This window comes from Niveispirillum sp. FG148 (assembly GCF_057809655.1).
On record NZ_JBMDKJ010000007.1, the window covers coordinates 112,833 to 170,503 of the forward strand.

General features: G+C 64.7%; 45 protein-coding genes, 1 tRNA gene and 1 other RNA gene (2 of these 47 cut by a window edge). 32 read left to right on the plus strand and 15 right to left on the minus strand.

Going from position 1 to position 57,671, the window contains the following annotated elements:
• The 12 genes from ACODTW_RS10200 to ACODTW_RS10255 form a co-directional block, all read left to right on the plus strand.
• On the plus strand, positions 1-135 hold the end of the coding sequence (locus tag ACODTW_RS10200; RefSeq protein WP_488945877.1) for an LL-diaminopimelate aminotransferase. It extends 1,095 nt beyond the left edge of the window; only the last 135 of its 1,230 coding nucleotides appear in the window; its start codon lies off the left edge, out of view; its stop codon occupies positions 133-135.
• A gap of 12 nt (positions 136-147) precedes the next feature.
• Positions 148-1,446 carry a homoserine dehydrogenase gene (locus tag ACODTW_RS10205; protein WP_488945878.1) on the plus strand — a complete coding sequence of 433 codons (1,299 nt, stop codon included), beginning with the start codon at positions 148-150 and terminating at the stop codon, positions 1,444-1,446.
• A 117-nt stretch (positions 1,447-1,563) separates the two neighbouring features.
• Positions 1,564-2,538: a class II fructose-bisphosphatase gene (gene glpX, locus ACODTW_RS10210; protein WP_488945989.1), complete on the plus strand. Its 975-nt coding sequence runs from the start codon at positions 1,564-1,566 to the stop codon at positions 2,536-2,538.
• A gap of 107 nt (positions 2,539-2,645) precedes the next feature.
• Entirely contained in the window at positions 2,646-4,430 is a 1,785-nt protein-coding gene (gene recJ, locus ACODTW_RS10215) for a single-stranded-DNA-specific exonuclease RecJ (RefSeq protein WP_488945879.1), read from the plus strand.
• 237 nt (positions 4,431-4,667) lie between these two features.
• Positions 4,668-6,155 (plus strand): hypothetical protein, encoded by a 1,488-nt coding sequence (locus ACODTW_RS10220; protein ID WP_488945880.1) that lies wholly within the window; start codon positions 4,668-4,670, stop codon positions 6,153-6,155.
• 95 nt (positions 6,156-6,250) lie between these two features.
• A tRNA-Glu gene (locus ACODTW_RS10225) sits at positions 6,251-6,326 on the plus strand.
• A 150-nt stretch (positions 6,327-6,476) separates the two neighbouring features.
• The gene (locus tag ACODTW_RS10230; protein WP_488945881.1) at positions 6,477-6,683 is read left to right on the plus strand and encodes a hypothetical protein; all 207 of its coding nucleotides are present in this window, start codon (positions 6,477-6,479) and stop codon (positions 6,681-6,683) included.
• A gap of 173 nt (positions 6,684-6,856) precedes the next feature.
• The gene (locus ACODTW_RS10235; protein ID WP_488945882.1) at positions 6,857-7,315 is read left to right on the plus strand and encodes a hypothetical protein; all 459 of its coding nucleotides are present in this window, start codon (positions 6,857-6,859) and stop codon (positions 7,313-7,315) included.
• A 77-nt stretch (positions 7,316-7,392) separates the two neighbouring features.
• The gene (locus ACODTW_RS10240) at positions 7,393-9,036 is read left to right on the plus strand and encodes an efflux RND transporter periplasmic adaptor subunit (RefSeq protein WP_488945883.1); all 1,644 of its coding nucleotides are present in this window, start codon (positions 7,393-7,395) and stop codon (positions 9,034-9,036) included.
• A gap of 10 nt (positions 9,037-9,046) precedes the next feature.
• Positions 9,047-12,178 carry an efflux RND transporter permease subunit gene (locus ACODTW_RS10245; RefSeq protein ID WP_488945884.1) on the plus strand — a complete coding sequence of 1,044 codons (3,132 nt, stop codon included), beginning with the start codon at positions 9,047-9,049 and terminating at the stop codon, positions 12,176-12,178.
• Positions 12,179-12,190: 12 nt separating this feature from the next.
• Positions 12,191-12,622 carry a hypothetical protein gene (locus ACODTW_RS10250; protein ID WP_488945885.1) on the plus strand — a complete coding sequence of 144 codons (432 nt, stop codon included), beginning with the start codon at positions 12,191-12,193 and terminating at the stop codon, positions 12,620-12,622.
• Positions 12,623-12,992: 370 nt separating this feature from the next.
• Positions 12,993-13,880, plus strand: coding sequence for a tetratricopeptide repeat protein (locus tag ACODTW_RS10255; RefSeq protein ID WP_488945886.1), 888 nt, complete (start codon positions 12,993-12,995; stop codon positions 13,878-13,880).
• Between the two features lie 187 nt (positions 13,881-14,067).
• Here ACODTW_RS10255 and ACODTW_RS10260 read toward each other — a convergent pair whose 3' ends face one another.
• Positions 14,068-16,629, minus strand: coding sequence for a glycoside hydrolase family 3 protein (locus tag ACODTW_RS10260; protein ID WP_488945887.1), 2,562 nt, complete (start codon positions 16,627-16,629; stop codon positions 14,068-14,070).
• Positions 16,630-17,320: 691 nt separating this feature from the next.
• Between ACODTW_RS10260 and ACODTW_RS10265 the strand changes: the two genes are divergently transcribed.
• Positions 17,321-20,296: a TonB-dependent receptor gene (locus ACODTW_RS10265; protein WP_488945888.1), complete on the plus strand. Its 2,976-nt coding sequence runs from the start codon at positions 17,321-17,323 to the stop codon at positions 20,294-20,296.
• A gap of 156 nt (positions 20,297-20,452) precedes the next feature.
• Positions 20,453-21,952 (plus strand): tryptophan halogenase family protein, encoded by a 1,500-nt coding sequence (locus ACODTW_RS10270; protein ID WP_488945889.1) that lies wholly within the window; start codon positions 20,453-20,455, stop codon positions 21,950-21,952.
• A 10-nt stretch (positions 21,953-21,962) separates the two neighbouring features.
• Here ACODTW_RS10270 and ACODTW_RS10275 read toward each other — a convergent pair whose 3' ends face one another.
• The gene (locus ACODTW_RS10275; protein WP_488945890.1) at positions 21,963-25,754 is read right to left on the minus strand and encodes a vitamin B12-dependent ribonucleotide reductase; all 3,792 of its coding nucleotides are present in this window, start codon (positions 25,752-25,754) and stop codon (positions 21,963-21,965) included.
• Positions 25,755-26,228: 474 nt separating this feature from the next.
• On the opposite strand from ACODTW_RS10275, the gene ACODTW_RS10280 reads away from it, so the two are divergent.
• The 4 genes from ACODTW_RS10280 (at position 26,229) to ACODTW_RS10295 (ending at position 28,915) form a co-directional block, all read left to right on the plus strand.
• Complete coding sequence (locus tag ACODTW_RS10280; RefSeq protein ID WP_488945891.1) at positions 26,229-27,203, plus strand: lysylphosphatidylglycerol synthase domain-containing protein; 975 nt, start codon at positions 26,229-26,231, stop codon at positions 27,201-27,203.
• Positions 27,204-27,303: 100 nt separating this feature from the next.
• The gene (locus tag ACODTW_RS10285) at positions 27,304-27,693 is read left to right on the plus strand and encodes an NADH:ubiquinone oxidoreductase subunit NDUFA12 (RefSeq protein ID WP_488945892.1); all 390 of its coding nucleotides are present in this window, start codon (positions 27,304-27,306) and stop codon (positions 27,691-27,693) included.
• Positions 27,694-27,801: 108 nt separating this feature from the next.
• Positions 27,802-28,284: an outer membrane lipid asymmetry maintenance protein MlaD gene (gene mlaD / locus ACODTW_RS10290; RefSeq protein ID WP_488945893.1), complete on the plus strand. Its 483-nt coding sequence runs from the start codon at positions 27,802-27,804 to the stop codon at positions 28,282-28,284.
• Positions 28,285-28,387: 103 nt separating this feature from the next.
• Entirely contained in the window at positions 28,388-28,915 is a 528-nt protein-coding gene (locus ACODTW_RS10295) for a DUF2155 domain-containing protein (protein WP_488945894.1), read from the plus strand.
• Here ACODTW_RS10295 and aat read toward each other — a convergent pair.
• Positions 28,849-29,502: a leucyl/phenylalanyl-tRNA--protein transferase gene (aat, locus tag ACODTW_RS10300; RefSeq protein WP_488945895.1), complete on the minus strand. Its 654-nt coding sequence runs from the start codon at positions 29,500-29,502 to the stop codon at positions 28,849-28,851. The two genes, ACODTW_RS10295 and aat, sit on opposite strands and share 67 nt — an antisense overlap.
• Positions 29,503-29,986: 484 nt before the next feature.
• On the opposite strand from aat, the gene ACODTW_RS10305 reads away from it, so the two are divergent.
• Complete coding sequence (locus tag ACODTW_RS10305; protein WP_488945896.1) at positions 29,987-32,110, plus strand: methyl-accepting chemotaxis protein; 2,124 nt, start codon at positions 29,987-29,989, stop codon at positions 32,108-32,110.
• Here ACODTW_RS10305 and ACODTW_RS10310 read toward each other — a convergent pair.
• Entirely contained in the window at positions 32,107-34,620 is a 2,514-nt protein-coding gene (locus ACODTW_RS10310; RefSeq protein ID WP_488945897.1) for a sensor domain-containing protein, read from the minus strand. The genes ACODTW_RS10305 and ACODTW_RS10310 overlap by 4 nt on opposite strands.
• 112 nt (positions 34,621-34,732) lie before the next feature.
• Here ACODTW_RS10310 and recO point away from each other — a divergent pair, with 112 nt between their 5' ends.
• The 4 genes from recO to ACODTW_RS10330 all read left to right on the plus strand — a co-directional run bounded on the left by recO (position 34,733) and on the right by ACODTW_RS10330 (position 39,767).
• Positions 34,733-35,497, plus strand: a complete 765-nt coding sequence (gene recO, locus ACODTW_RS10315) for a DNA repair protein RecO (RefSeq protein WP_488945898.1) — start codon at positions 34,733-34,735, stop codon at positions 35,495-35,497.
• Between the two features lie 56 nt (positions 35,498-35,553).
• A complete protein-coding gene (locus ACODTW_RS10320) occupies positions 35,554-35,742 on the plus strand; it encodes a hypothetical protein (RefSeq protein WP_488945899.1) in 189 nt (62 codons plus the stop codon).
• 356 nt (positions 35,743-36,098) lie between these two features.
• Positions 36,099-38,363 carry a DNA topoisomerase IV subunit A gene (gene parC, locus ACODTW_RS10325; RefSeq protein ID WP_488945900.1) on the plus strand — a complete coding sequence of 755 codons (2,265 nt, stop codon included), beginning with the start codon at positions 36,099-36,101 and terminating at the stop codon, positions 38,361-38,363.
• Between the two features lie 165 nt (positions 38,364-38,528).
• Positions 38,529-39,767 (plus strand): hypothetical protein, encoded by a 1,239-nt coding sequence (locus tag ACODTW_RS10330; RefSeq protein WP_488945901.1) that lies wholly within the window; start codon positions 38,529-38,531, stop codon positions 39,765-39,767.
• A gap of 6 nt (positions 39,768-39,773) precedes the next feature.
• On the opposite strand, the gene ACODTW_RS10335 is transcribed toward ACODTW_RS10330, so the two are convergent.
• From ACODTW_RS10335 to dprA, 3 genes are all read right to left on the minus strand, one after another.
• Positions 39,774-40,214, minus strand: coding sequence for a hypothetical protein (locus ACODTW_RS10335; protein ID WP_488945902.1), 441 nt, complete (start codon positions 40,212-40,214; stop codon positions 39,774-39,776).
• 68 nt (positions 40,215-40,282) lie between these two features.
• A complete protein-coding gene (topA, locus tag ACODTW_RS10340; RefSeq protein WP_488945903.1) occupies positions 40,283-42,961 on the minus strand; it encodes a type I DNA topoisomerase in 2,679 nt (892 codons plus the stop codon).
• 48 nt (positions 42,962-43,009) lie between these two features.
• The gene (gene dprA / locus ACODTW_RS10345; RefSeq protein ID WP_488945904.1) at positions 43,010-44,131 is read right to left on the minus strand and encodes a DNA-processing protein DprA; all 1,122 of its coding nucleotides are present in this window, start codon (positions 44,129-44,131) and stop codon (positions 43,010-43,012) included.
• A gap of 115 nt (positions 44,132-44,246) precedes the next feature.
• Here dprA and ACODTW_RS10350 point away from each other — a divergent pair, with 115 nt between their 5' ends.
• The 3 genes from ACODTW_RS10350 to ACODTW_RS10360 all read left to right on the plus strand — a co-directional run bounded on the left by ACODTW_RS10350 (position 44,247) and on the right by ACODTW_RS10360 (position 47,386).
• Entirely contained in the window at positions 44,247-44,873 is a 627-nt protein-coding gene (locus ACODTW_RS10350; RefSeq protein WP_488945905.1) for a glycoside hydrolase family protein, read from the plus strand.
• A gap of 94 nt (positions 44,874-44,967) precedes the next feature.
• Entirely contained in the window at positions 44,968-45,855 is an 888-nt protein-coding gene (locus ACODTW_RS10355; protein ID WP_488945906.1) for a TolB family protein, read from the plus strand.
• A gap of 157 nt (positions 45,856-46,012) precedes the next feature.
• Positions 46,013-47,386 carry an aspartate aminotransferase family protein gene (locus ACODTW_RS10360; RefSeq protein ID WP_488945907.1) on the plus strand — a complete coding sequence of 458 codons (1,374 nt, stop codon included), beginning with the start codon at positions 46,013-46,015 and terminating at the stop codon, positions 47,384-47,386.
• Between the two features lie 77 nt (positions 47,387-47,463).
• Here ACODTW_RS10360 and ACODTW_RS10365 read toward each other — a convergent pair whose 3' ends face one another.
• The 4 genes from ACODTW_RS10365 to ACODTW_RS10380 form a co-directional block, all read right to left on the minus strand.
• The gene (locus ACODTW_RS10365; RefSeq protein ID WP_488945908.1) at positions 47,464-47,697 is read right to left on the minus strand and encodes a DUF3126 family protein; all 234 of its coding nucleotides are present in this window, start codon (positions 47,695-47,697) and stop codon (positions 47,464-47,466) included.
• 149 nt (positions 47,698-47,846) lie between these two features.
• The gene (gap, locus tag ACODTW_RS10370; RefSeq protein WP_488945909.1) at positions 47,847-48,854 is read right to left on the minus strand and encodes a type I glyceraldehyde-3-phosphate dehydrogenase; all 1,008 of its coding nucleotides are present in this window, start codon (positions 48,852-48,854) and stop codon (positions 47,847-47,849) included.
• Between the two features lie 275 nt (positions 48,855-49,129).
• Positions 49,130-49,441 (minus strand): type II toxin-antitoxin system RelE/ParE family toxin, encoded by a 312-nt coding sequence (locus ACODTW_RS10375; RefSeq protein WP_488945910.1) that lies wholly within the window; start codon positions 49,439-49,441, stop codon positions 49,130-49,132.
• On the minus strand, positions 49,438-49,728 hold the full coding sequence (locus ACODTW_RS10380) for a hypothetical protein (RefSeq protein ID WP_488945911.1): 291 nt from the start codon (positions 49,726-49,728) through the stop codon (positions 49,438-49,440). The genes ACODTW_RS10375 and ACODTW_RS10380 overlap by 4 nt, the downstream gene beginning before the upstream one ends.
• A gap of 136 nt (positions 49,729-49,864) precedes the next feature.
• Here ACODTW_RS10380 and ACODTW_RS10385 point away from each other — a divergent pair, with 136 nt between their 5' ends.
• Positions 49,865-50,524 (plus strand): glutathione S-transferase family protein, encoded by a 660-nt coding sequence (locus tag ACODTW_RS10385; RefSeq protein ID WP_488945912.1) that lies wholly within the window; start codon positions 49,865-49,867, stop codon positions 50,522-50,524.
• 69 nt (positions 50,525-50,593) lie between these two features.
• Here the strand turns inward: ACODTW_RS10385 and tkt are convergent, their stop codons facing one another.
• A complete protein-coding gene (gene tkt / locus ACODTW_RS10390) occupies positions 50,594-52,582 on the minus strand; it encodes a transketolase (RefSeq protein ID WP_488945913.1) in 1,989 nt (662 codons plus the stop codon).
• A 343-nt stretch (positions 52,583-52,925) separates the two neighbouring features.
• Between tkt and ACODTW_RS10395 the strand changes: the two genes are divergently transcribed.
• From ACODTW_RS10395 to ACODTW_RS10415, 5 genes are all read left to right on the plus strand, one after another.
• On the plus strand, positions 52,926-53,180 hold the full coding sequence (locus ACODTW_RS10395) for a hypothetical protein (protein ID WP_488945914.1): 255 nt from the start codon (positions 52,926-52,928) through the stop codon (positions 53,178-53,180).
• Positions 53,181-53,183: 3 nt separating this feature from the next.
• Positions 53,184-53,549 carry a cell division protein ZapA gene (locus ACODTW_RS10400; RefSeq protein ID WP_488945915.1) on the plus strand — a complete coding sequence of 122 codons (366 nt, stop codon included), beginning with the start codon at positions 53,184-53,186 and terminating at the stop codon, positions 53,547-53,549.
• A 13-nt stretch (positions 53,550-53,562) separates the two neighbouring features.
• A non-coding RNA gene (gene ssrS / locus ACODTW_RS10405) (6S RNA) lies at positions 53,563-53,721 on the plus strand.
• 98 nt (positions 53,722-53,819) lie between these two features.
• Positions 53,820-54,425 (plus strand): 5-formyltetrahydrofolate cyclo-ligase, encoded by a 606-nt coding sequence (locus ACODTW_RS10410; RefSeq protein WP_488945916.1) that lies wholly within the window; start codon positions 53,820-53,822, stop codon positions 54,423-54,425.
• A gap of 18 nt (positions 54,426-54,443) precedes the next feature.
• Positions 54,444-55,286, plus strand: a complete 843-nt coding sequence (locus ACODTW_RS10415) for a TIGR00282 family metallophosphoesterase (RefSeq protein ID WP_488945917.1) — start codon at positions 54,444-54,446, stop codon at positions 55,284-55,286.
• A gap of 39 nt (positions 55,287-55,325) precedes the next feature.
• Here the strand turns inward: ACODTW_RS10415 and ACODTW_RS10420 are convergent, their stop codons facing one another.
• The 3 genes from ACODTW_RS10420 to trpE form a co-directional block, all read right to left on the minus strand.
• Complete coding sequence (locus ACODTW_RS10420; protein ID WP_488945918.1) at positions 55,326-56,138, minus strand: hypothetical protein; 813 nt, start codon at positions 56,136-56,138, stop codon at positions 55,326-55,328.
• A 111-nt stretch (positions 56,139-56,249) separates the two neighbouring features.
• On the minus strand, positions 56,250-57,239 hold the full coding sequence (locus tag ACODTW_RS10425) for a formyltransferase family protein (protein ID WP_488945919.1): 990 nt from the start codon (positions 57,237-57,239) through the stop codon (positions 56,250-56,252).
• Positions 57,240-57,243: 4 nt separating this feature from the next.
• On the minus strand, positions 57,244-57,671 hold the 3' portion of the coding sequence (gene trpE / locus ACODTW_RS10430; RefSeq protein ID WP_488945920.1) for an anthranilate synthase component I. It continues 1,087 nt past the right edge of the window; 428 of the gene's 1,515 nt are visible here — the last part of the coding sequence; its start codon lies off the right edge, out of view; it ends in the stop codon at positions 57,244-57,246.

Here is a 57,671-nt window from a genome sequence, read left to right on the forward strand (position 1 = left end):
GACAGCCATGTGCGCTTCGGTCTGGTGGAAAATACCCAGCGCATCCGTCAGGCCACCCGCAATATCAAGCTGTTCCTGGACAAGGCGCGCAAGGTCAATGCGCCCATCACGTCCGAAGCCGCCGCTGTCGAGTGAGGATCAATTTTCATGGTTGATGGCAAACCCTTGCGCATTGGTGTCGCTGGCCTGGGTACGGTCGGCGGCGGGGTTCTGAAGCTGGTCGGCACCCATGCCGAACTGCTGGCCAAGCGGTCCGGCCGCCCCATCCAGGTGGTGGCCGTGTCCGCCCGCGACCGCAGCCGCGACCGCGGTGTCGATCTGTCTTCTGTCCGCTGGTACGAGAATGCGGCCGATCTGGCCGTCGATCCCGATGTGGATGTGTTCGTCGAACTGATCGGCGGGTCCGACGGCATCGCCAAGCAGGCCGTCGAGGCGGCGCTGGCCGCCGGCAAGCATGTGGTCACCGCCAACAAGGCGCTGCTGGCCCATCACGGCTCCGCCCTGGCCGCCACGGCGGAATCCGCCGGGTTGACGCTGGCGTTCGAGGCGGCGGTGGCCGGCGGTATCCCGGCCATCAAGGGCCTGCGCGAAGGTCTGGCCGCCAACAATATCCGTGAAGTCCACGGCATCCTGAATGGCACCTGCAACTACATCCTGACGGAGATGCGGACCACGGGCCGCGACTTCGCCGATGTGCTGGCCGATGCCCAGCGCCTGGGCTATGCCGAGGCGGACCCGTCCTTCGACGTGGACGGGGTGGATGCGGCGCACAAGCTGGCCGTGCTGACGGCCGTCGCGTTCGGTGCGCATGTCGATTTCAAGTCGGTGCATATCGAGGGCATCCGCCACGTCTCCGCACTGGATATCAACTACGCCCAGGAACTGGGCTACCGCATCCGTCTGCTGGGCATTGCCCGGCGAACCGCAGCCGGGATCGAGCAGCGCGTGCATCCCTGCATGGTGCCGATCACCAGTCCCTGCGGGTCCACCGACGGTGTGTTCAATGCCGTCGTCGCCGATGGCGATTTCGTCGACAAGGTGGTGCTGGTCGGTCGCGGGGCCGGGGCCGGCCCGACGGCATCCGCCGTTGTGGCCGATCTGGTTGATATCGCCCGCGGCCGGTCTACGCCGACCTTCGGTGTGCCGGCGACAGCCCTGGAAAAGGCCGTCGCCGCCCCGATCAGCCAGCGGCGCGGCCGCTATTATGTCCGCCTGATGGTGGTCGACCGGCCCGGTGTCATTGCCGAGATCGCGGCCACCCTGCGCGACCAGAACGTCTCCATGGAAGCTTTCCTGCAACGCGGCCGCGCGCCGGGCGAGGCCGTGCCGGTGGTCTGGACGACCCATGACACGGATGAGGCGGCCATGGCCCAGGCCCTGTCGACCATCGCGGCGCTGGACAGCGTGCTGGAGCCGCCGCGCATGATCCGTATCGAGGATTTCTGACCAACTCCCAACCATCAACGGCGCTTGGCGACGGACAGCCGAAAAGACGCCGACCAGACAAAAAGGGGTAAGAGGATGAGTGGCACGAGCAATCCGCAGGGTGACATTTCCCTGGTCATGGATCGAAATCTGGCGCTGGAGGTTGTCCGCGTCACCGAGGCGGCGGCCCTGTCAGCTTCGCTGCTGATGGGTCGCGGCGACGAGAAGGCGGCCGATCAGGCCGCCGTGGACGCCATGCGTCAGGCGCTGAACGCCTTGTCCATCGACGGCACTGTCGTCATCGGCGAGGGCGAGCGCGACGAGGCCCCGATGCTGTATATCGGCGAGCGGGTCGGCACCGGGCATGGCCCCAAGATCGACATCGCGCTGGACCCGCTGGAGGGCACGACGATCTGCGCCAAGGGTGGCCCCAACGCGCTTGCCGTCATCGCCATGGCGGAGGCCGGCGGCTTCCTGAACGCGCCCGACGTCTATATGGACAAGATCGCCGTTGGTGCCGGTCTGCCCGATGGGCTGGTCGATCTGGACGAGACGGTCGAGAACAATCTGAAAAACCTGGCCAAGGCCAAGGGTGCGGATGTGTCGGAACTGGTGGTCTGTATCCTGGACCGCCCGCGCCATGCCGACCTGATCGGCCGCGTCCGCGACGCTGGCGCGCGCATCATGCTGATCGGTGATGGCGACGTGTCGGGTGTAATCGCCACCAGCCAGCCGGCCAGCGGCATCGACCTGTATATGGGGTCCGGCGGCGCACCGGAAGGTGTGCTGGCCGCGGCCGCGCTGCGCTGCATCGGCGGGCAGTTCCAGGGCCGCCTGCTGTTCCGCAACGACGCGGAACGTGAGCGCGCCAAGCGCTGGGGCGTCACCGATCTGGATAAGAAGTACGGCCTGTACGATCTGGCCAAGGGCGACGTGATGTTCTGCGCCACCGGCGTGACCACGGGCCCCATGCTGGGTGGCGTGCGCCGCTTCGCTGGCGGCGCCATCACCCATTCCGTGGTGATGAGGTCCAAGTCGGGCACCGTGCGCTATGTCGAGGCGCACCATAATTTCCGGACCAAGACCAGCATGATCCCGGAAGCCAAGCGTTAATTTTTCAACCGCGTGAAAAGCCCCGCCATTGGAAGGCCGTCCTTCCGGTGGCGGGGCTTTTTGCTATGGTGCGGCCAGCATCCTCTTTCCGAACGGTTCGCTTCCCCATGACCAGCCCGGCCTTCCTTGGCGTTGAAAGCTCCATCACCGGCCGCCGCTGGAAGGCGCGCAACAGCGACGAGCGGTTGGCGCTGGCCCTGTCCCAGGCGCACGGTCTGCCCGAACTGGTGGGCCGCCTGCTGGCGGGGCGGGGCGTCGGGGTGGAGGAGGCGGAGCGCTATCTGTCGCCGACACTCCGCGCCTTCATGCCCGACCCGTCGGTGCTGCAGGACATGGACAAGGCCGCCGCGCGTGTGGCCCGAGCCATCCGCGACGGGGAGAAAGTGGCCGTTTTCGGCGATTATGATGTGGATGGCGCCACCTCTTCGGCCCTGCTGAACCGGTTCTTCCGCGCGTTGGGACGGGAGTTGCGCGTCTATATCCCCGACCGGATCGAGGAAGGCTATGGCCCCAACCTGCCGGCCCTGCTGCGACTGAAGGAGGAGGGGATCGATCTGGTGGTGACGGTTGATTGCGGCGTCACCAGCTTCGATCCCCTGCATGGTGCCGTGGCGGCAGGGTTGGAGGTGGTGGTCGTCGACCATCACAAGGCCGAGCCGCGCCTGCCGGCGGTGACGGCGGTGGTCAATCCCAACCGCCTGGACGAGCCGGTGGCGGGGCCGCTGTCCACGCTGGCTGCCGTCGGCGTCACGTTCCTGCTGATCGTGGCCGTCAACCGGGCGCTGCGCCAGGGCGGCTATTACAGCAGCAGCGGCCGGGCAGAACCCGATCTGATGTCCTGGTTGGATATCGTGGCCCTGGGCACGGTCTGCGACGTGGTGCCCCTGGTGGGGCTGAACCGGGCCTTTGTGGCGCAGGGGCTGCGTGTCATGGGCAAGCGGGCCAATATCGGCATCGCCGCCCTGGCCGACGTGGCCGGCGTGAACGAGGCCATGGATGCCTACCATGCCGGCTACATCATCGGGCCGCGTGTCAATGCCGGCGGGCGGGTGGGGCGGGCCGATCTGGGCAGCCGCCTGTTGGCCACGGAATCGGCGGCGGAGGCGGCGGACCTGGCCAAGGAACTGCACGCCTTCAACGCCGAACGCCGGGCCATCGAGGCGGCGGTGCTGGAGGACGCCATCGCCCTGATGGACGCCAGCGTCGATGACAGTCCCGAACTGGTTCTGGCCGTGGGGGAGGGTTGGCATCCCGGCGTCATCGGCATTGTCGCGTCACGCCTGAAAGACCGGTTCAACCGTCCGGCCTGCGTGGTGGCTCTGGATGGCATGGTCGGCAAGGCATCGGGCCGGTCGGTGCGCGGCGTCGATCTGGGATCGGCCGTGATCGCCGCCCGGCAGGCCGGATTGCTGGTCGCCGGTGGCGGGCACGCCATGGCGGCGGGTTTCACCGTGGAACGGGAAAAGATCGACGATCTGCGCGCCTTCCTGCGCGAACGCATCGCCCGGCAACTGGACGATATCGGGCCGCTGGTGCCGTCGCTGTCGCTGGACGGTGCGCTGTCGGTGCGCGGGGCCAATACCGACCTGATGCGGCATCTGGAAAAGCTGGCGCCCTATGGCACCGGCAATGCCGAGCCGCGCTTTGCCGTCACTGATGCCCGCATCGTCAAGGCCGATGTGGTGGGGGCCAACCATGTGCGCTGCATCCTGACCGGCAATGACGGCAGCCGATTGAAATCAATCGCCTTCCGCGCCATGGACGGTGATCTGGGGCCGGCTTTGCTGCAAAGCGGCGGGCGGCCCATGCATCTGGCGGGGACGTTGCGCCCCGATCGCTGGAATGGCAATGACGGGGTGCAATTGCTGATCGACGACGCGGCCGTTTCCTGAATTGTTTCACAAGGGAAACGAAGTCCAGTCGCGACGGCGTCAATAATCGGTTACGGGACTTTCACGAATTTATTGCCAAATCGTTAAAGACAGCGAACGGGCTTTGTCTTATAGTCCGCCATCGCTTGTCCGGCCTGCTTTGTCGCAGAAGTTCCGGCCAAGTGGTCGCAAGACAGTTGGGACAGGGCGATCGGTGTCATGACGGTTCGGTCGGCGGGTGCGCCGGTGGATGGTTCAATGCAGTCTCGGCCGCGCGCGGCCGGGGAAACGCCCGCGGAACCTGTTTCCGCGGTAACAAAGCTTCAAGCGCATTTTGCACAGCTGGATGATGCCTCGCTGATGCGGGTGGCCCGCGCGGTTGAGCTGGCCCGGGCGGCTGACCGGCGCGATCCCACCGATGAACAGATTCTGGATACGCTGCGCCCGCGCCTGCGCAGCCTGCGGCCGTCACGCATGGCGACTTTCCAGCGGCGCGTGTGCATGGCGCTGGAATTGTTTCTTTATGATGGTGAGCCGCATGAGGAACGGCGGCGGGCGTCGGTCCCGCGCCAGTTGCTCACCCCCTGGTGGCGTGTGCTGACCAACTCCCCTCACCGGACGGCGCTGACCGCCATTGAGGCGGAATATGGCCGTGCCGTGCGGGAGCAGCGTTGGGATGATCTGCCGGCGATTGGCGACCGGGGCGTCCTGGCCGCCGCGGACGTTACGCTGGCCCTGCTGGGCGAGGCGGAGCGGTCCTATGGCCGGCGCGGGGAACTGTCGGCCCTGCTGGGTGGGGATCGCGCGCTGGATGATATGCGCGAAATCGCCATGCTGCTGCGCCTGCATTCCATCCTGACGCCCATGCTGGACCGGATCCGGCGCATGGCCGGGGTGGAGAATGGCGGCCGCATCCCCGATTTCACGCCCAGCGCCGTCGCGGCGGCGCGCACAAGCTATCTGAACCTGCACGACCATGGGGAAGAGATCGTCGAATATTTCTTCTTCGGTCTGATGACGCTGCTGATGCAGCCTTTCCAGGCGCTGCGTCTGGTCCGCATGCTGTCGCAGGACATGACCCATGTGTCGGGCAATCATCCGGCGCGGCTGATCCCGGCCCGCCTGTTCTCCGACCTGACGCGGACCTTGAGCGAGATTGGCCGGGCTTCCGGTGGCCCGGTGATGGCGCGGCGCGTCTGGCTTTTGACCTGCGCCCGGCTGGTGTCTGACGCGCAAATGATGATCAAGGGCCTGGCGGACGAAGTTCACGAGGTGCCGAATCCGGAATGGCAGCGTCTTCTGGGCGAGGCGAGGACCCGCGTCATGCAGGCCGTCGACCTGTTCCTGGCCGCCGCCCATCAGGATTGTCTGGTCGTGCTGCCGGTCAAGCAGTCGCAGGAGAAGAAGGGCGCGGAAGTGCGGGTGGAACCCGACATGGGGCACACCCCGACGGAAGAGGAGGTGGGCATCGCCCAGGCGGCCTCTGTCCTTTTCTCGGCCGTCAAGAAGCTGATGGAACAGGAAGGCCAGGATCGCATGGTGCGATCCAAGGAGGCGGACCTGGAGCAGCGGCTGGAGATCGGTATCAATTTCCGTGTCGAATATCTGCGGGCCCGCCCCCGCCATGCCGTCGCCCTGGCCCAACTGGCCGGCGTGCAGAAGGTGCTGAAGGGCCTGCCCAAGCTGAACATCATCCGGGAGTTGGAGTACCGCGTGGAACGCACGCTGGAGCGGTACAAGAACTAAGCGCCGGGGTGGCCGGAATAGGCGCTATGCAAGAACGCAAAAAAAAGTACTTGAACCGGCCGGCTGACCCGGCTAATTAACCGCCCACCGACGACGTCCCCATCGTCTAGAGGCCTAGGACACCAGCCTTTCACGTTGGTAACACGGGTTCGAATCCCGTTGGGGACGCCACCTTCCAAGAGATGAATTCTTGGTTTCCGGTGGCGGTGCCGGATGGTTGACTTGGTCACCATTTGGCGGATACGGAAAAAGCCCCGCGCCGAAAGGCCGGGGCTTTTTCGTTGCCAATCACAAATTACCCAAATCGTAAGGGATTTGATTATGCGTGCGATGGATGGACAGCGCAGCGACAACCGGCCCCTGAAGCGCAACGACGCGGAAAAACGGCGCGCCCTGTTGCAGCTTGAATCGGCCCTGGCCGCCCTGGGTCCGAAGCCGACGCCGGGCTTGAAAGAGACCATGGAACAGCGCATCCGGGCGCTGAAGGCCGAAATCGCCGCAGGCGACAGCCGGCCGCCGCGCCGCTGATCCGGCCGGACCCAAGCCGATTGCACAGGGCGGGCGCCGCGATGCGGGCCCGCCCTTTTTCATGGGCGCCATTCCGGCGCGCGGCAGGATATGCGGCCGGTATCGGTGATTTGGGCTTGCGGCTGCTGCGCCGACCGCCCATGTTGATAGCTCCCTGAACGAAGCTGTGAGCCATGGCGCGCATCGGACAATTCTGGACAGGTTTGCTGACGGCTGGCGCGCTGGCGCTGGTCCTGGCCCTGTTCGGCCTGTCCACGGCTGCGGCCCATGGCGTGGCACCCGGCGCGCCCATGCATGTCCTGTCCGGCCACGCGCACCAGCACGACATGGCGGTTGCGGATTCGGGCGCCCATGCCCAGATGCTGACAGCCGATCAGGCCGATTGTCACAAGGGGCATGTCCTGACGGCGGGTAAGCCGGCCAAGAAGGATCATGCCCCCGGCTGCCGCTGCCACGATGGTTGCGCCTGTGGGTGCGCCAGCGCCTGCGTCACCCATGCCATGGCCGGGCTGCCCACGGGGGCGGCGACGCTGCCTGCGGTCGCGGGCGCCATTCGCCTGCCGCGGATCGGCAGCGACGACCTTGCCGGGCAGACCCCCCCGCCCGAACCACGCCCCCCGCTTTCCATCTGACCTGACCCTGCGCCCGTACCGGTGCCGGATGCGTCCGGCTGGCCGGTCCGTTCCCGTCTCGTCCGATGGAAATTTCCATGAGAATCCTGAAGCACCTGCTTCCGGCGGCATTGCTGTCCGTGGCCCTGGTGGTGCCGGTATCGGCCCATGAAGGCCATGACCATGGCGCCCCGGCACCCGTCCCGGCCGTCCTTCCCAATGCCCCGCCCACGCTGGAAAGCGACGGTTCCGATGTGCAGTTGGTGGCGTTGCTGGTTGATGGCGGCCTGACCCTGTTCATCGACCGCCTGGCCGATAACAGCCCCGTCACCCAGGCAGAGGTCACCCTGTCCGCCGATGGTGCCGCCCCCGTCACTGCCACGCCGGCCGCCGATGGCACCTATCGCGCACCCGCCCCCTGGGCTGCCAGGCCCGGTGACCATGCCCTGAACCTGACCGTGATGGGCGAGGGTGTGGCCGACCTGCTGGTGGGGACGCTGACGGTGCCGACACCAACCGCCCCGGCGGCCGCATCGGGGGCCGGTGCTTCCGGCCTCTGGTTCGCCCTGGGCGCCTTTATCCTGGGTCTGGTGCTGGGGGCGGGGCTGCTGGCCTGGCGTGGACGGCGGCTGGCCCTGGCGGCCCTGCTGTTGCCGCTGCTGTTTGGCGGCGTCCCTGAGTCTGCGCGGGCCCATGAAGGCCATGACCATGGCCCGCCGGCACCGGAGCCCGTGGCGGGCAACAATCCGCGCCGCCTGCCCGATGGCGGCCTGTTCGTGCCGAAGGCGACGCAGCGCCTGCTGTCCATCCGCACGGCCCTGCTGGAGCCGGCGCAGGTGGCGCCGGTCGCCACGCTGGCCGGCCGCGTCATTGCCGATCCCAACCATGCCGGCCGCGTGAATGCGCCGCAGAGCGGCCGGCTGATGCCGCCCGATGGTGGCTTCCCGCTGCCGGGCACGCGGGTGAAGGCGGGTGACGTGCTGGCCTATGTCGAACTGCTGCTGAAGGCGGAGAATGGCAGCTCCATTTCCGAACAGCTGGCCAGCCTAGACAAGGAAATCCGGCTGGCGCGCCAGCAATGGGACCGTGTCTCCAACCTGAAGGGTGCCGTCGCCCAGAAGGAGATCGACGATGCCCGGGCCACGCTGGACGGGTTGCTGCGCCAGCGCGACGCCGTGGCGCGTGCCGTAACCAAGCGTGTGCCCCTGACGGCCCCAATCGATGGTGTCATCACCGCCAGCAATGCCGTCGCCGGCCTGATGGTGGAAGATCGCGACGTCACCGTGATCTTTGAAATGGCGGAGCCCGCGGCCGTGCTGGTGGAGGCCTTGTCCTTCGATGGGCCGCTGTCGGCCGGCACCATGGTGACGGCGGAGATGGGCGGCCGCATCGTGTCCCTGTCCGTGGTGGGGCAGGGGGTGGCGAATGCGGGGGCGACCCGCCTGCTGTTGCGTCCTGACATGGCGGCCCTGGGCGGGAAAGTGCCCGCCATCGGCGCCATGCTGACCCTGACGGCACCTGTGGGAGCGTCCGTCGAAGGGTTGCTGGTGCCGCGCGATGCACTGGTGCGCGGGGCGGATGGGCTGCCGACGCTGCTGGTGCATGAAGGGGCGCAGCGCTTCGTGCCGCGGTCAGTGCGCACCGCGCCGGCCGATGCCGGGCATGTGCGCATCCTGGACGGGGTGGCGGCAGGTGCCCGCATCGTCGTGCAGGGTGCCACCCTGCTGAACCAGATCCGATAGGGGGCCGACAATGTTCACGACCATTGTCGCCACGTCCCTGCGCAACCGTCTGCTGGTGCTGGTGGCGGCCCTGCTGCTGTCGCTCTATGGCGCCTTCACGCTGGGCCATCTGTCGGTGGATGTGTTCCCCGACCTGAACCGGCCCACCGTGACCTTGATGACTGAGTCCCCCGGCATGGCACCGGAGGAGGTGGAGCGGCTGGTCAGCTTCCCCATCGAAACGGCCATGAACGGCATGCCGGGCGTGGAACGGGTGCGTAGCACCTCCAGCGCCGGCCTGTCGGTCATCACGGTTGAATTCGGCTGGGGCACGGAGATTTATCGCAACCGTCAGCAGGTGACGGAACGGCTGTCGCTGCTGACGGGGCAGTTGCCGCCGGGCGTGGTGCCGCAGATGGGCCCCATCTCCTCCATCATGGGGGAGATCATGCTGGTGGCGCTGACGCCATCGGCGGGGGCGGCCATGGACCCGATGCGCCTGCGCGACCTGGGCGACTGGACCCTGCGGCCGCGGCTGCTGTCCATTCCCGGCGTATCGCAGGTCATCCCCATGGGCGGGCAGGTGCGGCAGTTCCGTGTCGCCCCCGATACGGGCCGCATGGCCCTGCTGGGCGTGACGCTGGCGGACCTGCGCACAGCGCTGGCCCAGTACGGCGCCAATGTCGGCGGCGGCATCGTCGACCGGCGGGGGGAGGAACTGCTGATCCGCGGTATCGGTCGCACCAGCCGGGAGGAGGATATGCGCCTGTTGCCCGTGGCGACGCGGGACGGCGTCACCATCACCCTGGGCGATATCGCCCAGGTGGGGCAGGCGGCCCGCCCGCGCCGGGGTGATTCGGGGCTGGACGCCGCGTCGGCAGTGCTGATCTCCGTCCAGAAGCAGCCCGATGCCGATACGCTGTCCGTGACAAAGGCCGTGGAGGCGGCATTGGGCGAATTGACGGCCGGCCTGCCCGACGGCGTGGCCCCGCCACTGGTCGTGTTCCGCCAGGCCGATTTCATCCAGAACAGCGTCGACAATGTCGAACGTGTGCTGGTCGAAGCCGGCATCGTCGTCGCCGTCATCCTGTTCCTGTTTCTGGGCAATTTCCGCACAACGATCATCAGCCTGACCGCCATTCCCATCTCGCTGCTGGTGGCCGTGCTGGTGTTCAAGGCGCTGGGCCTGACCATCAACACCATGACGCTGGGCGGGCTGGCCATTGCCATCGGTGAGTTGGTCGATGATGCCGTGGTGGATGTGGAGAATATCTTCCGCCGTCTGCGCGAAAACGCGGCCCGGCCCGATCCGCAGCCGGTACTGCCCATCGTGCTGGCGGCCAGCGCGGAGGTGCGGTCGGGCATCGTCTATGCGACCACCATCATCGTCCTGGTCTTTGTGCCGCTGTTCGCCCTGTCGGGGATCGAGGGGCGGCTGTTCGCGCCGCTGGGCGTGGCCTATATCGTCTCCATCCTGGCCAGCCTGGTCACGGCCATCACGGTCACGCCCGTGCTGTCCTATTTCCTGCTGCCGCGGCTGGCGGGGACGGTGGAGCATGAAGGATGGCTGGTTCGCCGGTTGAAGGCGGGCAATGACCGGCTGCTGGACTGGGCCTTTGCCCACCGGTCGCTGGTGATTGGCAGTGTCGTGGCCGCCGTCCTGGCGGCCCTGGTGGCCGTGCCGTTCCTGCCGCGCGCCTTCCTGCCCGACTTCAATGAAGGCACGCTGACCATCACCTTGAACCTCAATCCCGGCATTTCGCTCGATGCCTCGGCCGACGTGGGGCGCATGGCCGAACGGTTGATTGCAGGCGTGCCGGAAGTGACCAGTGTTGCCCGCCGCACGGGCCGGGCGGAACTGGATGAACATGCGCTGGGCGTGCATGTGTCGGAGATTGAGGCGCATCTGAAGCCATCCGCCCGCGCCAAGGCCGATATCCTGGCCGATGTCCGGGCCCGGCTGTCGGCCCTGCCGGCCACCGTCAATATCGGCCAGCCCATATCCCACCGTCTGGACCATATGCTCTCCGGCGTGCGGGCGCAGTTGGCGGTGAAGCTCTACGGCGACGATATGGGCGCCTTGCGGGCGCTGGCCGGCGGCTTGCGTGACAAGCTGTCGGGCGTGCCGGGTCTGGTCGATCTGCAGATCGAAAAGCAGGTGCTGATCCCGCAATTGCGGGTCGATGTCGACCCGGCCCGGGCGCGAGCCCATGGTGTCACCCCGTCCGCCGTGCTGGCCGCCGTCCAGTCGTTGAGCGGCGGGGAGAACGTGACGGAGATCATCGATGGTGACCGCCGCCACGATCTGGTGCTGCGGCTGGCCGATGCCGACCGCGATCCGGCCGCGCTGGGCCGGATGCTGATCGACACCCCGGTCGGGCCCGTACCGCTATCGTCGCTGGCATCGGTGACAGAGGCGGACGGGCCGAACGAGGTGCTGCGCGAGAATGGCGTGCGGCGTCTGGCCATCCTGGGCAATGGCGATGGCAAGCGCGACATGGCGGCCATTGTCGCCGACATCCGCGACGTGCTGGCCGCCACGCCCATGCCCGCCGGCACCCATGCCAGCCTGGAAGGTACCTTCCAGGCTCAGGAACAGGCGGCGCGCACCATTGCCGCCCTGTCCGCGGTCTCCTTCGCGCTGATCTTCCTGGTGCTGTACAGCCGCTATCGCGCCGCCGTGCCCGTCCTGATCATCATGGGCACGGTGCCCATGGCCCTGGTCGGGTCGGTGGCGGCGCTGTGGCTGGCCGGGCTGCCCCTGTCGGTCGCCAGCATGGTGGGCTTCATCACGCTGGCCGGCATTTCCACCCGCAACGGCATCTTGAAGATCAGCCATTACATCAACCTGTGCCGGATCGAGGGGGAGGTGTTCGGCCCCGCCATGATCCGGCGCGGCAGCCGGGAACGGCTGGTGCCCGTGCTGATGACGGCGCTGTCGGCAGGCCTGGCCCTGATCCCGCTGCTGATCGGGGCTGACGCGCCGGGCAAGGAGATCCTGCATCCCGTCGCCGTCACCATCTTTGGCGGCCTGATCAGCGCCACCCTGCTGGACACGGTGCTGACCCCGTTGCTGTTCGCCCGCTTCGGCGGGCCGGCCGTTGCCCGGCTGCTGTCCCAATCCCCCGCATCCATGCCCGGCCAGCCGGCCGAGGCCTTTTAAGGAGTGTTCCCCATGCGCAACCGCACCGCCCTGACCCTCTCCCTGTCCATGGCCGCCGCCTTGCTGCTGTCGCCTGTCGCCGCCTTCGGCCATGCCCCGCCCATCGGCGTGCATGGCGGCATGCAGACCCATGCCGGCCCCCTGCATCAGGAGATTGTCATCGGCAAGGACAGCCTGACCGTCTATCTGAACACGATGGAGGAGAAGCCGATGGATACGGCCGGCGCCACCGGCACCGTCACCCTGCTGATCGCCGGCGCGCCGGTACAGGTGGCACTGGCCCCGGCCGGCGCCAACAGCCTGTCGGGCAAGCTGGACCGGGAGGTCCCCGCCGGCACCAAGATCGCCACCACCGTGACCCTGGCTGGCAAGGGCCCCGTCACGGCGCGGTATGAGATGGCGGCACCCGCTGCAACGGGGCACGAAGGGCACCAGATGCATTGAAGCAGGCTCATGATGCTTCCGATATCGGATTAATCCCCTTGACGGATGGGCCGATGGCGCCCATGTTCAGGATGTTGTGCAACACACAGAAAGGAGGTGATCCGATGTCTCGTTCCACTTTGCGGACCCGCGCGGATCTCTCCGGCATCCGGGGCATCTCCGGCTGATCGGAAGGGCCGCTGGCGGGGTCCACCGCCAAAGCGGACGTCCATGCCTGTCATGGAAGGCGGGGCCGGTTCCCGAAAGGGGCCGGCCCCGCTTTTTTACGTCAAATCGGGTGGTTTTCCATCCGTTGGGCGGTTCCGTTTTCGGTTCCGGCTTGCTATCAAGGCCGGTGTGAGATGATCCACCAAGAATCCGGGTAGTTTTGATGAATCGCCAAGATCGCCGTCGCCAGCTTTCCGACCTGACCAAGTCAGACGCGATGCTGAACAGCTTCCCGGCCGACATGCGCGCCGCGACGGAGCTGCATCGCCAGGGCCGGCTGAAGGAAGCGGCCGACACGCTGCGCAAGATCACCAAGGTCTATGCCGAACACCCGGATGTGCGCGTCGCCTGGTCCAACCTGGGCGCCACGCTGCAGGGCCTGGGCAAGCTGGACGAGGCGGTGACGGCCCTGAAGAAGGCCCGTGCGCTGAAGCCGGACCATCCGCCGCCGCATCACAATCTGGGCATGGCGCTGGCCCAGCAGGGCAAGCTGGACGAGGCCATCGAGAGCCTGACCCGTGCCGTCGAACTGGACCCGAATTTCCGTGACGCCTGGTCCGGGCTGGCCATGGTGCGCGAGCAGGCCGGCGAGATCCCCCTGGCGGCGGAGGCGTGGCAGCGCGCCGTCCAGGCCGATCCCAACGCCGTGGAGCCGCTGTTCAACCTGGGCAATGCCCTGTTCCGCCTGGGTCAGCTGGCCGAAGCCGCGGCCGCCTTCCAGGGCTGTCTGGCCCGGCGCCAGAACATGCCGGAAGCCGTCTATGCTCTGGGCCGTGTGCATGAGGAGGCGGGCAGCTACGACGTCGCGGCGGAGGCCTATCTGGCCGCCACCCGGCTGGCCCCGCAGGTTGGTGCGGGCCATGCCCAGCTGGCCGGTCTGATCGTGACCATTGCGCAGAGCGACATGGCGAAGGCGCAGGGGCTGGCCGATACCTATCGCCAGACCCACCCGGACAGCCCCATCGTGCCGCAGCTTTTCACCCGGCTGGAGGAAATGGCCAAGGAAGCGCCAAAGGCGGACACCCCGGCGGAGTCCCCCGCCGAGGCGTAATGTGGATCCTGCCAGTAGCTGATTACCATGACAGCCCGGCCATCGCGCCGGGCTGTTTCATTTGGGCCGGTGAGGAGGCCCAAAAAATAGGCCACCCGAACGGGTGGCCTGGAGTGGGGTGACAAGAAGAGAGAGAACCGTCTTCACCCCCGCCCGTGCCGACGGGGGTGAAACGGGTCTGCCGGCATCACTTGCCGGGGCAGACGGCGTTGGCCGGGTCGGCTTCCAGCTTCAGGTCGGTGACCGTCAGGCCCAGCCGACCGTCGGTGGAAATCACCACGGGCGCATCGATGGTCGCCATCCGCGCACCGGCGGCGGCGAGGCATTTCAGGGGAATCTTGGTGGTGGTGAAGCTCGCGGGCTTGGCAGCCTTCAGGATGGCCGCGATATCCACCGACCCCTTGCAGTCCGTGCCGCAATTCATGGTCAGGTTCACAGCGCCCGTCGGCACCTCGTCCACGCGATAGCGCAGCGACAGGGTGACATCGCCGTTGGACTGGCGCGACAGGTCCACGGACCGGCCGGACACGACCATGGCGCCCAGGCCCGTCCCGTTCCACGACACTTGCTTGGCGTCTTCCTGTGCGGCGACATCAACCGACTTCAGGCTAACGACCTTGCCGGGGCTTACCCCCGTGGTGGTGGTCACGCGCAGTTCGCCCACCTTGTCAGCAACCGCCAGCGACCAGGGCGCCGGGGCGGCCCCGCGGCGGAAGAACACGCCCGTGCTGGTGCCGGAGCCGGGCGGCACGCCGCTATTCTCCGACAGGGGGGCCAGATCGCCCTTGTCCTTGTAGGTCAGGCCATAGCCATAGGCGAATTGCGGATCGTAATTGGCATCACCGCGGTTCAGCGGCGTCTGCACTGCCGTCTTGGGCCAGGAGAAGGAGAGTTTTCCGGTGAAGTCATGCTTCACCTTGCCGTCCTTGTCCCGGAACAGCACGTCGGCGACGCCATTACCCTCCGACCCGGGAAGCCAGGCTGCCACAAACGCGTCCGAGGCATTGATCTCCGGGTTCACCCACATGGGCCGACCTGACAGGAAGACAGCGACCGTGGGGATGCCCTGGGCCTTCAGCTTCTTCAGCAAGGCAAGGTCGGCCTTCTCACCCGGCTGGAATTCAAGGGTTTCCACATCGCCCTGGAATTCCGCATAGGGTTCTTCGCCAAAGACGACGATGGCGACGTCCGGCTTGTCCTTGTAGATGCCGGCCTTGTCATAGGTGACGGCGCCACCGGCGGCACCGACCGCCTCCTTGATCCCATCCAGGATGCTGGTGGCGCCGGGGAATTCGTCGTTACGATTGCCGGTTCCCTGCCAGGAGATGGTCCAGCCGCCGGCCTGCTTGCCGATATTATCGGCCCCGTCGCCGGCGACCAGCACCTTGGCCTTGGGTGACAAAGGCAGGATCCCGCCCTGGTTCTTCAGCAGAACCAGCGACTTGGCGACCGCTTCGCGCCCGACGGCGCGGTTTTCCGGGCTGCCCAGCGTGGCGATGGCGGGCACATCCTTGCGGTCCTTCGGCGCCGGCTTGTCGAACAGGCCGGCATGGAACTTGACGCGCAGGATACGACGCACGGCGTCATCCAGGCGCGCCATCGGGATGGTCCCGTCCTTCACCTGCGCCAACGTGTTCATGTACAGCTGTTCCCAGCTGTCGGACGCCATGTACATGTCCAGACCCGCGATCAGCGAGGTCGGGCAGTTATATTTGGTGCAGCCCGGCACCTGATCATGGGCATTCCAGTCGCCGACGATGAAGCCGTTGAAGCCCATGCGGCCCTTCAGCACATCAGTCATCAGCTGCTTGTTGCCGTGATGCTTGATGCCCTGCCAGGAACTGAAGGATGTCATGATGGTCAGGACACCGGCATCGATGGCCGGCGGATAGCCGGCATTGTGCAGCCGGACCAGATCATCCTCGCTGATCTTGGCGTCGCCCTGGTCGCGGCCACCATCGGTGCCGCCATCGGCCAGGAAATGCTTGGCGGTGGCCACTGTGTGGCCCGGCTTCATGAATTCCTTGGAACCGATGATCCCCTGGATACCCTCCACAACGGCGCCGGCGTACGAAGCCACGATCTCCGGATCTTCAGAGAAGCCTTCATAGGAGCGGCCCCAGCGATCATCGCGGACGACGGACAGGGCCGGTGCAAACGTCCAATCAATGCCCGTTGCCGCCATCTCCCGCGCCGTCACCTCGCCCGTGCGCCGCAACAGGTCGCGGTCGCGCGTGGCGCCCAGGGCGATATTATGCGGGAAGATGGTGGCCGCACCGATATTGCCGTGGCCGTGCACGGCGTCGACGCCGAAGATCACGGGGATCTGAACACGGCCGGGCTTCTGTTCCATCGAAACGCGGTAGTACGCATCCGCCAGGTCCAGCCAAGCCTGCGCCGGGGCGCGGTCGTCGCCATTCGGGCCCGAATTGCCACCCGCCAGAATGGATCCCAGCGGATATTTGCGCAGGTCCTCCGGCTTGATGCTGGCGATATCGGCCTGAATGGTCTGGCCGACCTTTTCCTCCAGCGACATGCGCGCCATCAGCGCGTCGATCTTCTTTTCGATCGCCGGGTCGATCAGCCGCTGGCTGGCGGGCTTCGGCCATTTTTCGGGATGGAGGGAGGCGGTCGGCGTCACGGCATTGTCTGCCGACAGGGCGACCTGAACACCCAGGCCCGCCGTCAGGGCCATTGCGCTGACAAAGCCGATGGCGCGCAGGCCGCGCGTTAACTTCTTCGACTTCACGTTCATCCTCCCGCAATCACATTCTTGTTGGATGCCATTCCTCGGTCGAGCGGGAACGGCTGAATCTGTCATCTCATCTGACATCGTTGTCAGATGAGATGACATCATCTCGCCCATCTGTCAACGCCTGAAGGGAACGGTTTTGGCCGCTGCCTTGCAAATCCACACGGGACAGCGATGGAATTCCGCCCGGACTTTGGTCTCCAACTATGACAACGCTATCTGACGCCATGGACCATTGACCGATTCGGTCGCGGGGCAAGGTCGTTAAGTTAGCGTTATCATACATAACGCTTGTATTTCAACATGTTGACCGACGACATGTTCGTCAGTCGCCAATGTTTGTATCCGCCATTGGCAGCGATGTCAATCGTATGCAAGGGCATTTCCTGTTTGGCGCTCGTCGCCGAGACAACCTCATTTACTCCAGCAAAACTGGGGTTTTTTGCTGCACTGCGAACGGATATCCTGACTTGGCCTTGCGAATGACAGCGTTATCAAACGCTATTGACTGCGCTGTCAATATTGTTCATGGTGAAAACCGGGCCATCAAGAACAGCCTAAAGGCCAAATTGCCCACCAGCCGCCAGGGAGGAGGTTGACATGGATCCGCCACAGATGTGCCCGCATGCCGGGCAATAAATAAATCAAAATGCCTTAATGGCTCTGACGCCTTCATGGGAGGAAAGAGATGTCGCGTAAATTCAATCTTGGATTCTATCTGGGTGGTGCGGCGGCCGTCGCCTTGTGCGCCACCCTGCCGGTTCTGGCGCAGCAGGCGCCGGCCGCGGCCCCGGCCGGCGGCGAACAGACGCTGGACGAGATCATCGTCACCGGCTTCCGCGCCTCGCTGGCCAATGCGCTGCAGACCAAGCGCAATGCCAACGAGATCATCGAGTCCGTGACCGCCGAGGACATGGGCAAGTTCCCGGACCAGAACATTGCCGAAAGCCTGCAGCGCCTGTCCGGCGTGCAGATCGACCGCAATAACGGGCAGGGGACCAAGGTCCGCATCCGCGGTCTGGACCAGAACGTCACCTTGCTGAACGACGAGATTTTCCTGACCGGTCTGGAGGTTTTCACTTTGGGTGAAGGCCAGGACCGCAATACCGACAGTCTGGAAGGCGTGCCGTCGGAACTGCTGGGCGGGGTCGATGTCTATAAGTCGCCGAATGCCAGGCTGCTGGAAGGCGGTCTGGGCGGCACGGTCAACCTGAAGACCCGCAATCCGCTGGCGCTGGATGAGGGCTACACGGTGGCCGGCAACATCCGCGGCGCCAAGTCCAGCCACGCCGAAGGCGGCTGGAAGCCGCTGGGTGCTGCGGCTTTCGGTTATAACTGGGGCGACAAGGCCGCCTTCATCGGCACCTTGTCCTACGACAAGCAGAATGTGCAGACGGACGTTCTGCAGGGCCAGAACCGCGGCAACTGGCGCTTTGCCGAGCGCGGCGACAAGGCCACGGTGAAGACCAATTACTACGCACCCGAATACCGCTACGCCACCGACCGCGACCAGTCGCGCAAGCGCATCGGCGGCTCGCTGAGCGGCGCTGTGGTCCTGTCCGACAGCCTGGAACTGTCGGGCGAGTGGTTCCACTCTGAATCCGATATTTTGACGTCGGAAGCCTCGCTGAAATTCCCGTTCGCCATCGAAAGCCCGGGCCTGGATGCCACCAAGCCCTATACGATCGACAGCAACGGTGTGCTGATCAACGGTACCCTGATCGCCAATTCGGCCGAGGCGATCTCCTATGTGCAGAATTCCAGCGTCGATGCCGACAATTACGGCCTGAAGCTGAAATATGATGGCGGCGGCAATTTCCGCGGTTCTGTGCGCGGCGCCTATGCCAAGTCCAGCCTGTTCAGTGACAGCGCTAATAATGACGTGCGCTATACCAAGTACAGTGTGCCGACGGCCGATGCCAAGAGCGCGACAGGTTACAGCCACCAGGCGGCCAACCCGGCGGCACCGGCCAATTACCTGTTCACTTATAATAATGGCAATGGCGTCCTGCCGTCCTTCAGCCTGGCCAGCACGCCGGACCTCTACACCAACCCGGCCTATGGTTACTTCAAGTCGCACTGGGTATTCGGTGACCGCGCAGATCTGGAAAATTATTCGCTGCGCGCCGATGGCGAATATGACCCGGAATTCATCAAGTCCGGCAATGTTCACCTGTCCGCCGGTTATCGCTTCGCCTCGCGCGATGTCGATTATACGCGTGGCCGCTATCTGGCCGACTATTCCGGCAAGGGCGAGTTGGATGGCACGAAGTTCGGTCAGAAGTGGACGCCCTATGGCTATTTCCAGGACGGCGCCATCGGCTTCAAGTCCTGCGAACTGCCGAAGGGAACGCCGGGTATTCCGGCCAAGTGCGACAACCGCTTCGGCAATTCCCCGCCGCTGATCACACCGTTCCAGACCTTCACCGGGGCGGCTGGCCGTGTGGAGACCATCAACAATTTCTTCTCCTCCGGTGACATGGTGGGCGGCAAGGTCCTGGTCCAGGATCGCAGCCAGATGAAGGATGGGGCCGCCTGGATCCAGGCGCTGTATCCGTCGACCCCGTTCGCCTTCTATGAAGATCCGCTGGAAAGCTTCCGAGTGAAGGAGGAAACGCATTCCGGCTATCTGATGGCCGATATCGGCGATGCCGGCGACGGCTACCACATCAATGTCGGCGCCCGCCTGATCCACACCAACCTCACCGTCTATCAGAACCGCGCCACCGATCCGGACCCGGTCTATCTGGGTACCGACAGCTGGAACGGCGTTCTGCGCGACTATGAGACGGTGGCGAATGAACGGACCTACACGGACATCCTGCCCAGCCTGAACATGGTCTTCGACCTGGATGAAGGCCAGAAGGTGCGCTTCGCCGCTTCGCGCGTTGTGGCCCGCCAGAACCTGTTCGAGTTGGGTCGCGGTTTCCGTGTCGACTTCACCCGCAACCCGACCACCAACCTGTTCGAAGCCACCAACGGTTCGGCCGGCAACCCCGATCTGGATCCGTTCCGCGCCTCGCAGTTCGATCTGGGCTATGAATATTATTTCGGCAGCCAGGGTCTGGTGTCGGCCGTCGGCTTCTGGAAGGAAGTGGACAGCTTTATCGCCACGGAAACCAAGCCCGAATTCGTCATGGATCAGGCCGGTGGTCGCAATACCCCGATTCAGCGTCCGGTCAATGGCGAGGGTGGCCGCATCAAGGGCTTCGAACTGGGCGCGCAGTACGCCTTCGATTTCGGCGTCGGTTTCAACGTCAATTACACCTACTCCGACAGCAAGTCGCCGATCGCCAACGATTTCGACAAAGGCCTGCCCATCCCCGGCGTGTCCAAGCACGCCTTCAATGGTCAGCTCTATTACGAATATGAAGGTCTGGAGACGCGCGTTTCCTACACCTGGCGCAACAAGTCGTTTGCCGGCAATTTCGGTTTCGGCGACGGCGCGGTCAACCGCACCCTGGGGATCTGGAACCGGTCCTATGGTCAGCTGGATGCCCAGATCGCCTATCAGGTCACTGACCAGATCGGTCTGACCCTGGAAGGCATCAACCTGACCAAGGAAGACCAGAGCCAGTATCTGCAGTACACCAACCTGCCCTTCACCTACAGCTCGGGCTCGCAGCGCATCATGGCGGGCATCCGGTTCAAGCTGGGCGAGTAAAGCGTCATGGTATCGGGCGCCGGGGAAATCCGGCGCCCGTTCTTCTTCAATAGCCCTTGGGCCCGCGGTTTTCATCCACGGGGCCAAGGGTTATCGTCATTTCCAGTCGATAAGCGGGCGGTACAAGCCTGCGCGGATTTTGGGGAGTGAGGCGTCATGACGGGCAATCTTCCGGGCAGCATCCTGATTGTGGGCGGTGGCACGGCCGGATGGATGGCGGCGGCGGCCCTGGCGCGGGCCGTAGGGCGCCATTGTCAGATCCAGGTGGTGGAAAGCAGTGAGATCGGCACCGTCGGCGTGGGGGAGGCGACGATCCCGGCCATCCGCGGCTTCAACCATATGCTGGGTCTGGATGAGCAGGATTTCCTGAGATACACCCACGGCACCTACAAGCTGGGGATCGAGTTCCGGGATTGGACGCGCCTGGATCACAGCTATTTCCACCCGTTTGGTGTGCATGGCGGCAGTCTGGATGCGACTTACACGCATCAATATTGGCTGCGCCTGAACCAGTTGGGGGAGGGTGGCAGTCTGGAGGATTATTCGCTGTGCAGCGTCATGGCAAAGCTGGGCCGTTACATGGCCCCCGTCACCGACCCGCGCAGCATCCTGTCCGTCGTCGGCTCCGCCTATCATTTTGACGCCTCGCTCTATGCTCAGTATCTGCGGCTTTATGCGCAAAGGCTGGGCGTGGTGCGGATGGATCGCAAGGTGGTGGATGTGGCTCTGCGCGGGGAGGACGGGTTCGTCGACGCCGTGATCTGCGAGAATGGGGAGCGGCTGACGGCCGATTTCTTCATCGACTGCACGGGCTTCACCGGCCTGCTGATCGAAAAGGCGCTGAAGACGGGGTACGATGACTGGACGCACTGGCTGCCCTGTGACCGGGCCTGGGCCGTGCCTTCATCCGGTGATGGCCGCATCACGCCCTATACACGATCCACGGCGCGGGCGGCCGGCTGGCAATGGCGCATCCCGCTGCGCCACCGCGTCGGCAATGGTCATGTGTTCAGCAGCCACCATATGGCGGAGGAACAGGCCCGCGACATCCTGCTGTCGAACCTGGACGGGGAACCGCTGGCTGAGCCGAAGCTGCTGCGTTTCGTCACCGGGCGGCGCAAACAGGCCTGGGTGAAGAACTGCCTGTCGCTGGGTCTGGCGTCCGGGTTCCTGGAACCGCTGGAAAGCACGTCGATCCATCTGATCCAGACGGGCATCACCAAGCTGCTGGATTTCTTCCCCGGCGGTCGCATCGATCCGGCGGAAGTGGCGGAATATAACGCCCTGGCGCAGGCCGAGTTCGAGGCGGTGCGCGACTTCCTGATCCTGCACTATCATGTGACGCAACGGTCCGACAGCGCGTTCTGGAACCATTGCCGGACCATGGATATTCCCGACAGCCTGAAAAGCCGGATCGAGCTTTTCCGCCGCCGCGGCCGGATATCAACCCGTGCCCGCGCCCTGTTCACGGATACAAGCTGGATCGCGGTGATGCTGGGGCAGGGGATCGAGCCGGCGGGGTACGATCCCCTGGTCGACATGCACCCGGTCGAGGCGGTGCGGGAGCGGATGTCCACCATGCGCACCCGCATCCGCCAGGCCGCCGAAAGCATGCCGACGCATGAGGCGTTCCTGGCGGGACAGAAGGCGGCGTAAGCCGCCTTCCTCAGCTGCAGCCCGTCGTGCCGCCGCAGGTGTCGCATTTCAGGCAGGTGCCGTTGCGAACCAGGGTCATGTTGCCGCATTCGGGGCAGGGGTCGCCCTCGTACCCGCGGGCGCGGGCTTCCTTCATGCGTTCAAAGCGCGCGTCCTGGCGTCCCACGGCGCCGCCGCGCAGGGCCGTGCTGGACAGGCTGTCGGAATGCACTGTTGTCCCGCCGCTGAACGCCTTGGGCGCGTCGGTGCCGGTGGCGGCATAGCTGGTCGTGGTGGCCTGCTGGAAGGCGGTAACAATGCGGCTCTGCTGCCCGCCCGGCACGACGCGCAGGTTGGAACGGACATAGCCGGTGGACGCGATGCGGGCTACGGCCGCCAGGGTCTCCTGGGTCATGCGCGCGGCATTGTCGGGCAGTTCCGGGGCCGTATTGGCGGCTTCCGGCATGCCGGCCAGATCGGCCTGGGCATCGCCGCGTCCCATCGTGTCGGGCAGCAGATCCTCCGGCGTGGCGTGCGCCAGATCGTTGCGGCCCAGATAGGAGATGGCCAGTTCCCGGAACACATAGTCCAGGATGCTGGTCGACATCTTAATGGCGTCGTTGCCCTGCACCATGCCCGACGGCTCGAAGCGGGTGAAGGTGAAGGCCTCCACATATTCTTCCAGCGGCACGCCATATTGCAGGCCCAGCGACACGGCGATGGCGAAGTTATTCATCATCGAGCGGAAAGCGGCCCCTTCCTTGTGCATGTCGATGAAAATCTCGCCCAGGCGACCATCCTCATACTCGCCGGTGCGCAGATAGACCTTGTGCCCGCCGACCATGGCCTTCTGGGTGTAGCCCTTGCGCCGCTGCGGCAGCTTTTCCCGGTCGCTGATCCGGACGACCTTTTCCACCACGCGTTCAATGGTGCGCTCCACAACCCGCTCTGCCACTTCGGCGACGCGGGCGGCGGCAGGCGCTTCCATGATGCGTTCGACCAGGGTCTGCTCCTCGTCCAGCAGATCATCCTCGTCCTCTTCCAGCACCTGGGCGTTCAGCGGCTGCGACAGCTTCGACCCGTCGCGGTAAAGCGCATTGGCCTTCAGCCCCAGACGCCAGGACAGCATGTAGGCGTCATTGCAGGCCGTGACCGAGGCGCTGTTGGGCATGTTGATGGTCTTGGAAATGGCGCCGGAGATGAAAGGTTGTGCTGCCGCCATCATGCGGATATGGGCCTCGGCCGACAGGAAGCGCTTGCCGATCTTGCCGCAGGGGCTGGCGCAGTCGAACACCGGCAGATGCTCGTCCTTCAGGCCCGGCGCCCCCTCCAGGGTCATGGCGCCGGCGACATAGACGTTGGCCGCCTCGATCTCCTTCTTCGTGAAGCCCAGATGGGCCAGAAGATCGAAGCCGGAACTGTCCAGCAGGTCGGCCGGGATGTTCAGCACATCGGTGCAGAATTCCGTGCCCAGCGTCCATTTGTTGAAGACGAACTTGATGTCGAAGGCGGCCTCAAGCGCCTGCTCCACCCGCTCGATCTCGGCATCGCCAAAGCCAAGCTTGCGCAGCCGGTCATGGGTGATGCCGGGCGCGCCCACCAGCGTGCCGTTACCCACGGCATAGCGTTCGATCTTCGCAATGGTGGCGTCGTCATAGCCCAGACGCGACAGCGCTTCCGGCACGACGCGGTTGATGATCTTGAAATAGCCGCCGCCGGCCAGCTTCTTGAACTTCACCAGGGCGAAGTCGGGTTCGATGCCCGTCGTGTCGCAGTCCATGACCAGACCGATGGTGCCCGTCGGTGCGATCACGGTTGCCTGGGCGTTGCGGTAGCCATGTTCCTTGCCCAGGTCCAGCGCCTCGTCCCAGGCACGGCGGGCGGCGGCCACCAGATCGGCATCGGGGCATTCGTCACCGACCAGTGGCACCGGCGCCACCGACAGGCCCTGATAACCGGTGCGGGCACCATGGGCGGCGCGGCGATGGTTGGCGATGACGCGCAGCATGGGTTCGGCATTGGCGGCATAGCCGGGGAAGGGCCCCAGCTCCCGCGCCATTTCGGCCGAGGTCTTGTAGGCGACACCCGTCATCAGCGCCGTGATGGCGGCCGTCAGGGCGCGGCCTTCCACACTGTCATAGGGCAGGCCGGCGGCCATCAGCAGACCGCCGATATTGGCAAAGCCCAGGCCCAGGGTGCGGAAATCGTACGACAGGCGCGCAATCTCCCGCGACGGGAACTGCGCCATGGCCACGGAGATTTCCAGGACGATGGTCCACAGCCGGCAGGCATGGGTGAAGGCGTCGATATCGACGCTGCCATCGGTCCGGCGGAATTCCATCAGGTTCATGGACGCCAGATTGCAGGCCGTATCGTCCAGGAACATATATTCGCTGCACGGGTTCGACGCGTTGATCCGGCCCGAATTGGGGCAGGTGTGCCATTCATTGATGGTCGTGTCGAACTGCACGCCGGGATCGGCCGACTGCCAGGCGGCATAACCGATCTTGTCCCACAGGTCGCGGGCGCGCAGTGTCTTGGCCACCTTGCCATCCGTGCGGCGCGTGAGGTTCCAGGGACCGTCACTTTCCACCGCTTCCAGGAAGCCGTTGGGCACGCGCACGGAATTGTTGGAATTCTGGCCGCTGACGGTCAGATAGGCTTCCGAATCCCAGTCGGTGTCGAAGGTGCGGATATCGATCCCGGCGAAACCCTGGCCCGCCAGTTGGATGGCGCGCTGGATATAATTTTCCGGAACCAGATCGCGGCGGGCGGCGATGACGGCCCGCTTCAGGGCCTTGTTCTTGGTCGGGTCCAAACGTTCCGCATCCGGACCGATCCCTTCATTGCAGGCCGCCATGATCATGTTCAGGTGGCGGGACACCTGCTTGGAGCCGGTGACCAGGGCGGCGACCTTCTGTTCTTCCACCACCTTCCAGTCGATATAGGCTTCGATATCGGGGTGGTCGAGGTCGACCGTCACCATCTTGGCGGCGCGGCGGGTGGTGCCGCCCGATTTGATGGCGCCGGCGGCGCGGTCGCCGATGCGCAGGAAGCTCATCAGGCCCGACGACTTGCCGCCGCCAGCCAGCTTCTCATTCTCCCCGCGCAGGCGGGAGAAGTTCGTTCCGCTGCCGGAACCATACTTGAACAAACGCGCCTCGCGGACCCACAGGTCCATGATGCCGCCTTCATTCACCAGATCATCGGCCACCGACTGGATGAAGCAGGCGTGCGGCTGCGGCCGCTCATAAGCGGAGCGGGAGGGGACGACTGCGCCCGTTTCGGGATCGACATAGAAATGGCCCTGGCTGGGACCGTCGATGCCATAGGCCCAGTGCAGGCCCGTGTTGAACCATTGCGGGCTGTTAGGGGCCGCCATCTGACGGGCCAGCATGAAGCGCATTTCGTCGAAGAAGGCGGATGCGTCCGAGTCCGTATCGAAATAGCCGCCTTTCCAGCCCCAATAGGTCCAGGTGCCGGCCAGACGGTCGAAAACCTGCTTGGCCGACGTCTCCCCGACGGTGCGCGCATCCGCCGGCAGGGAGGCCAGGGCCTTTTCGTCCGCGACATGGCGCCACAGGAAGGAGGGGACGGCATTCTCCTCCACCGCCCTCAGGGCGGCGGGCAGGCCGGCGCGGCGGAAATATTTCTGGGCCAGGATATCGCAGGCGACCTGACTCCATTCCGCCGGCACTTCGATGTCCTTGGCCTGGAAGACGATGGAACCGTCGGGATTGCGAATCTCGCTCGTCGCCTGTCGGAACGGGATGCCGGCATAGGCGTCCTGACCCCCGGTGGTGAAACGGCGTTCGATACGCATTGTCCTCTGCCCCTTCCAGACAAAACCCGCGGTGCGGACAGCCGTCTTCCCGCCCCTGGGGACCGGCTGCACCCGCACCGCAATATATGGTGACAGCCCGAAGGCTAGGCCAGCGATGCCCCTCCGGCAACTAGATTTTGTTGTCTATATCAGGGGCATACACTGCTTCTTGTGGTTGACGGCAATGGAACGGACGCGATGTCGCAGGTGGTCACGGGAATGGCGGAAAGGCTGGATTTTTATGACAGCCCCCTTGCCGGAGTCGTGCGCATCCCCATCTCGTCTGGTGCATTGGGCCAGGTGTCCCGCCGACAGGCATATCCAAACCGGACAGGGGGTTTCATTCCGTCCGCAACGGTGGCAGGGTGCGCCAGCCGGATGTTGCCGGTTTCCGCTACGCGTGTTGCGCCCTGAATGACCCCACAGCCCGATCCTCCGTCCCCAGACGCGACCCAAGGCCAGGCCGACAACGGCATGAGCCGACGGCAGAAGATGTTGTTGGGGGTGGCGACGGCGCTGTTCCTGGCCATCCTGCTGGTGATCGCGGTCCGCCATGTCATGGCGGAAATCAGCTTTGCCGAAGTGCTGGCCTATCTTGAGGGATTGCCGCTGTCCAAGGTCGTGAAGGCCATCGGCCTGACCTGCGGCGCCTATTGGCTGCTCACGCTCTATGATGTCTCCGCGCTGATCTATCTGAAGAAGAAGGTGCCGTATCGCACCACGGCATTTGCGGCGTCCTGCGGCTATGCCATTTCCAACAATGTCGGTTGGGCTGTGATCAGCGGGGCGGGCGTGCGTCTGCGCGCGTATGGCAATGCGGGGCTGACGGCCGGGGATGTGGCCAAGGTGGTGGTCTTCTCCACCACCACCTTCACGCTGGGCCTGACCTTCACGGGGGCCGTCGGGATGATCGCCGGGCCGCATCCCGTGTCGGTCCTGTTGAAGATCCCGGAAGTGGCGGTGCAGTTGATCGGCGCGGCCATGCTGGCAGGGCTGGCCGTCGTGGTCGGCATCGCGGCCGTGACGCGCAAGCCCGTGAAGCTGTGGCGCTGGACCATCCAACTGCCCAGCTGGGGAGGGGTGCTGTCGCAGATCACCATTGCCTCGGCCGAACTGGTGGTGACTGCGGCCATCCTGTGGATGCTGCTGCCCGTGGGCGTGAATGTGCCCTTCACTTCCTTCGTCGCCCTGTTCTGTGCGGCCCTGATCGTGGCCATCTTCAGCCATGTGCCCGGCGGCATTGGCGTGTTCGAGACCATCATCATGCTGGGCATGGCCGACCAGGATCAGGCCAGCGGCATCCTGGGCGCCCTGCTGGCCTATCGCTTTATCTATTATGTCCTGCCGCTGATCGTGGCCGGCATGGGCATCGCCATCTGGGAAATCCGCCATCATACGGGCCGCTTCGGCCGCGCCGCCGACCGACTGCGCGGGCATAAGGGGCCATAGACGAACGCATGGGGGCAGGGTATGCCGCGTTGCAGTGGACAAGCTCCCCGGCGGCGGTGCATAGTCCCCGCCGTCTTTCGTTGCGCATCACGGAATAACCATGAGCGATCGCATTTCCCTGGCCACCTGGATGGCCAACATCCAGATCCGTATGCTTGTCTGGCGCGCCGGCCGTCTGGTCGGGTCCGACGCGGCCGGGAATCGCTATTTCGAGGAAAAGAAGGCCCGCCCCGGCATGAAGGCCCGTCGCTGGGTCCTTTACAAGGGCGAGCCGGAGGCGACCAAGGTGCCGCCCGAATGGCACGGCTGGATCCATTACAACATGGCAGCCCCGCTGGCGGCCGACAGCCAGTTCCACAAGGGCTGGCAGCAGCCGCATCAACCCAATCCGACCGGGACGGTCCAGGCCTATCGTCCGCCCGGCCACCTGTTCGCCGGCGGCAAGCGCGACAAGGCGACCGGCGATTACGAGGCCTGGACGCCGAACTGATCGTCCCTATCTAGGGATGTGTGCCATGGCGGCGCCGCAAAAGCGCCGCCATGTGCGTTTAAGGCCGGGGCTATCGTGCCCGGGTTGCGTCAGGGAGCTGATCTGTCCATGAACCGGAATGTGATCGAAACAGTGATGGGTGCCGTCGTCCTGCTGGTCGCCGGCTTCTTCCTGTTCTTCGCCTATACGACCAGCAATGTGAAATCCGTTTCCGGCTATACGCTGGAGGCGCGGTTCACCAGCACCGGCGGTCTGGCTGCCGGGTCGGATGTCCGCATCTCCGGCGTCAAGGTCGGCACGGTCACCCAGCAATATCTGGACAGTCAGACCTATCAGGCGGTCGTGCGCATGGAGATCGACAGCAATGTCAAGCTGCCGCGCGACACCACGGCCAGCATCGCCAGCGAAAGCCTGCTGGGCGGGCGCTATCTGAAGCTCGACCCCGGTGGGGAAGAGGACAAGCTGAAGGCCGGCGACCGTATCGAATACACGCAGAGCGCGGTCAATCTGGAAGATCTGCTGGGCCGTTTCATCTTCAATTCCAGCAGCGACAAGAAGGGCGATGCCGCCGCCGCGCCGGACCATCCCTGATCGGCTTGCTGGGCCTCAGGTCATCTCTGCCGCGGCCATGATACCGCCAGAATGGGCCGCTTCACTGACGGCACCGCTTTCACGGCAACCCTGGTTCCATAGCATGCCCCGTTTATTCCTGCTTCCCCTGTGCCTGACACTGGCGCTCGCCGGTCCCGCAGCCCTGGCCCAGCAGGAAGGGCCGTCGTCCGCGCCGGCGCCGACAGCCATTGATCCGGCCATCCCCGCGGAGCCGCCGATGCCGGTCCCCGGTACCGTCCAGCGGCCGGCCCCGCCGCCACCACCCGCCCGCACCTTCGATCCGATGCCAATCGCGCTTTTGCAGGGCCTGGACAAGGTCACCGCCCGCACCTCCACCTTCGAGGCGAAGGTGGGGGAGGTGGTGTCGTTCGGGCAATTGTCCATCACTGTCAAATCCTGCCGCAAGTCGGCCCCCATTGATCCGCCGGAATCAGCGGCGTTCCTGGATGTGCAGGAGAGACGCCCGGATGGGCCCGCGGTGCCGGTGTTCAATGGTTGGATGTTCGCGTCCAGCCCGGCCCTGTCGGCCATGGAACACCCGGTCTATGACGTGTGGGTCAAGGATTGCAGGAAGTCGGACACCAAGGCCCGTTCATCCTCCAGGCAGTGAAAATCGGCCTGGGCCGAAACGGCCTTTGTCAGCAAGGCGCGATAGCGGTGGCGCGGGATTTCCTTGGCACCGAACTGTGACAGATGTTCCGTCAGGAACTGTGTGTCCAGCAACATGAAGGCGCCGGCCGTCAGTCGCGCCACCAGATGCACCAGCGCCACCTTGCTGGCGTCCGTGGCGCGGGAGAACATGCTTTCTCCGAAAAAGGCCGCACCCAGCGACACGCCATAGAGCCCGCCCACCATCTGCCCGTCCTGCCAGCACTCGACGCTGTGGGCATGGCCCATGGCGTGAAGCTGGCAATAGGCTTCCATGATTTCCGCGTTGATCCAGGTCTGGGGCCGGTCGGGTGCCGGTTCAGCGCAATGCTGCATGGTGGCCCGAAAATCACCATCCACCCGCACATCGAAGGGGAAGTGCCGGACCGTCTTGCGCAGGCGGCGCGGCACATGGAAGGCGTCAAGCGGCAGCACCCCCCGGAATGGTGGATCAAACCACAGGAGATCATCCGCGTCCGCACTCTCCGCCATCGGGAAAACCCCGCCGGCATAGGCGCGGATCAGCAACTCCGGTGTCAATATCCCCATGATCCCCTGGCGTCTGGTGGCGGGGTTTAGCGGATAACCATAGCAACAAGCATGTCCCGGCACAAATGAACTGGCCATTGGCGGCATCCACAGCGCGTCCCGCAGGCCCGGCAGCGAATATTCTGGTTTATACCAGTTCCATGTAATCTGTCTGGTGATGCCAGGCGAATTCTTGGATTACGTAGAATCCATTCCCCGTATCCACCTGTTGCCTGAGTGCATGTCAAAAAACCACCATCAAGGATTTATCTAAAATCATCGAAAGTTAGTCGCATGGGGGGCATGCGAACGATGTAATGCGCAGAATCCCTGAAAATGACTCCGATTGATTGCATGACGTCATGGAAACTTCATGGAATTGCGACATTCTGTTTATCAACCGATCTCTATGTCATCCGTACAGGTGCGTCGGTCGTTCTATCGACGGACCAACTGCCTGGAACAGTGACGACGTTTCCTGAACCCCAACATCGGGATGTGCGGCATGACGGAACTGACGCTGACGAACGAGACGCCGCAGGCGATGGACCCCGCGGAGTCCCACCTGAAACGCCACAAGAGCGTGGGTCAATGGTGGGCCAACCTGTTCGATGGCGGCGACTGGCGTTTTGGCCGGCGACAGGGGGACGGTGGCTGGTTGGCGCAACTGTCTATCTCCACACGCATCGGCTTCCTGGTCGGGGCGGCCCTGTTGACCGTGCTAATGACGGCCGGCCTGTTCCTGATCGGTGATGCAAGGCGTGAACATGCGACCAACCGGATGACGGAGTTGTCGGCCTTCGCCGAAACGGCGGCGGATCTGAACCGCCGGACCACGGCGCTGCAATTGCATGCGACCCGTTTCCTGCGTGAGCATGACCGTGCGGCGGGAGAGGCTTTCAAAGCCACCCTGGCGGAGGTGGAAAAGGCGGTGTCCGATCTGTCCGCCCATCCGTCGGCGGCCGATGAGGTCGACACGATCACCGCCCTGTCGGAGCGGCTGGGCCGTCTGACGGCGGCCTTCGACAAAGTGGCCGATGCGGCGCGCACCGTCGGCTTCTCTGACGAGGATGGGCTGCGCGGACAGATGTTCAAATCGGTGACTGCCGCCGAGTCCGAGTTGAAGAAATGGCCCGTGACCATGGGGGCACAGCTGTTCGTCGGCATGGCGGAGATGCGCAATGCCGAGAAATCCTTCCTGCTGACGGGGGAGGACCGGTATCTGGGCCAGCATCGCAAGGCATTCAACGAATTCTCCTTCTTCATCCCCGAAACGCAGTTCGACCCGCAGACCAAGGAAACCATCGACGCCCTATCCCGCCAATATCGGCAGGACATGGTGGCCCTGGCCGATGCCACCGCGCAGCAGAATGCCGCCGTCAAGGAATTCACGGGTGTTTTCGCGGAAACCACGCCGCTGATCGACAGGCTGTTCTCCTATACCCGCGCCGGACTGGCCGATGCCAAGCAGGCGGAACGGGATATCCGCGTCAATACCCAACGCCTGACCATGGCCATCGGCGGCATCCTGGTGGCCTTGTTCTGCGGCCTGTCACTGCTGCTGGTCCGGTCGATCACCCGGCCGCTGGCCCAGATCGAACAGGCCATGGAAGGGCTGGCGCGGGGCGAGCGGCTGTCTTTCATCCCCGGCACCGGGCGGCAGGATGAAATCGGGGACATGGCCCGCGCCATCGACGTGTTCCGGGTCAACGCCGAGGAGATGGATCGGCTGAAGGTCGAAGAGCAGGAACGCGAGCGTGCCCATAAGCAGGAGATGGCCGATCGGCTGGGGGGGCTGGCCCTGGCGCTGGAACAGGAGATGACCCGCCGCGTTGAGGCCGTGCTGGCCGAGGCCGCGGGCATTGCCACCATGGCCGACAGCATGTCGGGGGCCGCCACCCGCACGGGTGAACAGTCGGACGGCGTGGCCGTGGCCGCGCAGGAGGCGACCGGCAATGTTCAGAATGTCGCGGCCGCAACAGAGGAACTGGCTTCATCCTCGCGGGAGATCGGCCGTCAGGTGACGGCAGTGGCCGACATGGTGCATGACGCTGTACAGCGTGGCGGCCAGACGCGCGCCGTGGCGGCGCAGCTGGCCGATGCCGCGCACAATATCGGCCGGGCCGCCCAGTTGATCGGCGATATCTCCGGTCAGACCAACCTTCTGGCCCTGAATGCCACGATCGAGGCGGCCAGGGCCGGCGAGGCGGGTCGGGGCTTCGCCATCGTCGCCGCGGAGGTGAAGACCCTGTCGACCCAGACGGGGCAGGCAACGGAAGAGATCACGTCCCAGATCACGGCAGTACAGCGGGCGACGGAGCGGGTGATCGCCGACATCCATCAATTGCACGAGGTGATTGGCCGCATCGACGAGATTGCCGCCACCATCAGCGCCGCCGTGAACGAGCAGGGCGCCGCTACGGAGAGCATCAGCGCCAGCGCCACCAGTGCTGCCGACGGCACCAACGAGGTGTCCGATCGCATCCGCAGCGTGGCGTCCGACGCCAGCGAGACCCGCACCCTGTCCCTGGACCTGGGGCGGCGGGCGACGCAGGTAACGGCGGAAATGCGGGCACTGCGCGAGCGGCTGGCGATCATCCTGGCCGACAGCCAGCGCCAGGTCGGCTAAGCCGCGGGCCCTTGCCCTGTCGTTGCGGGCAGGGACGGCAGCAGCAGCAGCCGTTCCGCCTCGCTGGCGGGTACGGGCCGGGAGAAGTAGAAACCCTGGCCGTAGCGGCATTCCAGCGACCGCAGGAAGGTCACCTCGGCCGGGTTCTCGATCCCCTCCGCCACCACATCCAGATCAAGGTTCTTGGCCAGCAGCAGGATGATGCGGGGGATTTCCTCCCGCCGGTCGCCACTGCCCGCCCCCTTGATGAAGGCCCGGTCGATCTTCAGGGAATTCACCGGATAGCGGTGAAGATAGGAGAGGCTGGAATAGCCCGTGCCGAAATCGTCCAGCGACAGGCTGACACCCAGATCGCGGATCTGCTGCATCATGGGCACCACCCGCGAAGGGTCGTCCATCAGCAGGCTTTCGGTGATTTCCAGCTTCAAGGTGCCGGGGGAGATGCAGGTGCGGGTCAGTACATCGCGCACGGTGTCCACGATATCGTCGTCCAGCATCTGCCGGCCCGATACGTTCACGCTCATGAACAGGCCGCTATCATGGGCCTGCTGCCACCGCGCTAGCTGTTCTGCGGCTTCCTGCATGGCCCAGCGGCCGATCTGCAGGATCAGGCCCGTATCTTCCGCCAGTGGCACGAAATCGGCGGGGGAGATCAGGCCGCGCTCCGGATGCTGCCAGCGGATCAGCGCTTCGTACCCGGCCACCGTCTGGTCGGCCAGGCGTACGATGGGCTGGTAATGCAGCATCAGCTGATGGCGATCTGCGGCAAGACGCAGGTCGGCTTCCGTCCGCAGGCGCGACATGGCGCGGGCACGCAACGCGTCGTCGAACACTTCGACCCGGTTGCGGCCAGCCCCCTTGGCACGGAACATGGCCAGGCTGGCATCGCGCATCATGTCGGCGGCCTGGGCGTAACCGGTATGTGACATGGCGATGCCGCCCGACACGGTCAGCACCACCTCCTCGCCCGAATGCAGCAGGATCGGTTCGGCAATGGCGAGCGCCAGCCGGTGGGCGGCCGTCAGCGCCGCCTTCACATCGACGACGCCATCCATCAGCACCCCGAACTCGTCCGCCGAAACGCGGGCGATGGTGTCGCCGGCCCGCCGCTGCGCCTCCAGCCTTTTGGCCAGGATGCGCAGAACCTCATCCCCGGTATTGGGGCCCAGGCTGTCATTGATGGTCTTGAAATGGTCCAGGTCGAACAGGATGACGGCACAGGGCGGATCATCCGGGCGGCGGCGGCGGTCGATGGTCTGGTTGATGCGGTCCATCAGCAGCGACCGGTTGGGCAACCCCGTCAACCCATCATGGAAAGCATCGAACAGCACCTGCTGTTCCGCCCGTTTGCGCGCCGTGATGTCGGTCATCGACCCCGCCATGCGGGTGGCGTCACCCAGTTCGTCGCGGATGGCGACGCCGCGGATCAGCACCCACATCTCCGCCCCGCTGTCATGGCGGACGCGGGCCTCGTGTTCCAGATGATCGATGCCGCCGGACAGATGCAGTTGGAAGGCCGCTCGCAGCCCCGGCAGGTCACTGGCATGGATCAGGGCGAACCAATCCTCGATCGTGCCCACCCATTCCCCGCCGGGCAGGCCCAGCATGTCGGACCAGCGGGGGGAGTAATAGACTTCACCTTCGGCGATACGCCAATCCCACAGGCCGTCATTGGCGCCCTGGGCAGCCAGCGCATAGCGTTCCTCGCTGATGCGCAGCTGCTCCTCGGCGATCTTGCGGTCGGTGATGTCGGATTGTGACCCGACCAGACGCACCGGCTCCCCCGCGCCGTCCAGTACGGCGATGCCGCGGCACAGCATCCAGCGCCAGCCACCACGGGCATGCAGGATGCGGTATTCGATCTGGAACGGTTTGCCGGCAGCCGAAATCTGGGCGTCCAGCGTAGCCTGTAACCAGATCAGATCCTCCGGATGCACGCGATTGAGCCATTCCTCCGGCCCGTCGCCCCCATTGTCGACCGTCAGGCCGATCAGAGCCCACCAGCGGGGCGCGTAATAAAGGCGGTCGGTGCGCAGATCCCAGTCGTAAAGCCCGTCATTGGTGGCCGCCGCCGCCAGCGCCAGCCGTTCCTCGCTGATGCGCAGGCGCTCCTCCGCCTCCTTGCGCTCCGTGATGTCGCTGGCGGTTCCGATCAGCCGGGTGACGGTGCCGTCGGCAGCGGCGATGGCAGAGCCGCGGACCAGCAGCCAGGTCCAGTCATCACGACCGTTGCGCACGCGATGTTCAATGACGAACCGCCGGCCACCCTCGTCCTGGCGCGGGCGCAATGTCGCTTCCAGCCATTGCAGGTCGTCGGGATGGACGCGGCCGAACCAGTCACGCGGGGCCGTCGCGGCCCCTTCGGTCGGCAGCCCCAGATGATCGCGGAAACCCGGCGACAGGAACATGGTATCGGCGATCAGGTCCCAGTCCCAGACGGCCTCGCCGCTGGAAAGTCCCGCCAGCATATAACGCTGGGCCAGTTCGTCGTCGCATAGGGGCTGGGGCAAGGGAGAGGCCGGTCAGATTTGGAAAGATTGATTGCGCAAAACTCTATACCACTTTCGTGCAAGCGGGCCATGCCCCTTCGCGGGCGGGCCTTATTTATTATACACTTGCGCCATGGACTGGACCGATCAAGCAATATTGCTCTCTGCCCGCGCCTATGGGGAAACGGCGGCACTGGCCTTGCTGCTGACGCGCGATCACGGGCGGCATGCAGGGCTTGTGCATGGCGGACAATCCGCGCGACTGCGTGCGACGCTGGAGCCGGGCAACCTGCTGGCCGCCAGCTGGCGGGCGCGGCTGGCGGATCAGCTGGGCACCTGGTCGCTGGAGCTGGAACGTGCCTATGCGGCGCCTTTGCTGGACGATCCGCTGCGACTCGCCTGTCTGGCATCGGCCTGCGCCCTGCTGGAAGGGCTGCTGGCCGACCGGGAACCTCATCCGGCCCTGTTCGATGCGACCCTGGCCCTGTTCGACGCCCTGTCGACGGAAGTCTGGGCTGAGATCTATGTCCGCTGGGAGATCGGGCTGCTGGAGGAGGTGGGGTTCGGCCTGGACCTGACGCGATGTGCGGTCAGCGGACGGGAGGCGGCGGACCTGTTTGCCGGCAATGATGGGCTTTCCCATGTCAGCCCGCGCACGGGCCGGGCCGTGTCGGCATCGGCCGCTGAACCCTACAAGGACAAGTTGCTGCCCTTGCCGCCCTTCCTGCTGGGCCTGTCCGACGGCGGGCCGGCGGAGGTGATGCAGGGATTGGCGCTGACGGGCCATTTCCTGGAACGCAGCGCCTTTGCCCAGCGCCATGCCGAGGTGCCGGCGGCGCGCGGGCGGTTTGTGGAACGCTATGGCCGAGCGCATGGTCTGCCGGCCGACGCGGGATGACAGCAAATCCGCGCGATGTTATATTCTAATCATCAACCCTTGTGAGGCGATGCGCCATGGACGGCAAGCCGGCCACGGATATGGAAGTGGAAGATCTCGGCCCCTTCGCCGACGCCGATCCGGCATGGCTGCGGGCGCAGATATTGCCGGTTCGCGAGAGGTATGAACGCGATCCGTCCTCGCTGGTTCCGATGGAAGAAGCGTTTCGGCGGGTACGGGATGTGCTGCGCGACCGGGCACGATGACAGCACGGTATTTGGTCAGTTTCTCTGACGAGGCTCTGGTTGATATGGCCAATTTGGCCATCCGTATCGCAGAAGATCGAGGCGACGCTGTGGCTGACCGTTACATCGCTCGGCTGGAAGCATATTGCAGGGGCCTTCGCACGTTCCCCTATTGAGGTCGCTTTCGTCCCGACGTCACACCCGACCAGCGGATGGTCGGTTTTGAACGCCGGGTTTCGATCTATTTCCGCATCCGTGATGATCTGGTCATTATCGAACGCCTGCTCTATGCCGGCCGCCAGCCATAGTCCCTATCCCCTAAGGCCAGTATAGAACCCAGTACCCATGCCCCTACCATATCTGGTATGGATGAGGGCATGACTGACGCCGCCTATGAAATCCTGGACAAACGCCTCGCCGAAGCGCTCGGTGAACGGTACCTGTCCTATGCGCTGTCCACCATCGTCTCCCGTTCGCTGCCCGATGTGCGCGACGGGTTGAAGCCGGTGCATCGACGTATCCTGTTCGCCATGAGCCAGCTGAAGCTGGACCCCAACACCATGCCGAAAAAGTCGGCCCGCGTGGTCGGCGACGTCATCGGCAAGTTCCATCCCCATGGCGATCAGTCCGTCTATGATGCCCTGGTGCGACTGGCGCAGGATTTCGCCAGCCGTTATCCGCTGGTGGAAGGCCAAGGGAACTTTGGCAATATCGACGGCGATAACGCCGCCGCCATGCGATATACCGAGGCCAAGCTGACGGAGGTCGCCAAGGCCCTGATGCAGGGCCTGGACGAGGATGCGACCGATTTCCGCCCCACCTATGATGGTGACGGACAGGAACCCATCGTTCTGCCGGCGGCCTTCCCCAACCTGCTGGCCAACGGGTCGGCCGGCATCGCCGTGGGCATGGCCACCAGCATTCCCCCGCACAATGTGGGGGAAATCTGTGGCGCCCTGAACCTGATCATCGAACGCGAATTGCTGCCGGCACCGGAAAAGCGCCGGCCTGTGGCAGTGGATGAACTGGTCAGCTGGATCCGCGGGCCCGATTTTCCCACCGGCGGCGTGCTGGTGGAGCCGCGCGCCAATATCGTTGAAGCCTATCGCACCGGCCGCGGTGCCTTTCGCCTGCGCGCGCGCTGGACGAAGGAAGCGCTGGGCCAGGGCACCTGGCAGGTCGTCGTCACCGAAATCCCCTACCAGGTGCAGAAATCACGTCTGGTGGAGAAGATTGCCGAACTGCTGACGGAGCGGAAGCTGCCGTTGCTGGACGATGTGCGCGACGAGTCGGCGGAGGATATCCGCCTGATCCTGGTGCCCAAGAGCCGGAATGTCGATCCGGCCGTGCTGATGGAACAACTGTTCCGCAACACGGACCTGGAAATCCGCTTCAGCCTGAACATGAACGTGTTGGATGGCGGCACCCTGCCGCGCGTCATGAACCTGCACGAGGTGCTGCACGCCTTCCTGGCCCACCGCCAGGATGTGCTGATCCGTCGGTCCCGGTTCCGGCTGGCGGAGATCGAGCATCGGCTGGAGGTGCTGGGCGGCTATCTGATCGCGTATCTGAACCTGGACGAGGTCATCCGCATCATCCGCGAGGAGGATGAGCCGAAGAAGGAGCTGATGCGCACCTTCTCACTTTCCGACGTGCAGGCCGAAGCCATCCTGAACATGCGCCTGCGCTCCTTGCGCCGTCTTGAAGAGTTCGAGATCAAGAAGGAACATGATGCGCTGTCGGCGGAGAAGGCGAAGCTGACCGATCTTCTGGCGGATGAGAGCAAGCGCTGGCGGGCCATCCGCAGCGATGTTCAGCAGATGGACAAAAAATTCGGCCGCTCCACGGCATTGGGCGAACGCCGTACCGAGGTGGGGGATGCCCCGGCCGAGGTGGTGGTGCCGGTTGAGGCCATGATCGAGCGCGAGCCGCTGACTGTCTTCCTGTCCGAAAAGGGCTGGATCCGTGCCGTTTCCCGCCACCTGACGGCGGTGGAGGCGGCGGAGACCAAGTACAAGGATGGCGACAAGGAAGCGTTCGTCCTGCGTGTGCAGACCACCGATAAGCTGCTGGTCTTTGCCAGCAACGGCAAATTCTACACGCTGGGTGCCGACAAGCTGCCGCGTGGGCGCGGTTTTGGCGAGCCGGTACGTCTGATGGCCGATCTGGGCGAGGCGGAGATCATCGCCCTGTTGCCGCATGTGCCGGGCCAGAAGCTGCTGGTGGCCAGCAGCGACGGCCGCGGCTTCCAGGTGGAAGCGGACGAGGTGGTGGCCCAGACCCGCGCCGGCAAGCAGGTGCTGAACCCGTCCGACGGGGCCGTGGCCACCCTGGTGACGGTGGTGGAGGGCGATGCAGTTGCCGTTATCGGCAATAACCGCAAGCTGCTGGTCTTCAAGCTGGATGAATTGCCGCTGATGACCCGCGGCAAGGGCGTGGCCTTGCAGAAATACAAGGATGCAAGCCTGGCCGACGTGAAGATCTTCAATCTGGCTGACGGGTTGTCGTGGAAGCTGGGCGGGGCCGAAGGCCGTATCCGGACCGTCGCGATGCCGGAATTGTCCGGTTGGATCGCCTTCCGCGGCACACCTGGCAAACTGCCGCCCAACGGCTTCCCCAAGAACAACAAATTCACCGACTGACGGTGTCTTGACATGGGCTACCTGCCCGGGTGATTGCGTTCCTGGTGGAAAGCACACCTTATGGATAGGTATGTTCCATTACGGCACAGGCATAGACTTTGCCCCTGAGATCGACGCGTCCGCGCCCACCCGGCTGGGCGCGCGCGGCGGCGGAAGGGGGCTGTGTTGGGCTATACGCGGTCATTCGGCCTGTGCCTGATCCTTTGCCTGTTCACCCTGGCGTCGCAGCGCGCCGGGGCCGCCGACGAACTGCGCCTGATGACCAATATCGCGCCGCCCTACCAGGAGATGGTGGACGGCGAGCTGGATGGCACGTCGATGCGTGCCCTTGACTGCATCATGGGGCGCCTGGGTCAGGCCTACACGGTCGGTCTGGCACCATGGCTGCGGGCCCGCGAGCAGGTCCGCCAGGGCACGATCGATGGTTTTTTCTCCGTGGCCCCGGAGATCGACGCGCCCCATGACCGCAATCTGTCGCTGCCTTTGGCCCTGGAACGGTGGGTATGGGTGACGAAGGACGGTGCTTCACCCCCCATCCTGGATGGAAGGGCCGATACGCGGCGTGTGGCCGCCGTGCTGGGTTCCAATCCGTTGAAATGGCTGCAAAGCCAGGGCCTGGAACCGGATGGCGCCGCCCGTAACGCCCTGCAGCTGCTGCGGATGCTGTCGGGTGGACGGGTGCAGGCTGTGCTGATGGATGAATCCGAATTGCACGCCGCCCGGCGAGAGGCAGGGGTGGATGCCATTGGGCTGACCGTGTCGTTCCAGCGTTACATGCCGCTGGGCGTCTATTTCTCACAATCGTTCCTGGCGGCTCGTCCCGGTTATCTGGACCGGTTCAACGAGCAGGTTGGCAATTGCGCTTCCGGCAACCTGGCCTTGTCGCCCACGGAACGCCGTGCCGCCTTGGCTGCCGCCCGGCATATTGTCGACCGGCTGAAAGCCGCACCTGATCTGATGGCGCTGCTGCGCCGTGCGGGTGATATCAATGCCGGCAAGCCATTCAAACAGATCACGGCGGAGGACCAGGATTTTCAGGACCACCGCGGTGAGGCCGACCACCCGCTGGTGAAGTCCTTGCGCGAACACCCGCTTGGCGCCGTGCTGACCGAACTGCGGGCCAACAGCAATGGCGCCGCGGAAGAACTGCTGCTGTTCGATCGGACGGGCATGGCCGTCGCCGCCGACCCCATCCCCAGCGACCTGTGGCAGGGGGACGAGGCAAAGTTCCAGATGACGGTGCCCAAGGGACCGGAAACCGCCTTTGTCGGTACCATCGCCTTTGACCGGTCAACGGGGCAGTTCATCGTCCAGGTCAGCATCTCTTTGGGGGAGGCTGGTGGGGCCTTGGGCGCCCTGACCGTCGGCCTGAATATCGAGCGTGTCCTGAACCGACCGTCCTGACGGGGATCAGCGTCCGGCGTCGTGCACCGCGGAGCCGTCAATATCCGCGAAGGGCCGGCCATTGCTACGGTCCCGCCGCTTCACCTCCATGTCGCTGCCCGATACGGCCAGGGACATGGCAAAGCCCGTCTTGGGGCAGGGGTTGGGGGCATAGCCCCGGTCCAGGGCCTTGTCATCCTTGCCGTAATCCAGGCGGGCACCGGCATATTTGCCGCTGACCCCGCCCATGGCCACACCGGCCTCCACCGTCTTGCGCACGCGGCAGGCGGCCTCTTCCTGCTGCTTCTGCGCCTCCGCAACCGGAACGCCGTTGCTGTAATCCACAGCGGCCGGGGCCGGCTGCGGTTTGTTCAGCAAGGTGAAGGTGTTGGCGGGCTTCGTCTCCTCCGCGACGGAGGAGAAGGCGATAATGGACAGGACCAGACCGGTCAGGAACAGGGCACGCATGGGCATCCTCCGGGGAACTTCTCCCCTTATACGGATGAACATGGTTCACCCTGTTCCCAAAGCCAAGGTCATTCCTTGGCTTTTTTTGCCGCCGGCTTTTTGGCTGTCGTCGTGGCTTTTGCCGTCTTCGTCGCCGTGGATTTGGTCGCAGCCTTGGGTGCCGCGGCTTTCTTGGCCGGCGCCTTCTTCGGCTTTTCCTCGGTCTCCGCCGCGTCCGGTGTCGTGCCCTTCTTGGCCGTGTCCTTGGCGGCCTTGGCAGCCAGCAGTTCGACGGCCTGCTCCAGGGTCAGATTGTCCGGATTGTAGGCCTTGGTAATGCTGGCGAACAGCTTGTTGTGCTTCACATAAGGTCCGAAGCGGCCCGAGCCGATGGAGATGGGCTTGCCATCCTTGGGATGGTTGCCCAGTTCGCGACCGGCCACAGCCTTCTTCACCGGTCCATCGCCCAGCAGAACGACAGCACGGTTCAGGCCGATGGTCAGCACATCATCATCGGGCGGGATGTTCTTGTAGGCGTCGCCATGCTTCAGATACGGCCCGAAGCGGCCGATACCGGCCTGGATCTCCTGTCCCGAGGTCGGGTGCATGCCCAGCGAGCGGGGCAGGGAGAGCAGCGCCAGGGCGGTGTTCAGATCCACATCCTGCGGGTTCAGACCGCGGGGCAGGGAGACGCGTTTGGGCTTCTCCCCCTTGGCCGCCGCCTCGCCCAACTGGACATAGACGCCATAGGGGCCGCGCTTCATCACCACATGCTGGTTCGTCTCCGGGTCAGTGCCCAGATCCCGGTCGGCATCGGCCTCCGCCTCTTCCCCGGCCACGGCCAGCGGGCGGGTATAGCGGCATTCCGGATAGTTGGAACAGCCGATAAAGGCACCCGTCTTGCCCAGCTTCAGCGACAGCCGGCCCGCCCCGCAGGTGGGGCAGACGCGTGTGTCGATCTTGTGCCCTTCGGCATCGAAGCGGTCGGGGAAGAAATGGGGCCCCAGCGCATCATCCAGGGCGTTCAGCACCTGGGTGATGGTCAGTTCCTTGGTGTCGTCGATGGCGGCATGGAAGTGCTTCCAGAACTCCCGCAGCACATCCTTCCAGAAGATGCGCCCGCCGGAGATATCGTCCAGCTTTTCTTCCAGCGCCGCCGTGAAATCATACTGCACATAGCGGTTGAAGAAATTTTCCAGGAAGCTGGTGACCAGGCGGCCACGATCCTCCGGCTCAAACCGCCGCTTCTCCAGCCGCACATAATTGCGTTCCTGAAGAACCTGCAGGGTCGAGGCATAGGTGGAAGGCCGGCCGATGCCCAGCTCTTCCATCTTCTTCACCAGGCTCGCCTCCGTATAGCGGGGCGGGGGCTGGGTAAAATGCTGGTCGGACTTCAGGGCGCCGCGCGTCAGGTCGTCGCCATCCTTCATGGGCGGCAGGCGGCGGTTCTCCTCCTCCTCCCCGTCATCATCCTTCTCTTCCTGATAGACCTTCAGGAAGCCGTCGAACTTCAGGATGGAGCCGGTGGCGCGGAACACAGCCTCCGCACCCTTGGACATGATGTCGACGGTGACCTGGTCCAGCACGGCGCTGGCCATCTGGCTGGCCACCGTGCGCTTCCACACCAGTTCGTAAAGCCGCAGCTCATCCTTGTCGAGATAGCGGGTCAACTGGTCCGGGCGGCGGAACAGGTCGGTGGGACGGATGGCCTCGTGCGCTTCCTGGGCGTTCTTGGCGGCCGTCTTGTAGATGCGGGGCTTTTCCGGCACGTAGTTGCCGCCCCAGGTCTGGTCGATCAGCCGCCGCGACCCTTCAATGGCTTCCTGGCTCAAGGAGACGCCGTCGGTACGCATATAGGTGATCAGGCCGACCGTCTCGCCGCCGATATCCACGCCCTCATACAGCTTCTGGGCCGTGCGCATGGTCTTGACGGCGCCGAAGCCCAGCTTGCGGCTGGCTTCCTGCTGCAAGGTGGAGGTGGTGAACGGGGCGTAGGGATTGCGCCGCACCTCCTTGCGCTCCACCCGGCCAACCTTGAACAGCATGGGGCGGATGCGGGCCAGGGCTGCCTCTGCGGCACCCTTGTCACCCAGGCTGAACTTTTCCAGCCGCTTGCCATCCAACTGGGTCAGGCGGGCCGTGAAGGTGGCCCCGTCGAAGGTTTTGAACTCCGCTTCGATGGTCCAATATTCCTGCGGCTTGAACGCCTCAATCTCGGCTTCACGCTCGCAGATCAGGCGCAGCGCCACCGACTGCACGCGGCCGGCGGATTTGGAACCGGGCAGCTTGCGCCACAGCACGGGCGACAGGTTGAAGCCCACCAGATAATCCAGGGCGCGACGGGCCAGATAGGCCTGCACCAATTCCTGGTCCACATCGCGCGGCTTGCCGATGGCGTCCAGCACCGCGCTCTTGGTGATTTCGTTGAAGGTGATGCGACGGATTTCGGCCTTGCCGGCCAGCCGCTTCTCCTTCAGCAGTTCATGCACATGCCAGGCGATGGCCTCCCCTTCGCGATCCGGGTCGGTGGCCAGAAAGACGCGGGATGCGCCCTTTACGGCGCGGGCGATTTCATCAACATGACGCTTGGAGCGGTCGCCCAGCTCCCAATCCATCTCGAAATCTTCTTCGGGGCGAACCGACCCATCCTTGGGCGGCAGGTCGCGCACATGCCCGAAGCTGGCCAGGACGGTGAAGTCCTGTCCCAGATATTTGTTGATGGTCTTGGCCTTGGCCGGGGATTCGACGATGACGACACTGCCAGCCACTGAAGGACCCGCCTCTCAAGATACGAAGGGATACCGACGGGCAAACAATCAGATCAGGCTGACCTGCCCCCCGGGATGGCGCTGTAACCGCCCCGCCAGTTCCAATTCCAGCAGGACCGTCATGACCACTCCGGCAGACAATTGGCAGCCGCGGACCACTTCGTCAATGAGAACCGGGGTTGGTGACAGGCATTCACCCACCAGATGGCGCGCTTTTGCCAGTTCCGCCTCGTCCTCCACTGCCGGGAAGGGGCTGCGGAAATGCCCGCCGGGGGGTTCCGACAGGGGGCCACGGGCCGCGGCGGCCAGATGGGTGATGATGTCCTCCGCCCCTTCCACCAGGGCCGCACCGTCCTTGATCAGCCGATTGCAGCCCTGGGCGCGGGGGTCCATGGGCGATCCGGGCACGGCGAAGACATCGCGCCCCTGTTCGGCGGCAAAGCGGGCGGTGATCAGCGATCCGGACTTCAGCGCCGCCTCCACCACCACCACGCCCAGCGACAGGCCGGAGATCAGGCGGTTGCGGCGGGGGAAATGCCGGGCTTGTGGTTCGGTGCCCAGGGGTGATTCGGCCAGGATGGCGCCGCGCTGGGCCAGGTCGTTATACAGCCCCTCATTCTCCGGCGGATAGATGATGTCGACCCCACCGGCGACCACGGCCACAGTACCGCCGGCGACCGAACCCTGGTGCGCGGCCGTGTCGATCCCGCGCGCCATGCCCGACACGATTGTGAACCCGGCTTCCGACAGATCGCGGGCCAGTTTCTCCGCCATCTTGCGTCCGGCGATGCTGGCATTGCGGGCCCCGACAATCCCTACACAGGGACGGGCCAGCAAGGCCGGGAAACCCAGCAGCGCCAGCACGGGCGGCGCATCATCCAACGCCGCCAGGGCGCGGGGATAATCCGCCTCTCCCTTGAACAGCCAGCGTCCGCCGCGCCGTTCCAGGGCTGCCCCCTCCTTCTCCACCTCCGCCCTCGACGGTACGCGCAGAGGGGCGGTGCGACCTCCGCGGCGGGCCAGATCGGGCAGGGCGGTCAGCGCCGCCGTGGCCGTGCCAAATCGTTCCATCAGCCGGGCAAAGGTGACGGGCCCCACATTTTCCGCCCGGATCAGACGGACACGGTCGATACGTTCGCCCAGCGGCAGAGGTTGGATTCTTGATTGCATACACTTATGGTTCTGCAATCTTTTCCGCCTGTCAACCAGCTTCGATCCCGCGAGCGATTGCGGTGGGTTTTCATTCGGGTAATATGGTTGTTACGACCAATGGGAGTGAAGTCCGATGATTCCGCAACAAAGCATCGATTTCATCATCAATGAGGAGACGGGCGGCCAGGGCTATTACAATAAGGTGGCCTGCCACCCGGTCTGGCCCGGCGGGCAATCGGGCATCACCATCGGCGTCGGCTATGATCTGGGCCAGCAGAGCGCGGCCGGATTCCAGAGCGACTGGGGCGGGGTGCTGGCTGCCGCGGATCTGCAATCGCTGCTGACGGCCATCGGGATCAAGGGCGGAACCGATGCGGCCAACAGCCAGCTGCAGGCGCTGGTGAAGCAGTTCGCGGGCATCACCATTTCCTGGACCGCCGCCAACCAGGTCTTTGCCAACGACACGCTGCCCACTTATGAGCGGCGCACCATCGCGGCCTTCCCGGGCGTCGACAAACTGCCGGGCCTGTGTTTGGGGGCCATGGTCAGCCTGGTCTATAACCGCGGTACCAGCCTGACAGGATCGTCACGCACGGAGATGCAGACCATTCATGACCTGATCCTGGCCGGCACACCGGCCGGCGTGCCCGACCAGTTCCGGTCCATGAAGCGCCTGTGGCCCACGGTGCCGGGCCTGCAACAGCGCCGCGATGATGAGGCCGACATGTTCCAGCAGGGGTTGGACAGCCTGACCACCTGACCAGTGGCCTCCCTGTCCGCACCGCGGGTGGCTCCTGACGGCCGGACGGGGAGGCGCTAGCGTGCCGCATTCCAATCCCTTGCCGGAGAATGCGATGCGTCGTCGCCTGTCCATCATGTCGGTCCTGCTGCTTGCCTCGGTTGGTAGTCTGGCGGCGGTGGGGCCGACGGCTGTGATGGAAATGCGAGGCGATGCCAGCAGCACGCTCAACGACTATAATTTCAATATTTCCGCCGACGGCCGCACCTTGGTCTTCGCCCGCTCGGAAGTTAATTTCCAGGGGGCCCACATCATGATCGCGCAGCGGGATGCAACTGGTGTCTGGGCGCCCGCCCGTCCTGTCGCATTCAGCGACGATCACTACAAAGACAGCGACCCTTGGCTCACGCCGGACGGCAACACGCTGTATTTCGTGTCAAACCGGCCCACGCCGACACAGCCGGACAAGAAGGATACGGATATATGGCGGTCGCGCCGGCTAAGGGGCGTGTGGCAGGCCCCTGAACATCTGGGCGACGTGGTGAACAGCCCTGCCGTGGAACTGGGCCCGGAACTGCATGGCGGTGTGCTCTATTTCAACTCTGCCCGATCGGGCAATCTGGATATCTATGCGTCGCCGGTAACGGCCGACGGTGTTGCCGGTGCCGCCACGGTGCTGCCCGCCCCGATCAACAGCCCGTCACCGGAAGGGGACTTCACCCTGACGCCGGATGGAGGAACGGCCCTGTTCTGGTCACTGCGCGACGGAAAGGGCCGGATTTACGCTGCCAATCGGCAGGGGGATGGCTGGGGACCGGCCATGGCCTTGCCGGAAAGCGTCAATATGGGTGATTTCCAGTTCACCCCGCAGGTGGTGCGCGACAGTGCCGGGGATCGGCTGGCCTTCGCCAGCACCGTCGCCCGCCCCGGACAGGCTGCGGGAATGGCGGATATCTATACGGTCCCGCTATCCGCCGTCCTGCCGACCCCTTTGCCACGTTGAGGGACGGGGCCGGCGGCGCTATCATCGGGCATGATCTATACCGGCCCCACGCCCAAGGAAGAGATGCTGCTGCTGTGCGCCCGGATCGGGTTCAACCCGCCGGCCTGATGGTGTTTGTCCACCCGTCCTCAGCCCTACATCCCTGGGAGCAAGCCCCATGTCGACCGTCGATACTGCCGAACTGAAACGACTGTCCGGTGCCCATCACTGGCACCCGTTTACCGACCACAAGGAACTGGCCCAATTGGGCGGGCCGCGCATCATTACCCGGGCAGAGGGTGTATGGCTGACCGACAGTTCGGGGACCCGCATCCTGGATGCGATGGGCGGCCTCTGGTGCGTCAATGTCGGCTATGGGCGGCGTGAACTGGCCGATGCCGCCTATGAGCAGCTGACCCAGCTCAGCTTCTATCACGGCTTCTTCAAGACCACGACGGAGCCGACGGTGCGGCTGGCGGCCAGACTGGCCGAACTGACGCCGCCGGGCCTGTCGCGCGCCTTCTTCGCCAATTCCGGATCGGAGGCGAACGACACGATCGTGCGCATGGCCCGGCATTACTGGGCGCTGAAAGGCAAGCCGGGCAAGAAGATCATCATCGGGCGCGAGCATGGCTATCACGGCACCACCATGGCCGCGGCATCGCTGAACGGGATGCCGGCGATGCATGAGCAGGGCGGTCTGCCGTTGCCCGGATTCGCCCATGTCATGTCGCCTTACCCGTTTGAGGGGCAGGGCGACATGTCGGCCGAAGCGTTCGGTCGGCTGGCGGCCCGCGCCGTGGAGGAGAGAATCCTGGCGCTTGGCGCGGAGAATGTCGCCGCCTTCATCGGGGAGCCCGTGCAGGGTGCCGGCGGCGTCATCATCCCGCCCGACAGCTACTGGCCGGAGATCAACCGCATCTGCAAGGAACATGACATCCTGCTGATCGCGGACGAGGTGATCTGCGGTTTCGGCCGGCTGGGCCATTGGTTTGGCAGCCAGCGCTATGGCATCAGGCCGGATTTCATGACCCTGGCCAAGGGCATAACGTCAGGATATGTGCCCCTGTCGGCCGTCATGGTGGGGGATCGGGTGGCAGAGACACTGATCGAGGAAGGCGGGGAGTTCTACCACGGCTTCACCTATTCCGGTCACCCGGTGGCCTGTGCCGTGGCGCTGGCGAACCTGGAGATCATCGAGCGCGACGGTCTGGTCGACCGCGCCCGCTCCGATATCGGGCCCTATCTGCGGCAGAAGCTGGAAGAGGCGCTGGACGGCCATCCGATCGTGGGGGAAATACGGTCGGAAGGCATGATCGGCGGCATCGAGATCGTGAAGGACCGCAAGAGCCGCGAACGATTCCCCGGCAAGGGCAAGGTCGGGCTGATGGCCCGCGATCATTGCTTCCACAATAATCTGATCATGCGCGGCATCCGCGACAGTCTGGTCTTTGCCCCGGCCCTGACCCTGACCCAGGAGGAAGCGGACGAGGTGGCGCGGTTGGCCCGTCTGGCGCTGGACCTGACCGCCAGGGATCTGGGCGTGATGTAAAGGCGGTAAAACAAGACGGGGCGGCATCGCTGCCGCCCCGCTTTCATGGCGCCGGTCATACATAATGACCGGGCGGATCACTTGCCCTTGGCCGGCGCGATGTTCGGCAGGTCTTCGGACAGGATGGTCATGTTGAAGGCGTAGGAGACGTCGCCGTCATCCTCGTCCCGGTAGAGCGTGCCGATGAACTCCTCCCCGATGGTCACTTCCACGGGTTGGCCCTTCTTGGCCGGCGGGTTCACGATGATCTTCTCGTTGCCGAAGTTCCGACGCAGATAGGCCTGCAGCCGGGCGATTTCATTGGGGGTCATTTCCATCCGCCCTTTCGTTGCTGTGGTGGTTGGCTGTGTTGGTCGTTGCAAAAGCCAGGGGCGCCGCTCCGGCCGGAACGGCGCCCCTTTTGCGATCCTGTCCGGCTGCTTCAGGATAACCCGGCAGCCGGCGAAGGTCAGTCGGGAAATCAGCCCGCGTTCGCCATGGCGATGACGGTGTCGCCCATGCGGTTGGAGAAGCCCCATTCATTGTCGTACCAGGTCAGGATACGCACGAAGTTGCCTTCCATGACCTTCGTCTCGTTCAAGGCGAAGATCGAGCTGTGGCTGTCATGGTTGAAGTCGGTGGAAACCAGCGGCTCGGCATAGGCGCCCAGGATGCCCTTCAGCGGGCCGTTGGCGGCCTCGGTGATCAGCTGGTTCACTTCCTCGACCGTCGTGTTGCGCTTGGCCACGAACTTGAAGTCGACGACCGACACGTTCGGGGTGGGCACGCGCAGCGAGGTGCCGTCCAGCTTGCCCTTCAGTTCCGGCAGCACCTTGCCCACGGCCTTGGCGGCGCCGGTGCTGGTCGGGATGATGTTCAGGGCAGCGGCGCGGGCGCGGTGCAGATCCTTGTGGAACGTGTCCACGGTGTTCTGGTCACCCGTGTAGCTGTGGATCGTGGTCATGAAGCCATGGGCGATGCCGATGCCGTTGTTCAGCACATAGGCGACGGGGGCCAGGCAGTTGGTGGTGCAGGACGCGTTGGAAACGATCTTGTGCTCGGCCGTCAGCTTCTGATGGTTGACACCATAGACGACCGTCAGGTCTTCGTCCGTGGCGGGGGCGGAGATCAGCACCTTCTTGGCGCCGGCGGTCAGATGCTTGGAAGCGGCTTCGCGGCTGGTGAAGATGCCGGAGCATTCCAGGGCGATGTCGACACCCAGTTCACCCCAGGGCAGCTGGGCCGGGTCGCGCTGCTGCACGGAACGGATGGTGTGGCCGTTGACGACCAGATTGCCGTCGGCGACCTCGACCGTGCCGGGGAAGCGGCCATGGACGCTGTCATACTTCAGCAGGTGGGCATTGGACTTGGCGTCGGCCAGATCGTTGATGGCGACAACCTCGATGTCCTTGCGGCCGCTTTCATAGAGGGCGCGCAGAACCAGACGGCCGATACGCCCGAACCCGTTGATCGCAACTTTGACAGCCATGCTTTCCTCCGATTGAACAGCGCCGCCGCCAGCCTCTGGCGGGGTGCCGATGGGCGCGAGCGGCCCATGTTCCAAAGCCGAATTAACCTCTGATCCGCACGGGGACAAGGGCGCAACAATCCCTTCCGCCATGCGTGAAGCGCACGGGTTGCAGCTTAGTTTTTTTATGAACCGGCCGCAATTCAGGTAATGGTGTTACCGGCATGACTCTTTCGGGTCAGGATTTGTGCGGGGTGCGCAGCGACGGGCCGGCGCCTGTCCGTTTTGCTTTCGTTTCATTTGTCATGGGGCGGCGTGGTATACAAATGCCGGTCGAGATCGCGGCCGCCATACAGGATGCCCAGGATTGTGACTTGATCGCCGTTGACCGCGAACAGGATGTTTGTCCAGCGGCCATAACCGATCACCCTGATCCCGCGTTTGATGAGCCGACCCCTTTGCGGAAAGGTATCCAGGTTCCGACATGTCTGCCGGATGGCATTCACAAAATCCTCGGCTCGCCGCTCGCCGGAGCGCCCTGCGATGTAATCTTCGATTTCGGATAAATTTCGCAGTGCGTTTCTCGTGAATATGACCCGGAACTTCATCGTGCCTTCGCTGCACGGCGGTTACGTCGGTGGGATTCCAGTTCCCGATCGAACTCTTCTGGGGTCAGCAGTTGGCTGGAGTCCCGGTCAATTTCCGCCAGTAACGGGATTCCGACCTGCTCGACCCATTGTTCCAGTTCCGGATCCACCTCAGTTGATCTGAACATGCTCAACGCCGCGGAAACCGAAGCCGCATTAGAAGGGTAGGCTCCAGACCGCACCAACTCGTCCAGCAATGCTGCATCCTCTTCGGGCAATTCCAGGATCACCTTGCGTGTGGCACCCATCCGGTCGCTCCACCGTCAAAACACGTCATGGGCGCCATGATACACCCTGTTCCCCCTGGCGTCCCCCAGGATGCGGACTTGCCAGCGGTGGCTGATTGAGGCTTTGTTTGGCCTCTCAGGATCGGGAGAATTGATAATGACGCTGCTGGTGTACGGCCACCCCTTCTCCTCCTACACGCAGAAGGTGCTGATTGCGCTGTATGAGAACGCGACGCCGTTCGACTTCCGCTGCATCGCCCCGGATATGCCGGACAATATCGCGCAATGGCTGGGCCGTTGGCCGCTGCGCAAATTCCCGCTGCTGGTCGATGGCGACCGGCAGGTGGTGGAAACCAGCATCATCATCGAATATCTGCAGCTGGCCCATCGGGGCCCTGTCCGCCTGCTGCCCGATGATCCGATGGCGGCGCTGGAGGTGCGGTTCATGGATCGGTTCTTCGACCTGCATGTGATGAATGCCGCCCAATATGCGGTGGACGGTGCCTTGACCGGCGACCCCGTGAAGCGGCGGGACGGCATGGCGCTGGCGGTGGAGAAGCTGGCCCGCGCCTATGGCTGGCTGGAGGGGGCGCTGGCCGGGCGCACCTGGGCGGCCGGGGAGGATTTCAGCATGGCCGATTGCGCGGCCGCACCGGCCCTGTTCTATGCCGACTGGACGCATCCCATCCCGGAAGGTCTGAACACGCTGCGTGCCTACCGCGCCCGGCTGCTGGCGCGCCCGTCCTTCGCCCGCGCGGTGGAGGAGGCCCGGCCCTTCCGTCCCCTGTTCCCGCTGGGCGCTCCCGACCGGGACTGAGAAAGCAAAACGGCGCCGGGTTGCCCTGGCGCCGTTCGCGTCACAACTGATCCAGCCGGTGGAAACGGCTTACAGCCGTTCCTTCGCCGCCTTCACGATGGCGTCGGCGGTGATGCCGAAATGCGCATACAGTTCCTGGTAAGGTGCGCTTTCGCCGAAGCCGGGCATGCCGATGAACACGCCCTTCTCACCGATCCAGCGGTCCCAGCCGAAGCGGACCATGGCTTCCACGCCGATGCGCAGACCATCGCCCAGCACTTCCTTCTGATAGGCTTCGGGCTGTTCGGCGAACAGTTCCCAGGACGGCATGGACACCAGCGCCGTCGGGATGCCCTCGGCCTCCAGCTTTTCGCGGGCATTGAAGGCGATCTCCACCTCCGACCCCGTGGCCAGCAGGGTCACCTTGCGGGGGCCCGAGGCTTCGCGCAGGACATAGGCGCCCTTGGCGGACAGGTTCTCGTCCGTGTGCTCCACACGCATCGTCGCCAGATTCTGACGGGTCAAGGCCAGGACGGACGGACGGGTCTTGGCATCCAGCGCAATTTCCCAGGCCTCGGCCGCTTCCACGGCGTCGCCGGGGCGCAGGACCAGCAGGTTGGGGATACAGCGCAGCGCCGGGATATGTTCCACGGGCTGGTGCGTCGGACCATCCTCGCCCAGACCGATGCTGTCATGGGTCATGACATGGATGACCCGCTGCTTCATCAGCGCGCCCAGGCGGATGGCCGGGCGGCTGTAGTCGGAGAAGGCCAGGAAGGTGCCGGAATAGGGGATGACGCCACCATGCAAGGCCATGCCGTTCATGATGGCGGCCATGGCATGCTCACGCACACCGTAATGGACGTAGCGGCCATCCCAGCTGTTCTTCTGCACGGCCTTGGACAGGGTCTTGACACGGGTATTGTTGGACCCGGTCAGGTCGGCCGAACCGCCCATCATTTCCGGCACCAGCGGCACGATGACGTCCAGCGTGTTGCCCGACGACTGGCGGGTGGCGATCTTCGGCTTCGTCTCCGACACGGCCTTCTTGTGGGCATGCAATGCTGCACGCGCCTCGGCCGGCAGGTCACCGGCGATGGCGGCCTTGAAGGCCAGACGGTTTTCAGAGCGGGCCAGACGCTTCACCCAGGCATCGACCGTCGGGTGGCCGCGGTCGCCATATGCGCGCCAGGCGTTCAGGATGGCTTCCGGGATCTCGAAAGCCGGGTAGGGCCAGTTGAGCGCCTTGCGGGCACCCTCGATCTCGGCCGCACCCAGCGGGCTGCCATGGCTGCCGGACGTATTGGCCTTGGTCGGGGCGCCATAGCCGATGGTGGTGCGGCAGGCGATCAGCGACGGCTTGTCGGTCAGCTTGGCAGCGGCGATAGCCTTGGCGACGGCCACGGGGTCATGACCGTCAACGGCCGACACGTCCCAGTTATAGGCGGTGTAGCGGGCCTTCACATCCTCGGTGAAGGACAGGTCGGTCGATCCGTCGATGCTGATGCGGTTGTCGTCCCACAGCACGATCAGCTTGGACAGGCCCAGATGGCCGGCCAGCGAGGAGGCTTCGTGGCTGATGCCTTCCTGCAGATCGCCGTCGCCGGCGATGACGTACGTGGTGTGATCGACCAGATCATCACCGAAACGGGCATTCAGGATGCGCTCGGCCATGGCGAAGCCGACGGCGGTCGAGATACCCTGGCCCAGCGGGCCGGTCGTCATCTCGATCCCGCGTGCCATGCCATATTCGGGATGGCCGGCGGTCTTGGCGCCCATCTGGCGGAACCGCTTGATCTCGTCCAGCGTGATGTCCTCATACCCTGTCAGGTACATCAGGCTGTATTGCAGCATGGAGCCATGGCCGGCCGACAGGATGAACCGGTCGCGGTCGGCCCAGTCCGGGCGCTTGGGATCAAACTTCAGAAACTGCGTGAACAGGACCGTCGCGACGTCGGCCATGCCCATGGGCATGCCGGGGTGCCCGGACTTGGCGGCTTCCACCGCGTCCATGGACAGGGCGCGGATGGCGTTGGCGAGATCGGCGTGGGAGACGCCGGCGGTCAGATCGGACGACATTGCGCGGTGGCCTTTCATGCGGGGTGCCGGCCTTGGCTGGTGGCCGGACATTGCTCGTGACGTGCTGTACCGTGACTGCAAACGGATGGACAGTACCCGCCGCCCCGGTCCGACGGCCGATACCCCCCAGAATGGTGGCCGCAAATTGGCCAAATCCGCCGGGAGGGTCAAGCGACAGGCCCGCATGGCGGTCCCCCGGTGCCGTGGGGCCGGACCTGTACGGAATCCCGCGCGATTTTTGCGGTGCGAATGTTGACGTAAGGGGAGGGGGGACCCTAAGGTCTGTCGTCTGTGCCGCCAACGGCGCCGATGGTCCATTCCACCTGCCCGAAGTGAGCCTGCCTTGGACAGCCTGACTGCCGCACTGGAGCGCCTGGATACGGCCATCAGCCTGCTGGACCGTGCGCTGACCCGGCGGCTGGATCGGATCGATGCCGGGGCGACGACCCACGGCTGGCTGGCGGAAAAGCTGCGGCTGGAGGCGGAACTGGCCGCTGCCCGCCACGCCGAACGGCAGGCACAGGAACAGGCCCGCGTCATGAAGGTCCGTCTGGACGCGGCGATTTCACGCCTGCAAGGCGTTCTTGAGGAAGGTTGATAAATGCGTCGCGTCGATTTCACCCTGAACGGCCGTAGCCATTCGCTGAATTGCGAGGACGGACAGGAAAAGCGCCTGTTGGAACTGGCGGCCTATGTCGATGCCCGCATGCAGGAACTGACCGGTGGCGGCGGCGGGCACGAGGTGCAGAATCTGATCGCCACCTGCATCGTGCTGGCCGACGAACTGATGGAATCGCGGGCCGAGGCCAAGGCCTTGCGCGCCGGCCATGTGCCGGCCCCGGTCATCCACCATGCCCCGCCGCCGACCCCCGTGGCGGCCCCGGCGGATGAAACCAAGGTGGCCGCCGCCGTCGATACATTGGCAAAGCGCATCGAAGACATTGCAGCGCGCCTCGAACGCGCCTAAGTTAGTGGCAGGAAGTTGGCTGCCTGGTGCGTCAGGTCGCTTTATCCCCGGGGCCGATAATCATTCCTCGAGGGGGCTGTCCCTACCGGCGCCGTGGTGTCGGCATATGGCTCCCACCTGCCTGTGCAGGTCACGAGGGATAGCATACACCAACGGCCAAGGCGGCCATCTTCCGCTTTTATCCCACGTTCCGTCATTTGCCGGGTGCCGCCTGTCGTGGGTCGGACCGGATCGACGGTATCCGTTTCCCACCGATCCGCCGGTTGACCGATGTCCGATCTGGATGCCGATACCATCGCGCAGGCCAAACAGGCGGCCCGCGTAAGCGCGCGCGCTGTGCGGGCGCAATGTCATGTCGAACAGGGGCCAGGGGCCGGCGAGGCCATTGCCACCCGCCTTATGTCGCTGTTGCCCGATCTGGCCGGGGGGCGGGAAGGGCTGACCATTGCGGGATATTGGGCCAAGGGTGACGAGGCGGACGTGCTGCCAGCATTGACCGCGGTCGCGGCGGCCGGTCATGCCACAGCGCTGCCCGTGGTCGCGGGGCGGGCCTGGCCCCTGATCTTCCGGCTGTGGCGGCCGGGCCATCCGCTGGTACCGGGGGCCTTCCGGGTGATGGAGCCGATGGACGAGGCGCCGCTGGTCCAGCCAGATATCGTGCTGGTGCCGCTCTTGGCCTTTGATGACCGGGGGTATCGGCTGGGCTATGGTGGTGGCTTCTATGATCGCACGCTGGAAGTGCTGCGGGCGGAGGCGCCGACGCAGGCCGTGGGCATCGGCTATGCGGGGCAAAGGGTGGAAAGCCTGCCCATCGACGCCTACGATCAACGGCTTGACTGGATCGTGACGGAACAGGGTGTCCGGCGCATCGGCTGACACCATCGGGGAAAATGAATGCGGTTGCTGTTTCTGGGAGACATTGTCGGGCGGAGCGGGCGCGAAGGGGTTCTGCGCCATCTGCCGGACCTGAAGGCCAAGCTGAAGCCAGACTTCATCACCGTGAATGGCGAAAATGCGGCCGGCGGTTTCGGCATCACCGAAAAAATTGCCCAGGAACTGTTCGCGGCCGGTATCGATTGCGTCACCCTGGGCAACCATGCCTGGGACCAGAAGGAACTGCTGGGCCAGATCGGCCGCATGCCGCAACTGGTCCGGCCCATCAATTATCCCGAGGGCACGCCCGGCCGCGGCTTCACCATCCTGCCGACCAAAAACGGGCGGCATAAGGTGATGGTGATCAACGCCATGGGCCGCGTCTTCATGGACCCGCTGGACGATCCATTCCCGCCGGTGGAAAAGCTGCTGAACATCCACCGCCTGGGTGGCCCCCGCATGGGACCGGCCGGCGTGGATGCCATCATCATGGACATGCATGCCGAGGCCAGCAGCGAGAAGATGATCATGGGCCATGTGCTGGATGGCCGGGTCAGCCTGGTTGTCGGTACCCATTGCCATGTGCCCACGGCCGATCTGCAGATCCTGAACGGCGGCACGGCATACCAGACGGACGCCGGCATGTGCGGTGACTATGACACGGTCATCGGCATGAAGAAGGAAGCGGCCATTCACAAGATGCTGCGCAAGACGCCGGGCGAACGCTATTCCCCCGGAGAGAACGACGCCACCGTCACCGTCTGCGGCCTGTTTGTAGAGACGGATGACCGCACGGGCCTGGCCAAGCGGGCGGAACCGGTGCGTGTGGGCGGCCGATTGGGCCAGAGCCTGCCGGCGGCCTGATCCGCGCGTAATTCCGTAGGCCGGAAGCAGTGCCAGACGTCAGTTGATGGTTTCGTCGATGTCGCGCAGGTCCAGCACCAGCCGGCGGGGCAGGTTCAGTTCGCGCAGAAGCTGCCCATGGTATTTTTCAAGCAGGCGTTCATAGGTGCCGTTGGCGCGCAGCCGTTCCAACCCCAATTTTAGCGTCGGGGCCAGATGTGCTGCCGCTGGCGTCAGGTAGAAGATACTGTCCCGCTCGTACCGCAGCAGCAGATGCTGTTCTATGGCCAGACCCGGATTTGTGCGCGTGTCGCCTATGATTTCCAGCGCCCCACGGGGCACATAGTCAATGTCGCGATTGCCGGCGCCCAGCATCTTGAACAGGCGTCGCCAATCGGGTGCGGCTTCCGTCACCGGCAGGCCGTTCTGTTTCCAGATGTCGATATCGACCCAGTCCTTACCCATGCCTGCCCGCAGGCCCAGCCGCTGGAAATCATCCAGGTTCTTCACCTGATCAAACCGGCTCTGGTCACCGGGCCGGATCATCAGGACCCGTTGCCCGATCAAACCACCCGTCAGCGGGAAATCCACCGGTACGAACAGCCTGTCACGCGCCGGTCCACGGACCAGCCACATGACATCCAGTTCGCCGTTGCGCAGCATCATTTTGAACCGTTCCTTGCCCGGCCCTATAATTCCTTTAATATCAATAGGTTGTCCGGCAGCGCCGAACGCTTCTCTCAGCAGTTCGTGAAAGAAGGCATGGTTGCTGTCCGGCACTTCCGGCACACGCAGCACGATGGTCTCAGCATGGACGGTGCCAAACCAGCAGAACCAGGCCAGGAACAAGGAGAGCAGTTGTCGGCGTCGCACTATCGGCCGTCTTTTTTGGGGGGAGGCGTTAAAAAAAGCTAGCCGATGGGTGGGGTAACCACATCGCATAAACCATCCTGCAAAAGGATAGGGCTGAAGCGGCGTTCGGCTTCAGCAGCCTGACGCGACCATGACCGGGCCCCCCCCGATCCGGCGCCATTCGTCGCAAGGCAACAGGAAGTCGACGCGCGTTGCGCTGGCCGGCAGATCCGCCAGGGGCAGGACGAAGCCGCAGCGCCCATCCCCATGGCCGGCGGCGGCCACGTCGCCGCGATGGGAACCGGCGCGCAGATCGCGGAAAGGGCTGCCATCCACCTCCACCCGCACGGTGACGGCTTCCCCATCTGGGCCGCAGGCCCAGCCGTGGATGGAATCACCAACGATCCCATCGACCCAGCCCCGTATACGCCCCCCGGGTTGGTAAGGCATGGTCTGTCCCGGCTGTTCGATGGTCAGGATGCTGTCCGGCCCCTCGTGAAAGGCGCGCCAGCGCCGTTGGCGCTCCACTTCATCCATATCTGGCGTGACCCGGGCCAGTGACAGCACGTCGCGGCGTCGCCGCGCGGACGTCCGCCAGACGAAGGGCGGGGGCAAGGGCCAGGCAGACTGACCCAGCAGACAAGGGGCCAGTCGGCCGACAAATGCCAGCAGGGTGGGCCAGGTCATTTCGTCCAGGGTGCGATGGCCGATGCCAGGAGGGATGGGAAAATCGGCGACTGCCAGGATGGGCCCGGCATCAAGGGCCGCCGTCATGATATGCGCGGTCACGCCGAACCGTGCCGCCCCTTCATACAGGGCCAGATGGTTGGCGGCCGAACCGGGATAGTCCGGCGTGGCGGGATGGAAATTGACGGCCCCTGCGCTGCACCGGTCCAGCAGGGCGGCCGGTACGATCCGGCCAAAACCGATGGCGACAAGGCGGACAGGCCGGTCGCCTGCGTCTTCCAGGGCGCTACGCAGTCCGTCCAGATCCGTGACGGGCACGGCCCCCGGCAACAGGGGCGCCAGGGCCGGGATCAGGCCCGCCGCCGTCGCCAGGACCAGCCGGTCGGGGATGACCGTCAGGCGGGCGGGCAGGGCGGCGGCGGGGCCCGGCGGCATGGGATCAACCCGCCCGGTGTTCCTGGGCGAAGCGGACCGCTTCCTCCGCCGCCTTGAACAGGGCCTTGGCCTTGTTCACCGACTCCTGATACTCGCCTTCCGGGTCACTGTCGGCCACGACGCCACCTCCGGCCTGCACATGCATGATGCCGTCCTTCAGCACGGCCGTGCGCAGGGCGATGCAGGTATCCATGGTGCCGTTGGCCGCGAAATAGCCGATGCAGCCGCCATAGATGCCACGACGGGTCTTTTCCAGCTCGTCGATGATCTCCATGGCCCGGACCTTGGGTGCGCCGCTGACGGTGCCGGCGGGAAAGCCCGCCACCAGCGCCTCAATCGGTGTGAATTTCGGGTCCAGCTTGCCTTCGACGTTGGAGACGATGTGCATGACGTGGGAGTAATATTCGATCGTGTACTTCTCCGTCACCGTCA

Bases quoted from the DNA above. Each gene is read 5' to 3' on its own strand.
- ACODTW_RS10375 (WP_488945910.1), bottom strand. From the start codon at position 49,441: ATGAAGTTCCGGGTCATATTCACGAGAAACGCACTGCGAAATTTATCC.
- ACODTW_RS10295 (WP_488945894.1), top strand. From the start codon at position 28,388: ATGCCCCGTTTATTCCTGCTTCCCCTGTGCCTGACACTGGCGCTCGCC.
- recJ (WP_488945879.1), top strand. From the start codon at position 2,646: ATGACCAGCCCGGCCTTCCTTGGCGTTGAAAGCTCCATCACCGGCCGC.
- parC (WP_488945900.1), top strand. From the start codon at position 36,099: ATGACTGACGCCGCCTATGAAATCCTGGACAAACGCCTCGCCGAAGCG.
- ACODTW_RS10240 (WP_488945883.1), top strand. From the start codon at position 7,393: ATGAGAATCCTGAAGCACCTGCTTCCGGCGGCATTGCTGTCCGTGGCC.
- ACODTW_RS10280 (WP_488945891.1), top strand. From the start codon at position 26,229: ATGAGCCGACGGCAGAAGATGTTGTTGGGGGTGGCGACGGCGCTGTTC.
- recO (WP_488945898.1), top strand. From the start codon at position 34,733: ATGGACTGGACCGATCAAGCAATATTGCTCTCTGCCCGCGCCTATGGG.
- ACODTW_RS10250 (WP_488945885.1), top strand. From the start codon at position 12,191: ATGCGCAACCGCACCGCCCTGACCCTCTCCCTGTCCATGGCCGCCGCC.
- ACODTW_RS10305 (WP_488945896.1), top strand. From the start codon at position 29,987: ATGACGGAACTGACGCTGACGAACGAGACGCCGCAGGCGATGGACCCC.
- ACODTW_RS10355 (WP_488945906.1), top strand. From the start codon at position 44,968: ATGCGTCGTCGCCTGTCCATCATGTCGGTCCTGCTGCTTGCCTCGGTT.
- ACODTW_RS10230 (WP_488945881.1), top strand. From the start codon at position 6,477: ATGCGTGCGATGGATGGACAGCGCAGCGACAACCGGCCCCTGAAGCGC.
- mlaD (WP_488945893.1), top strand. From the start codon at position 27,802: ATGAACCGGAATGTGATCGAAACAGTGATGGGTGCCGTCGTCCTGCTG.
- ACODTW_RS10255 (WP_488945886.1), top strand. From the start codon at position 12,993: ATGAATCGCCAAGATCGCCGTCGCCAGCTTTCCGACCTGACCAAGTCA.
- ACODTW_RS10270 (WP_488945889.1), top strand. From the start codon at position 20,453: ATGACGGGCAATCTTCCGGGCAGCATCCTGATTGTGGGCGGTGGCACG.
- ACODTW_RS10415 (WP_488945917.1), top strand. From the start codon at position 54,444: ATGCGGTTGCTGTTTCTGGGAGACATTGTCGGGCGGAGCGGGCGCGAA.
- ACODTW_RS10335 (WP_488945902.1), bottom strand. From the start codon at position 40,214: ATGCGTGCCCTGTTCCTGACCGGTCTGGTCCTGTCCATTATCGCCTTC.
- ACODTW_RS10275 (WP_488945890.1), bottom strand. From the start codon at position 25,754: ATGCGTATCGAACGCCGTTTCACCACCGGGGGTCAGGACGCCTATGCC.
- ACODTW_RS10380 (WP_488945911.1), bottom strand. From the start codon at position 49,728: ATGGGTGCCACACGCAAGGTGATCCTGGAATTGCCCGAAGAGGATGCA.
- ACODTW_RS10320 (WP_488945899.1), top strand. From the start codon at position 35,554: ATGGACGGCAAGCCGGCCACGGATATGGAAGTGGAAGATCTCGGCCCC.
- ACODTW_RS10235 (WP_488945882.1), top strand. From the start codon at position 6,857: ATGGCGCGCATCGGACAATTCTGGACAGGTTTGCTGACGGCTGGCGCG.
- dprA (WP_488945904.1), bottom strand. From the start codon at position 44,131: ATGCAATCAAGAATCCAACCTCTGCCGCTGGGCGAACGTATCGACCGT.
- ACODTW_RS10425 (WP_488945919.1), bottom strand. From the start codon at position 57,239: ATGCCGCCGGGCCCCGCCGCCGCCCTGCCCGCCCGCCTGACGGTCATC.
- ACODTW_RS10360 (WP_488945907.1), top strand. From the start codon at position 46,013: ATGTCGACCGTCGATACTGCCGAACTGAAACGACTGTCCGGTGCCCAT.
- ACODTW_RS10400 (WP_488945915.1), top strand. From the start codon at position 53,184: ATGCGTCGCGTCGATTTCACCCTGAACGGCCGTAGCCATTCGCTGAAT.
- ACODTW_RS10410 (WP_488945916.1), top strand. From the start codon at position 53,820: ATGTCCGATCTGGATGCCGATACCATCGCGCAGGCCAAACAGGCGGCC.
- ACODTW_RS10245 (WP_488945884.1), top strand. From the start codon at position 9,047: ATGTTCACGACCATTGTCGCCACGTCCCTGCGCAACCGTCTGCTGGTG.
- ACODTW_RS10350 (WP_488945905.1), top strand. From the start codon at position 44,247: ATGATTCCGCAACAAAGCATCGATTTCATCATCAATGAGGAGACGGGC.
- aat (WP_488945895.1), bottom strand. From the start codon at position 29,502: ATGGGGATATTGACACCGGAGTTGCTGATCCGCGCCTATGCCGGCGGG.
- gap (WP_488945909.1), bottom strand. From the start codon at position 48,854: ATGGCTGTCAAAGTTGCGATCAACGGGTTCGGGCGTATCGGCCGTCTG.
- ACODTW_RS10365 (WP_488945908.1), bottom strand. From the start codon at position 47,697: ATGACCCCCAATGAAATCGCCCGGCTGCAGGCCTATCTGCGTCGGAAC.
- glpX (WP_488945989.1), top strand. From the start codon at position 1,564: ATGGATCGAAATCTGGCGCTGGAGGTTGTCCGCGTCACCGAGGCGGCG.
- ACODTW_RS10385 (WP_488945912.1), top strand. From the start codon at position 49,865: ATGACGCTGCTGGTGTACGGCCACCCCTTCTCCTCCTACACGCAGAAG.
- ACODTW_RS10265 (WP_488945888.1), top strand. From the start codon at position 17,321: ATGTCGCGTAAATTCAATCTTGGATTCTATCTGGGTGGTGCGGCGGCC.
- ACODTW_RS10205 (WP_488945878.1), top strand. From the start codon at position 148: ATGGTTGATGGCAAACCCTTGCGCATTGGTGTCGCTGGCCTGGGTACG.
- ACODTW_RS10220 (WP_488945880.1), top strand. From the start codon at position 4,668: ATGCAGTCTCGGCCGCGCGCGGCCGGGGAAACGCCCGCGGAACCTGTT.
- ACODTW_RS10285 (WP_488945892.1), top strand. From the start codon at position 27,304: ATGAGCGATCGCATTTCCCTGGCCACCTGGATGGCCAACATCCAGATC.
- tkt (WP_488945913.1), bottom strand. From the start codon at position 52,582: ATGTCGTCCGATCTGACCGCCGGCGTCTCCCACGCCGATCTCGCCAAC.